This window comes from Streptococcus sp. SCPM-O-B-15294 (M123) (assembly GCF_058200455.1).
The window spans coordinates 1-57,671 of the sequence record NZ_JBYQGU010000006.1; the positions used below are offsets into that span (position 1 = coordinate 1).

At 42.0% G+C, this 57,671-nt stretch carries 54 protein-coding genes (1 of these 54 running past the window's edge); 47 read left to right on the top strand and 7 right to left on the bottom strand.

Annotated elements, in window-relative coordinates; genetic code table 11:
* Positions 1-124: 124 nt before the first annotated feature.
* On the bottom strand, positions 125-1,177 hold the full coding sequence (locus tag AC3E8G_RS05225) for a cell surface protein (protein WP_414285876.1): 1,053 nt from the start codon (positions 1,175-1,177) through the stop codon (positions 125-127).
* 295 nt (positions 1,178-1,472) lie between these two features.
* Between AC3E8G_RS05225 and asnS the strand changes: the two genes are divergently transcribed.
* The 4 genes from asnS (at position 1,473) to AC3E8G_RS05245 (ending at position 7,873) form a co-directional block, all read left to right on the top strand.
* Positions 1,473-2,816, top strand: coding sequence for an asparagine--tRNA ligase (asnS, locus tag AC3E8G_RS05230; protein ID WP_490677184.1), 1,344 nt, complete (start codon positions 1,473-1,475; stop codon positions 2,814-2,816).
* Between the two features lie 271 nt (positions 2,817-3,087).
* On the top strand, positions 3,088-4,287 hold the full coding sequence (locus tag AC3E8G_RS05235) for an MFS transporter (RefSeq protein WP_414285878.1): 1,200 nt from the start codon (positions 3,088-3,090) through the stop codon (positions 4,285-4,287).
* 116 nt (positions 4,288-4,403) lie between these two features.
* Positions 4,404-6,140: an ABC transporter ATP-binding protein gene (locus tag AC3E8G_RS05240; protein WP_414285879.1), complete on the top strand. Its 1,737-nt coding sequence runs from the start codon at positions 4,404-4,406 to the stop codon at positions 6,138-6,140.
* Positions 6,137-7,873 carry an ABC transporter ATP-binding protein gene (locus AC3E8G_RS05245; RefSeq protein ID WP_414285880.1) on the top strand — a complete coding sequence of 579 codons (1,737 nt, stop codon included), beginning with the start codon at positions 6,137-6,139 and terminating at the stop codon, positions 7,871-7,873. Before AC3E8G_RS05240 ends, AC3E8G_RS05245 begins: the two co-directional genes overlap by 4 nt.
* Before the next feature lie 38 nt (positions 7,874-7,911).
* Here the strand turns inward: AC3E8G_RS05245 and AC3E8G_RS05250 are convergent, their stop codons facing one another.
* The 3 genes from AC3E8G_RS05250 to AC3E8G_RS05260 all read right to left on the bottom strand — a co-directional run bounded on the left by AC3E8G_RS05250 (position 7,912) and on the right by AC3E8G_RS05260 (position 12,163).
* Positions 7,912-9,066: an MFS transporter gene (locus tag AC3E8G_RS05250; protein WP_414285881.1), complete on the bottom strand. Its 1,155-nt coding sequence runs from the start codon at positions 9,064-9,066 to the stop codon at positions 7,912-7,914.
* A 152-nt stretch (positions 9,067-9,218) separates the two neighbouring features.
* Entirely contained in the window at positions 9,219-9,959 is a 741-nt protein-coding gene (locus AC3E8G_RS05255; RefSeq protein WP_048690604.1) for an amino acid ABC transporter ATP-binding protein, read from the bottom strand.
* A complete protein-coding gene (locus AC3E8G_RS05260; protein WP_414285882.1) occupies positions 9,959-12,163 on the bottom strand; it encodes an ABC transporter substrate-binding protein/permease in 2,205 nt (734 codons plus the stop codon). The genes AC3E8G_RS05255 and AC3E8G_RS05260 overlap by 1 nt, the downstream gene beginning before the upstream one ends.
* Before the next feature lie 261 nt (positions 12,164-12,424).
* Between AC3E8G_RS05260 and AC3E8G_RS05265 the strand changes: the two genes are divergently transcribed.
* The 16 genes from AC3E8G_RS05265 (at position 12,425) to AC3E8G_RS05340 (ending at position 26,285) form a co-directional block, all read left to right on the top strand.
* The gene (locus AC3E8G_RS05265) at positions 12,425-13,372 is read left to right on the top strand and encodes a CPBP family intramembrane glutamic endopeptidase (RefSeq protein WP_490677185.1); all 948 of its coding nucleotides are present in this window, start codon (positions 12,425-12,427) and stop codon (positions 13,370-13,372) included.
* A gap of 294 nt (positions 13,373-13,666) precedes the next feature.
* Positions 13,667-15,655, top strand: coding sequence for an excinuclease ABC subunit UvrB (uvrB, locus tag AC3E8G_RS05270; protein ID WP_490677186.1), 1,989 nt, complete (start codon positions 13,667-13,669; stop codon positions 15,653-15,655).
* 107 nt (positions 15,656-15,762) lie between these two features.
* Complete coding sequence (locus AC3E8G_RS05275) at positions 15,763-16,539, top strand: hypothetical protein (RefSeq protein WP_272078468.1); 777 nt, start codon at positions 15,763-15,765, stop codon at positions 16,537-16,539.
* 30 nt (positions 16,540-16,569) lie between these two features.
* Positions 16,570-17,067 (top strand): GNAT family N-acetyltransferase, encoded by a 498-nt coding sequence (locus tag AC3E8G_RS05280; RefSeq protein WP_490677187.1) that lies wholly within the window; start codon positions 16,570-16,572, stop codon positions 17,065-17,067.
* Between the two features lie 94 nt (positions 17,068-17,161).
* Positions 17,162-17,785 (top strand): NAD(P)H-dependent oxidoreductase, encoded by a 624-nt coding sequence (locus AC3E8G_RS05285; protein WP_490677188.1) that lies wholly within the window; start codon positions 17,162-17,164, stop codon positions 17,783-17,785.
* 103 nt (positions 17,786-17,888) lie between these two features.
* Positions 17,889-18,242 carry a diacylglyceryl transferase gene (locus tag AC3E8G_RS05290; protein ID WP_490677189.1) on the top strand — a complete coding sequence of 118 codons (354 nt, stop codon included), beginning with the start codon at positions 17,889-17,891 and terminating at the stop codon, positions 18,240-18,242.
* A 51-nt stretch (positions 18,243-18,293) separates the two neighbouring features.
* Positions 18,294-18,725, top strand: a complete 432-nt coding sequence (locus AC3E8G_RS05295; protein WP_490677190.1) for a hypothetical protein — start codon at positions 18,294-18,296, stop codon at positions 18,723-18,725.
* Positions 18,726-18,751: 26 nt separating this feature from the next.
* A complete protein-coding gene (locus tag AC3E8G_RS05300) occupies positions 18,752-19,219 on the top strand; it encodes an 8-oxo-dGTP diphosphatase (RefSeq protein WP_490677191.1) in 468 nt (155 codons plus the stop codon).
* 102 nt (positions 19,220-19,321) lie between these two features.
* Positions 19,322-19,726 (top strand): PaaI family thioesterase, encoded by a 405-nt coding sequence (locus AC3E8G_RS05305; RefSeq protein ID WP_490677192.1) that lies wholly within the window; start codon positions 19,322-19,324, stop codon positions 19,724-19,726.
* Positions 19,701-20,453 (top strand): HAD family hydrolase, encoded by a 753-nt coding sequence (locus AC3E8G_RS05310; protein WP_414285891.1) that lies wholly within the window; start codon positions 19,701-19,703, stop codon positions 20,451-20,453. The genes AC3E8G_RS05305 and AC3E8G_RS05310 overlap by 26 nt, the downstream gene beginning before the upstream one ends.
* A 128-nt stretch (positions 20,454-20,581) precedes the next feature.
* Positions 20,582-20,917: a zinc ribbon domain-containing protein YjdM gene (locus AC3E8G_RS05315; RefSeq protein ID WP_009731127.1), complete on the top strand. Its 336-nt coding sequence runs from the start codon at positions 20,582-20,584 to the stop codon at positions 20,915-20,917.
* Positions 20,918-20,960: 43 nt separating this feature from the next.
* A complete protein-coding gene (locus AC3E8G_RS05320) occupies positions 20,961-21,599 on the top strand; it encodes a Pr6Pr family membrane protein (protein ID WP_233331441.1) in 639 nt (212 codons plus the stop codon).
* 243 nt (positions 21,600-21,842) lie between these two features.
* Complete coding sequence (gene pyrR, locus AC3E8G_RS05325; protein WP_414285892.1) at positions 21,843-22,364, top strand: bifunctional pyr operon transcriptional regulator/uracil phosphoribosyltransferase PyrR; 522 nt, start codon at positions 21,843-21,845, stop codon at positions 22,362-22,364.
* Between the two features lie 93 nt (positions 22,365-22,457).
* Positions 22,458-23,375 (top strand): aspartate carbamoyltransferase catalytic subunit, encoded by a 918-nt coding sequence (locus tag AC3E8G_RS05330; protein ID WP_006596279.1) that lies wholly within the window; start codon positions 22,458-22,460, stop codon positions 23,373-23,375.
* Between the two features lie 91 nt (positions 23,376-23,466).
* On the top strand, positions 23,467-24,564 hold the full coding sequence (locus tag AC3E8G_RS05335; protein ID WP_126404309.1) for a carbamoyl phosphate synthase small subunit: 1,098 nt from the start codon (positions 23,467-23,469) through the stop codon (positions 24,562-24,564).
* On the top strand, positions 24,561-26,285 hold the full coding sequence (locus tag AC3E8G_RS05340; protein ID WP_414285893.1) for an ATP-binding protein: 1,725 nt from the start codon (positions 24,561-24,563) through the stop codon (positions 26,283-26,285). The genes AC3E8G_RS05335 and AC3E8G_RS05340 overlap by 4 nt, the downstream gene beginning before the upstream one ends.
* A gap of 57 nt (positions 26,286-26,342) precedes the next feature.
* On the opposite strand, the gene pepT is transcribed toward AC3E8G_RS05340, so the two are convergent.
* The 3 genes from pepT to AC3E8G_RS05355 are packed head-to-tail and all read right to left on the bottom strand — an operon-like array spanning position 26,343 to position 29,145.
* The gene (gene pepT / locus AC3E8G_RS05345) at positions 26,343-27,563 is read right to left on the bottom strand and encodes a peptidase T (RefSeq protein ID WP_414285894.1); all 1,221 of its coding nucleotides are present in this window, start codon (positions 27,561-27,563) and stop codon (positions 26,343-26,345) included.
* A gap of 14 nt (positions 27,564-27,577) precedes the next feature.
* Positions 27,578-28,396 (bottom strand): Cof-type HAD-IIB family hydrolase, encoded by an 819-nt coding sequence (locus AC3E8G_RS05350; protein ID WP_414285895.1) that lies wholly within the window; start codon positions 28,394-28,396, stop codon positions 27,578-27,580.
* Positions 28,393-29,145 (bottom strand): LexA family transcriptional regulator, encoded by a 753-nt coding sequence (locus AC3E8G_RS05355; protein WP_490677193.1) that lies wholly within the window; start codon positions 29,143-29,145, stop codon positions 28,393-28,395. Before AC3E8G_RS05355 ends, AC3E8G_RS05350 begins: the two co-directional genes overlap by 4 nt.
* 199 nt (positions 29,146-29,344) lie before the next feature.
* On the opposite strand from AC3E8G_RS05355, the gene AC3E8G_RS05360 reads away from it, so the two are divergent.
* The 27 genes from AC3E8G_RS05360 to AC3E8G_RS05490 form a co-directional block, all read left to right on the top strand.
* Positions 29,345-29,782: a GNAT family N-acetyltransferase gene (locus AC3E8G_RS05360; RefSeq protein WP_414285897.1), complete on the top strand. Its 438-nt coding sequence runs from the start codon at positions 29,345-29,347 to the stop codon at positions 29,780-29,782.
* A gap of 61 nt (positions 29,783-29,843) precedes the next feature.
* Positions 29,844-31,667, top strand: coding sequence for a translation elongation factor 4 (lepA, locus tag AC3E8G_RS05365; protein ID WP_048788851.1), 1,824 nt, complete (start codon positions 29,844-29,846; stop codon positions 31,665-31,667).
* Between the two features lie 139 nt (positions 31,668-31,806).
* Entirely contained in the window at positions 31,807-32,466 is a 660-nt protein-coding gene (locus tag AC3E8G_RS05370) for a hypothetical protein (RefSeq protein WP_490677194.1), read from the top strand.
* 218 nt (positions 32,467-32,684) lie between these two features.
* Complete coding sequence (locus AC3E8G_RS05375) at positions 32,685-33,179, top strand: YkgJ family cysteine cluster protein (RefSeq protein ID WP_009731114.1); 495 nt, start codon at positions 32,685-32,687, stop codon at positions 33,177-33,179.
* Positions 33,179-33,871 carry a pyrimidine 5'-nucleotidase PynA gene (pynA, locus tag AC3E8G_RS05380; protein WP_414285901.1) on the top strand — a complete coding sequence of 231 codons (693 nt, stop codon included), beginning with the start codon at positions 33,179-33,181 and terminating at the stop codon, positions 33,869-33,871. Before AC3E8G_RS05375 ends, pynA begins: the two co-directional genes overlap by 1 nt.
* Before the next feature lie 79 nt (positions 33,872-33,950).
* The gene (locus AC3E8G_RS05385; RefSeq protein WP_414285902.1) at positions 33,951-34,574 is read left to right on the top strand and encodes a hypothetical protein; all 624 of its coding nucleotides are present in this window, start codon (positions 33,951-33,953) and stop codon (positions 34,572-34,574) included.
* Positions 34,575-34,663: 89 nt separating this feature from the next.
* Entirely contained in the window at positions 34,664-35,413 is a 750-nt protein-coding gene (locus AC3E8G_RS05390; protein WP_414285903.1) for a hypothetical protein, read from the top strand.
* Positions 35,414-35,536: 123 nt separating this feature from the next.
* Positions 35,537-35,809 (top strand): 30S ribosomal protein S16, encoded by a 273-nt coding sequence (rpsP, locus tag AC3E8G_RS05395; RefSeq protein WP_006596292.1) that lies wholly within the window; start codon positions 35,537-35,539, stop codon positions 35,807-35,809.
* 19 nt (positions 35,810-35,828) lie between these two features.
* A complete protein-coding gene (gene kphA, locus AC3E8G_RS05400; protein ID WP_003001620.1) occupies positions 35,829-36,068 on the top strand; it encodes an RNA-binding protein KphA in 240 nt (79 codons plus the stop codon).
* 44 nt (positions 36,069-36,112) lie between these two features.
* Positions 36,113-36,445, top strand: coding sequence for a MazG nucleotide pyrophosphohydrolase domain-containing protein (locus AC3E8G_RS05405; RefSeq protein WP_107849268.1), 333 nt, complete (start codon positions 36,113-36,115; stop codon positions 36,443-36,445).
* A 74-nt stretch (positions 36,446-36,519) separates the two neighbouring features.
* Positions 36,520-37,302: an alpha/beta fold hydrolase gene (locus AC3E8G_RS05410; RefSeq protein ID WP_490677237.1), complete on the top strand. Its 783-nt coding sequence runs from the start codon at positions 36,520-36,522 to the stop codon at positions 37,300-37,302.
* Between the two features lie 36 nt (positions 37,303-37,338).
* Complete coding sequence (gene rimM, locus AC3E8G_RS05415; RefSeq protein ID WP_023023341.1) at positions 37,339-37,857, top strand: ribosome maturation factor RimM; 519 nt, start codon at positions 37,339-37,341, stop codon at positions 37,855-37,857.
* On the top strand, positions 37,847-38,563 hold the full coding sequence (gene trmD, locus AC3E8G_RS05420) for a tRNA (guanosine(37)-N1)-methyltransferase TrmD (RefSeq protein ID WP_490677195.1): 717 nt from the start codon (positions 37,847-37,849) through the stop codon (positions 38,561-38,563). Before rimM ends, trmD begins: the two co-directional genes overlap by 11 nt.
* Positions 38,564-38,692: 129 nt before the next feature.
* Positions 38,693-40,900, top strand: a complete 2,208-nt coding sequence (locus tag AC3E8G_RS05425; protein WP_490677196.1) for a coiled-coil domain-containing protein — start codon at positions 38,693-38,695, stop codon at positions 40,898-40,900.
* 661 nt (positions 40,901-41,561) lie between these two features.
* Entirely contained in the window at positions 41,562-43,421 is a 1,860-nt protein-coding gene (locus AC3E8G_RS05430) for a CAP domain-containing protein (RefSeq protein WP_490677197.1), read from the top strand.
* Positions 43,422-43,847: 426 nt separating this feature from the next.
* Positions 43,848-44,591, top strand: coding sequence for a DeoR/GlpR family DNA-binding transcription regulator (locus tag AC3E8G_RS05435; protein ID WP_490677198.1), 744 nt, complete (start codon positions 43,848-43,850; stop codon positions 44,589-44,591).
* On the top strand, positions 44,588-45,499 hold the full coding sequence (gene pfkB, locus AC3E8G_RS05440; RefSeq protein WP_414285908.1) for a 1-phosphofructokinase: 912 nt from the start codon (positions 44,588-44,590) through the stop codon (positions 45,497-45,499). The genes AC3E8G_RS05435 and pfkB overlap by 4 nt, the downstream gene beginning before the upstream one ends.
* Complete coding sequence (locus AC3E8G_RS05445; RefSeq protein WP_414285909.1) at positions 45,496-47,463, top strand: PTS fructose transporter subunit IIABC; 1,968 nt, start codon at positions 45,496-45,498, stop codon at positions 47,461-47,463. Before pfkB ends, AC3E8G_RS05445 begins: the two co-directional genes overlap by 4 nt.
* Before the next feature lie 143 nt (positions 47,464-47,606).
* On the top strand, positions 47,607-47,981 hold the full coding sequence (locus AC3E8G_RS05450) for a DUF1149 family protein (RefSeq protein ID WP_006596301.1): 375 nt from the start codon (positions 47,607-47,609) through the stop codon (positions 47,979-47,981).
* A gap of 3 nt (positions 47,982-47,984) precedes the next feature.
* Entirely contained in the window at positions 47,985-48,833 is an 849-nt protein-coding gene (locus AC3E8G_RS05455) for a DegV family protein (RefSeq protein ID WP_195549881.1), read from the top strand.
* A 9-nt stretch (positions 48,834-48,842) separates the two neighbouring features.
* Positions 48,843-49,610, top strand: coding sequence for a 4-hydroxy-tetrahydrodipicolinate reductase (dapB, locus tag AC3E8G_RS05460; protein ID WP_414285910.1), 768 nt, complete (start codon positions 48,843-48,845; stop codon positions 49,608-49,610).
* A complete protein-coding gene (locus AC3E8G_RS05465; RefSeq protein ID WP_414285911.1) occupies positions 49,607-50,827 on the top strand; it encodes a CCA tRNA nucleotidyltransferase in 1,221 nt (406 codons plus the stop codon). The genes dapB and AC3E8G_RS05465 overlap by 4 nt, the downstream gene beginning before the upstream one ends.
* Positions 50,824-52,695, top strand: a complete 1,872-nt coding sequence (locus AC3E8G_RS05470; protein ID WP_490677199.1) for an ABC-F family ATP-binding cassette domain-containing protein — start codon at positions 50,824-50,826, stop codon at positions 52,693-52,695. Before AC3E8G_RS05465 ends, AC3E8G_RS05470 begins: the two co-directional genes overlap by 4 nt.
* A gap of 10 nt (positions 52,696-52,705) precedes the next feature.
* Entirely contained in the window at positions 52,706-53,236 is a 531-nt protein-coding gene (locus tag AC3E8G_RS05475; RefSeq protein WP_048716088.1) for a DUF308 domain-containing protein, read from the top strand.
* 134 nt (positions 53,237-53,370) lie between these two features.
* Positions 53,371-54,330 carry an ROK family glucokinase gene (locus AC3E8G_RS05480; RefSeq protein WP_048716086.1) on the top strand — a complete coding sequence of 320 codons (960 nt, stop codon included), beginning with the start codon at positions 53,371-53,373 and terminating at the stop codon, positions 54,328-54,330.
* A 94-nt stretch (positions 54,331-54,424) separates the two neighbouring features.
* Complete coding sequence (locus tag AC3E8G_RS05485) at positions 54,425-55,264, top strand: thymidylate synthase (protein ID WP_154858040.1); 840 nt, start codon at positions 54,425-54,427, stop codon at positions 55,262-55,264.
* 238 nt (positions 55,265-55,502) lie between these two features.
* Positions 55,503-57,671, top strand: the start of a protein-coding gene (locus tag AC3E8G_RS05490) for a CshA/CshB family fibrillar adhesin-related protein (RefSeq protein WP_490677200.1). Its footprint extends 4,515 nt past the window's final position; the window shows 2,169 of its 6,684 coding nt (coding positions 1-2,169); the start codon lies at positions 55,503-55,505; its stop codon lies off the right edge, out of view.

Here is a 57,671-nt window from a genome sequence, read left to right on the forward strand (position 1 = left end):
TGAGTAGGGCTGTAAAAGCTGATGAAATCAGCGTAGTAGAGCCCACTCAACCACTGCGTCTTGATCGACAATCCAAAGACAATTGAGAGGCTAGGACTTTTGTCCCAGCCTCTTTTCTTTAGAATTATAAGAAATCGACAGAAAGAATAGTGTTCCCTTTTTTTACAGGAACACGGGTCTTAGCCCCATTGTTGCCTTTTGGAAGGCGGAATTTCTTTACTTCTGGTGTTGAAGGTTTTGATTGAGTCTTCTTACTAACAGGTACACGTGTTTTCACTCCGTTATTTCCTTTTGGAAGACGCAGTTTTTTAACAGGTTTTTCTGGAACAGAAGGTGTTGACGGTTTCTCAACAATTGGTGTGGTGACTTCTTTATAGAAATAGGTCACAGTAACCAAGTTAGAAACATGAAGTTTGTGGGAGGTCAATTCTTCTTTGTCAGCTGATTGGAAGGTATAAGTTTTTCCATTAGCTTGGATTTGAGCGGGTGCTGTTGGTAGACCAGCTTCATAAGCCAAATCGAGGCTCCGCTCGACGCTGTTTTCTTGGGAAGGTGCAATTTCTTGTCCCTTTTCGTCTACAAAACAAGCACGTTTTACAACTTCCGGATTCAAATCGATATCATCATAGAGATGGATGACTTCAATGACGGGCGCGGTGGCAGTGCCTTTTTCAGGAGCGCTATTGTATGAAAATCCATCTTTGATATCGAGATCAGAATATCTTACTCGATACCATGTTTTTCCGTTTTCGTCTGTAACCGTTGCTGGTCCATTTCCAGAGACGTCATATTCAGTAAAAGCACGGGCATTAACTGTCTTGTATACGATATCTGTTGAAGATGCAACTGGTGAAAAGTCTGGTTTCAGAGTCCGACGACGATGGATGACACGAATTTCAGAGATTCGTGGATCAACTGGAGTCTCAGCAGGAGCTGGGGTTGATTCCTCAGCCGTCAGGCTAGCTGTTTCTTCGCTCGGAAGTGGGGATATTGTTTCATTGGTAATTGCAGTAGCTGAACTCTCTGAAATGACTGAAACAGGAGCAACCGTATCTTGTCGTTCAGAGATAGGAGCAGTGACAGGGGCTGTCTGCTCATCAGCAAAAGTGGTTGTTGCGAGACTGAGGGCTAAAACAGCTGCACACAATCCCGTGGTGAGTTGAATTTTCTTTTTCATATTTTCCTCCTTATACATACTGATAGTATAACTTGCAAGCTTTTTACTTGTCAAAAATGACTGCTATTGAGACTTAAAATGACAGGATTTTCCTTTGAAAAATCAAAATATAGGATAAAATATTTAAATCGGTTCAAGAATTTGAAAAAGTTGATTTATTTTTTTATTAAAAGTCAGTTTTCGTAAAAAAAGCCGGATTTTTAGATTGTGAGAGATAGCTATCGGCTCTTATTTGTGGTAAAATGAAAGGTGATCATGTCTTCGGACAAGTTTAACGAGAAAAGGAAGATGTATTATGACAAAACGGATTACCATCATTGAAGTTAAAGACTACGTCGGTCAAGAAGTGACTATCGGTGCTTGGGTTGCTAACAAATCAGGAAAAGGGAAAATTGCTTTCTTGCAATTGCGTGACGGGACTGCCTTCTTCCAAGGTGTAGCTTTCAAACCAAACTTTATCGAAAAATTCGGTGAAGAAGTAGGTCTTGAAAAATTTGATACCATCAAACGCTTGAGCCAAGAAACGTCTGTCTTTGTGACTGGGATTGTCAAAGAAGATGAGCGGTCAAAATTTGGTTATGAGTTGGATATTACAGACATCGAAGTGATCGGTGAATCGCAAGATTACCCAATCACTCCAAAAGAACATGGAACAGATTTCTTGATGGACAACCGTCACTTGTGGCTTCGTTCTCGTAAGCAAGTCGCAGTCATGCAAATCCGTAATGCTATTATCTACGCGACTTATGAGTTCTTTGATAAGAATGGTTTCATGAAGTTTGATAGCCCAATTCTATCAGGAAATGCGGCAGAAGATTCGACAGAATTGTTTGAAACAGACTACTTTGGAACTCCAGCTTACTTGAGCCAATCTGGTCAGCTTTATCTTGAAGCTGGTGCTATGGCCCTTGGTCGCGTCTTTGACTTTGGTCCAGTATTCCGTGCGGAGAAATCCAAGACTCGTCGTCACTTGACTGAGTTCTGGATGATGGATGCTGAGTACTCATACTTGACACACGATGAGTCACTTGATTTGCAAGAAGCTTATGTCAAAGCCCTTCTTCAAGGTGTGTTGGACCGTGCTCCTCAAGCCTTAGAAACATTAGAGCGTGATACTGAGCTCTTGAAACGCTACATTGCAGAGCCATTCAAACGCATTACTTACGATGAAGCGATTGATCTCTTGCAAGAGCATGAAAACGATGAAGATGCGGATTACGAACATCTTGAACATGGAGATGACTTCGGTTCACCACACGAAACATGGATTTCAAACCACTTTGGTGTACCAACCTTCGTGATCAACTACCCATCAGACATCAAAGCTTTCTACATGAAGCCAGTTCCTGGTAACCCAGATCGCGTGCTTTGTGCAGACTTGCTCGCACCAGAAGGCTATGGAGAAATCATCGGTGGTTCAATGCGTGAGGAAGACTACGATGCCCTTGTAGCGAAGATGGAATCACTTGGTATGGATCGTACAGAATATGAATTCTACCTTGACCTTCGTAAATACGGTACAGTCCCACACGGTGGATTTGGTATCGGTATCGAGCGGATGGTCACCTTCGCGGCTGCTACAAAACATATCCGTGAAGCCATTCCGTTCCCACGTATGTTGCACCGTATCAAACCTTAATAACTATGAGGCTGGGACAAAAGTCCTAGCCTTTCAATTGTCTTTGGATTATCGAGCAAGACGCAGTGGTTGAGTGGGCTCTACCACGCTGATTTCATCAGCTTTTACAGCCCTACTCAACTGTGCGGAGGTGGGACGACGAAATCGAATTCTAACGAATTACCGATTTCTGTCCCACTCTCACTTTAAATGAAAGAGGTGGAGAAAATGTAGGCAACTCTAAGTAAGTCTTTTAGAAACAGTCATACTATATATTGAAAGAGAGAAAACAATGTTTAAAAGAACTTACAAAGGCAATATTCCACTCCTAGCGGGTCTGGAATTTACATCTTATTTTGGCATTACCAGTTTTTGGATTTTATTTTTTATTCAGAATGGTCTTTCCTTGCTTCAAATCGGTCTATTAGAGAGTATCTTTCATGGGACAAGTCTCTTGTGTGAGATCCCATCCGGTATGTTGGCCGACCGATTTAGTTATAAGACCAATCTCTATTTGGCTCGCTTGGCCAGCATTGGATCCTCTATCTTGATTTTATTTGGTCAGGGGAATTTTTGGATCTATGCGATTTCTATGATGGTCAGTGCTTGGTCTTATAATTTTGACTCGGGAACCAGCACCGCTTTCTTATACGATTCTGCGGTAGAAGCAGGGCAAAAGGACCGGTATCTTCAGATTTCTAGCTTTTTGTCTGGCGTGGCCGAAGTCACCCGAACTTTAGGTACCGTTGTGGCAGGCTTCTTTGTTCATGGAGCATTGGCTTGGACCTATTATATTGCTATTGGTCTCTCCTTGCTTTCCATTCTCTTGATTTTTCTAATGAAGGAGCCAGAGAGCAAGAGTGGTGAAAGAAATCATTTGACCTTAAAAAGGATATTGGTAGTAGTGAAACAAGAATGGCAGGAAAAACCAGTACTTTTTTACTGGATGCTCACCTATCAGCTGGTAGGGACCATCATGTGTATGTTTTATTTTTACTACCAACAGAAAATCAGTGACTTAGCCAGTTGGCAAGTTTCGCTCATCATGTTGATTGGTAGTGGATTCAATCTCCTAGCGGTTTATCTGGCCAGTCAAATCGGGAAAAAATGGAACAGTAATCAAGTCTTTCCGGTTTTGGTTGCATTAACAGGGGTGGCCTTGTTTTTGGTAGGTGTAAGGACTCCATTCGCCTATCTGAGTGTCTATCTCTTGACCAATGCCCTTTATGCCGTTTATCAACCCATCTACTACAATGAGTTACAAGCTTATCTTCCTTCCAGTGTACGAGCAACCATGCTGAGTATCAACTCCATGATGTTTAGTCTTTCCATGATCGTGATCTTCCCACTGACTGGTTGGTTGATCGATACTTGTGGATTTGTAGCTGTTTTTCTTGTGCTAGGCCTGATAACACTCATCTCTTTCCCTATCTTAGTGATTGGTTTAGGGAAAATGGGCAAGATCTTAAACAAGGGGATAAAGAAGGAATAAAATTGCTGGCCTTCATCAGGTCATTATTCGACTCTCTCTGCTTTGCAGGGAGAGTTTTTTTATCTTTCTAAATTGTGGTAAAATAAGTACATCCTTTAGAAAGAAAAACGACTAGTATGAAAGACTTATTAAAATACTTCAGGAATTATAAAAAAGAAACCATACTGGGACCGTTTTTCAAGTTGTTAGAAGCAACTTTTGAATTACTGGTTCCACTTTTAATTGCCCATCTAGTCGATCAGCTCATCCCCAGTCAGGATCAAGGAGGGATGCTTGGACTGGTTGTTCTCTTGTTTGTTTTTGCTGGTTTTGGGGTTCTTGTAGCGATAACGGCCCAATATTATTCGTCAAAAGCAGCGGTTGGCTATACCAAGGAATTGACTAATGACCTATATGAGAAGATTCTCAGCTTGTCTAAGGAGCAAAGAGACCGTTTAACCACCTCAAGTCTCGTGACGCGCTTAACCAGTGATACCTATCAGATTCAAACGGGGATTAATTTATTTTTACGTCTATTTCTCCGTGCGCCGATTGTCGTTTTCGGATCTATCTTTATGGCCTTCACCATTAGTCCGCAACTGACCTTATGGTTTATTGGTATGGTTGCCCTCTTGACCTTAATCATTGTCCTTATGTCTCGTCTGGTCAATCCTCTTTATGCGCGCATCAGGAAAATTACAGACCGGATGGTTAACATCACGCGTCAGCAGTTACAAGGAATGAGGGTTATCCGTGCCTTTGGGCAGGCAACTCACGAAGAAGCAGAGTTTAATGAGGTCAACCAAGACTATACGAAGTGGCAATTAGTGGTCTCTAAATGGTCTAGTTTAATCAGTCCCTTGACTTTCCTCGTCGTGAATGGAACCTTGATTTGTATTCTTTGGCAAGGGAAAGCCTCTATTCAAATGGGGACCCTCAGTCAAGGAATGTTGGTTGCTTTGGTCAATTACCTGCTTCAAATTTTGACGGAATTACTGAAGTTAGCGATGTTGGTGACATCGCTCAACCAAAGCTATATTGCTGCTGGTCGGATTGTCCAGGTCTTTGATGAGAAAAGTGAAGAGCTGGATCAAGAGTTGGATGATGTATCTGTTTCTGACCCTCAGCTGGCTCTTCAGATCCAAGACCTTGTCTTTACCTATCCTTTAGCCGCAAAACCATCCTTAGAAGGGATTCACTTATCCATAAACAAGGGCCAAACTTTGGGAATCATAGGAGGGACAGGTGCTGGTAAATCTACTTTGGTTCAATTGTTAGGTCATCTGTATGAAGCAAGTAAAGGAAGTCTAACTATTTTTAAAGATGGAGAAAATCCAAAGACTCTTCGTCAATGGCGTGACTGGGTAGCAGTAGTTCCTCAAAAAGCAGAGCTCTTTAAAGGGAGTATTCGTTCAAACCTAACTTTAGGATTAAATGAGGAACCGAACGAAGAGCAGTTGTGGTGGGCCTTGGGTGTTGCGCAAGCATCTGATTTCGTCCGTGAGAAAGAGGGAGGACTAGAGGCTCCCGTAGAAGCTTTTGGACGGAATTTTTCTGGTGGTCAACGGCAACGTTTAACCATCGCTCGGGCTGTCCTTCGCCAAGCACCATTTTTGGTCTTGGATGATTCTACATCTGCCTTGGACTATTTGACAGAAGCACGACTCTTACAGGCTCTAAAAGAGGAGTTGACGGAGACGAGCCTCATCCTCATTTCGCAGCGGACCAATAGTCTACGAAGTGCTGATCAAATTCTCGTCTTAGATAAAGGTCGTCAAGTCGGCCTAGGAAGTCATGAAGACTTGGTGGCAACCAATCCTTTATACCAAGAGATTCATTACTCCCAACAGAAGAGAGAGGAGGGAGCAGAATGAAACAGAAGACTTATTTACGGCGCTTGCTTGCTGACTTAACTCAGCAGCCTATTTGGCTAATCTTAGCCAGTTTGGGTACGATTTTACAAGTCTTGTTAACCGTCTATATCCCTATCCTGATCGGGCGGGCAGTGGACCTAGTGGTGCTCCCTGATGCAGCTCACCTTTTGCTCCCACTTATCCTGCAAATGGGTCTAGTGATCCTCTTTGCAACCTTGATTCAATGGTTGAATCCTTTAATTTACAATCAGATGATCTATCGCTACAGTAAGGATTTAAGGGAGAAGGTCATCCAGAAAGTTCATGTCCTTCCTTTATCTTACCTGGATCGTCAAGGTACTGGAGATTTGGTCAGTCGCTTGACCACGGACGTTGAACAACTGAACAATGGTTTATTCATGGTCTTCAGTCAGTTCTTTGTTGGTCTTCTTACGATTTTAGTGACCATAGCTAGTATGGCCCGATTGGATTGGATGATGATGGGGATGGTCTTGATCTTGACACCCTTATCACTCTTTATCGCCCGCTTTATTGCCAAGCGTTCTTACCATCTCTTCAGGATGCAGACCCAGGCGCGTGGGGCTCAGACGCAGATGATTGAAGAATCTCTTAGTCAAGAAAGCTTGCTTCAAGCCTTCAATGCTCAAGATGCATTTCATAGGAAGTTTATCGAGATCAATGGCGACTATGCTGGTTACTCTCAAGAAGCGATTTTTTACTCCTCCACCGTTAATCCTGCGACGCGCTTTGTCAATGCCCTAATTTATGCGCTTGTGACGGGATTTGGTGCCTTCCGTATCCTATCTGGAACGACCTTTACTGTTGGTCAGTTGGTGACCTTTCTCAACTATGTCAATCAGTATACCAAACCCTTCAATGACATTTCCTCTGTCCTTGCTGAACTGCAGAGCGCCTTAGCTTGTGCAGAGCGCCTCTATAGTATCCTAGACCAAGAGGAAGTGAAAGAAAGTGGTAAGAGAGACTTGCAAGAAGAGACTGTCAAAGGAGCAGTCCAATTCGATCATGTCAGCTTTGGTTATCGCCCTGATCAGACCCTCATAAAGGATCTCTCCATTTCCATCCCGCCGGCTAGTAAGGTAGCCATTGTTGGTCCAACTGGAGCTGGGAAATCTACATTGATTAACCTTCTCATGCGATTCTATGATGTGGATCAAGGTCGCCTACTCTTAGACCAAGTACCTGTAAGTGACTATAGTCTTGCTAGCTACCGCAAGCAGTTTGGAATGGTGCTCCAAGAGACTTGGCTCAAAGTTGGAACGGTTCATGAGAATATCGCCTTTGGTCGACCAGATGCTAGTCGGGAAGAAGTGGTCCAAGCAGCAAAAGCTGCCAATGCTGATTTCTTTATCCAACAGCTTCCAGATGGTTATGATACCTATCTAGCAGATGCTGGAGAGTCCCTCTCTCAAGGGCAGAGACAGCTTCTGACCATTGCTCGGGTCTTTCTTGCAGTACCTAAGATTCTGATCCTAGATGAGGCGACCTCTTCCATTGATACACGGACAGAGTTGCTTATTCAAGATGCCTTTCATAAGTTAATGGTGGGTCGGACCAGCTTTGTGATTGCTCATCGCCTGTCTACAATTGAAAATGCGGATCTCATCCTAGTTATGGTAGATGGAAATATCGTTGAACATGGGAATCATACGGAGTTGATGGCTCAAAGAGGTGTTTATTACAAAATGCAAACTGCCCAACTTTCTAGTAATTAAAACAGAAAAAGACTGGAACTTTGTCCAGTCTTTTGTGTTTAATCCTGCTGATCTTTTAAAAGATAGAGAAGAGAGAAGGCTAGGAGTGCCATAGCAATACCTAATACAGTAAAGATAAAAGCATTGCTGTCGGAGATGAGACCGATGGTATTGAGAGCGAAAGGTGTAATGGCCGCTCCAAAGCTACAGCCCAAGACGGCTACAGAGGTAACTTGGTTTAATCGTTTGGCAGGAATCTTGGCTGACAAGATTTGGAAAACCATGGTGAGGGCAGTGCTATACGTATAGCCAGAGAAGAGGGCGGATAGAGCAAGAAGAGGGATACTTGGCGAAAGGGCTACAGCCATCATGGAGAATCCGTAAGCAATCCCGGCATAAGTGATCAATTTGCTCTTGAACAAATGTACAAGGCCAGAGAAGGTGAGACCAGCTAGGATTCCGATTAGTTGCATAGCACTTAGAATGAAGCTAGCTGAATTATGTTGATCCTTGAACGTGTAGGCGACAATACTTGGGATGCGAAGAGTTACTCCGACGTTGCATAGGACAATCATTGCGGCTACAATGGCCAAAATAATAGTTAACTTCCATTCTTCTTTTTGGAGTGGTTCTTTCTGATTGGCTTGTGTATGCTGACTTTCTTCTTGCTGGTGATAAGGGACAAAGGTCATGAAGAGAAACAGAACGATTAACCCAGCCCCGTAAGCTAAAAAGCTAGAAGTCCAACCGAATTGGAGGAGGAAGCCGACCAATAAAGTGACCAGGGCTGTCCCTACTACCTCAGCAGAACCACGAAATCCGAGAGTTTGGATCCGTTCTCGTCCCTGGTAGCGTTCGCTGATAATAGAGATGGCTTTAGCGTTGATCAAACCGACCCCCATCCCAAAAATGAAACGAGAAATGAAAAGAATAGGATAGGCTTGGTTAAAGAATGGGACCATTCCAAATAGTGAGAGAATCAAGAGCCCTGTAATAATCATCTTTCTCTCATCCAAATAGCGTTCAATAATGGTGTTTAGGAAGAGGGTGACCATAATCCCTGCGGATGGAAGAGATACCAAGAGTTCGATTTGACTTTTGGGGAGATCCTTATAGTATTCGAACATATAGGGAAGGGCACTAGAAATCGAAAAAGACGTTGTTAATACAAGAGATAAAGAAAGGATACTAACCTTTTCTAATAATTTTTTCATAATCATCCTTCAGTCACATATTTGGTCAAAAGACACTCTACTATGGTATAGTTTTTTGCTTCATTTAGCAAGTTATTTAAATGAAATTTTTCAATATTTTTCATAATTGGAAAAATAAAAACTGGAGGTTTAACTCCAGTTTTTATTTCTATTTAAACGTTTAAGACTTTATCCAAGAATTCTTTCAAACGTGGGTGTTGTGGGTTGTCGAAGATTTGGTCTGGTTTGCCATCTTCGAGGAATTCCCCATCAGCGGTAAAGATGACACGATTGGCCACTTGGCGCGCAAATCCCATCTCGTGGGTGACGATAATCATGGTCATCCCTTGCTTAGCCAAATCCTTCATAACGTTCAGTACGTCCCCGACCATTTCAGGGTCAAGGGCAGAAGTCGGTTCGTCAAAGAGCATGACATCAGGCTTCATAGCGAGACCACGCGCAATGGCCACCCGCTGCTTCTGACCACCTGACAAGCTATCAGGAGAGACATCAGCTTTGTCAGCCAGTCCAACCTTTTCCAAGAGTTCCATCGCTAATTCCTTAGCTTCTTCACGACTCATGCGTTTATGCTCCAAAGGAGCAAACATGATGTTTTCGATGACACTCATATGAGGGAAGAGGTTGAAGTGCTGGAAGACCATCCCGACATTTTCACGGACGATATCAATGTTGGTTTTTGGATCAGTAAGATCATAGCCGTTCACGGTAATCTGTCCCTTGGTTACTTCTTCGAGAAGATTGAGACTGCGTAGGAAGGTGGATTTACCAGAACCAGATGGTCCGATGATACAAACCACATCTCCTTCGTAGAATTTTGTTGAGATGCCTTTAAGGACCTCGTTTTCACCGTAATATTTGTGGAGGTCATGGACATCAATTTTTAATTTAGCCATTAGTTAGCCCTCTTTTCTAATTGTTTTGCAAAGCGTGTCAATAAGGTAATGATGACGAGGTAGAAGACGGCAAGGATCGCATACATCTTGAAACTTTGGTAGTTTCGAGCAATGATAATCTTACCAGTCTGGAAGAGCTCGACCAAACCGATCGCAGACACGATAGTCGTATCTTTCAGTGCAATAACGAATTGGTTGACGAAGTTTGGAAGCATCAGTTTAGTAGCTTGAGGCAAGATAATCTTGCGCATGGTCTTGCTATAAGAAATCCCGAGGCTTCGACTGGCTTCCATCTGTCCGGCAGGTACGGCTTGAATCCCTCCTCGAACAATCTCAGCGATATAAGCAGCAGCATTGAGGGAGAGAGCGATGGTACCTGCAAGGAAGTCATTGATTGGGGATTGGTGACCCGTCATGGACTCGATCAAATTTGGAATTCCCCAGAAGATGAAGGCAGCAAGGATCATCAGTGGGATACCACGGATGACATCGACGAAGATCTCAGCTGTCCAACGAAGCCATTTATAAGGACTCACACTGAACATTCCAAAGATGATTCCAATCACCATAGCGATCGCAAATGATAGAAGTGCTAGTGCAATAGTGACCCCAAGTCCACTTAACAATTGTTTGTAGTTGTTTTGGAGCAAGCCCCAGATAGTCGTTTCATCCACTGAAGTAGATTCTGTGCTTTCTTCGCTATCGCTTGAAAGGTACTTATCCAAGATCTTTTGGTATTCGCCACTTTCTTTTAAGTTGGCTAAACCGTTGTTGAACATTTCAATCAATTCAGGGTTCGAATCTTTTTGGACAGCAAAAGCAATCTGACCACTTGGAGTACCTTCGATAGGTGTTTTGAATTTACGTCCTTGTTTAATGGCGTATTTGATAACAGGTTCGTCATCCATGATGGCAGCTACAGAACCTGAGTTCAAACTGTCATACATAGAAGCCCCATCTGAGAAGGTTTTGATTTTATAGCCATACTTGCTCTTGTTTTCCTCGAGGAAAGTTTGAGAAGCAGTCCCATTTTTGACACCTACCGTTTTTCCTTTTAGATCTTCGTAGGAAGAAATTTTACTACTTTCTTGAACGGCAAGAATCGAATTGGTTGTGTAGTATGGGTCAGAGAAGTCAAAAGTTGCCTTACGAGCATCTGTCACAGTCATGCCGGCAATCATTCCGTCCGCATTTCCATTCTGAACATCACTGACGGCGGCATCAAAACCAGGGTTGCTAATTTCTAGTGTAAAGCCTTGGTCTTTGGCAATGGCCTTAATCAATTCCATATCAATCCCAGTGTATTTACTTTGATCATTTTGGAAGACAAAGGGAGCAAAAGAGGAATCGCTAGAAATTTTGTATTTTTTCTTCTTTGGAGTTGCTTTTTGTCCTGCTTCAGTGCTCGTTTCAGGAACAACAGAAGTACTAGAGGTAGTTGTTGTTGCAGATGATGATTGGCTGCTACCAGTCCATTTTTCAATAATTTGGTCTAGCGTACCATCTTTCTTCATTTGAGCAAGAGCTGTATTGAATTGTTTAATGAGGTTTTCATGTGCCCCATCTTTTTTGACCCCAAAGGCAAAGCTTCCGACAGCTTCTCCTTCCATATTAATAGAAAGATCTTGGCCTTGCTTAATGGCGTATTCGATAACAGGTTGGTCATCCATAATGGCATTCACTGCACCAGTTGATAAACTATTGTTCATCAAATCACTGGTATCGAAGGTCTTGATCGTATAACCGTACTTGTCCTTGTTCTTTTGAAGGAAGCGTTGAGCAGCTGTACCGTTTTTAACACCGACTGTCTTGCCTTTAAGCTGGTCATAGGAAGTGATTTTGTTAGCTTTCTTAGTCGCAATCACGACTTTTGTATCATAGTAGGTATCAGACATCGCAAAGACTTGCTCACGTTCCTTGGTCTTGGTCATCCCTGCCATAATGGCATCGGCTTGACCAGCTTGAACTGCATTGACCGCTGCATCAAAGCCTGGGAATGACTTTTCTAAGGTCCAACCGTTGATTTCAGCGACCTTATCCAAGATTTCAACATCAATTCCTTTATAAACTTGGTCTGAGTCTTTGAATTCGAAGGGCGCATACGCCGTATCGAAAACGACCTTAACAGTTTCAGCCTGTGCTGGACTCGCAAAGGCGAATAGTGGAAATAAGAAAAGCAAACAAGCTACTAGTTTTTTCTTCATTTCGTTCTCCTTTATATCTAATCCAATAGACTCATAATGAGCTATGGAAGGAATACCCAAAAGGGTTAAAAAAATAAAGAATTCATACTGAAAACAAGTATGAATTTCATCATTTATTTTTTACAAGTATTATCATATCATAAATGAAACCTAAAATCAAGAAATCCAACCAATCCATGTCAGGTTATCTAACATAACATTGTCTTGCAGTATCTGGTTTTCTTTGTTACAATGGAGCTATTAGGTGAATGGAGGCTGATGATGAAGAAAGGGAAGATCATTCAGGATATAAAAACTAACACTACATGGCCAGTGCTCATTTCTACACTGTTCTATGTCTTTTTAACCTTCCTATTTGTTGAAGGTGGGCTTTGGCTGGGGAATGAATTGCTTGGACCTTTTTCAATTGGATTAGGGTTTCTAGCAGAGCTCTTTTCACCAGGGAATGGGGGATCAGGTGTTCAAGAGTTCTTCTACCATTACATTCTCTATTATGAGCTCTTCAGTTTCGTATTTATTCTTTTACTCTTTATTTTTTGGGTGAAGTTCATTGAGAAGAATCCCTTATCGACTTTAGGTTTTATAAAAAAGAATTGGCTGAAGTATCTAGGTTGGGGAATCTTGATTTCACTGCTTCAAATGGGTGTGATTGCCCTTTTCTACCAGGTTGGGGGAATCGGAACTTTTGAGCTGAATGAATTAAGTTTAGAACCCATTCTTTTTATTCTAGGTTTATTCCCATTTTGGCTCCTTCAAGGTGGTACAGAAGAAGTAGCCACACGTGGTTGGCTCCTAACTCGGATTGCAGCAAGAGCCAATCTACCCTTAGCGATCGCGATTTCTAGTAGTCTCTTTGGTTTTCTCCATCTAGGTAATTCAGGGGTGACCTTCTTATCCGTTCTGAATATCATCCTCGATGGGGTTCTAGCTGGTTTGCTCCTTGTCTACACCGATAGTATCTGGCTAGTGGTCGCCCAACACGGAACTTGGAACTATGTACAAGGGAATCTCCTTGGTTTTCAAGTCAGTGGAACGGGCGCAGATGCGTCTATCTTTAGCTTTACCATGGGATCAGGACCTGACTGGCTGACCGGAGGGGAATTTGGAGCAGAAGGATCGATCATTACCACTTTGGTTCTTCTTGTATCCCTAGTGATTGTCTACTGCTTAGGGGAAAGAAGAGAAAGAGTTGGTAATGAACAAGTGTGAAATGGTTGATAGGAAATGATGATAAATACGAGAGGCTGGGACAAAAGTCCTAGCCTCTCAATTGTCTTTGGATTGTAGAGTAAGGCGCAGTGGTTGAGTGGCCTCTACTACGCTGATTTCATCAGCTTGTACAGCCCTACTCAACTGTGCGGAGGTGAGACGACGAAATCGAATTCTAACGAATTACCGATTTCTGTCCCACTCCCTTTTCTGTACTAGGATCCTCTCCTCAAAAGTCAGAGAAATATCCTTCATTGTGGTAAAATAAAGGAAGTACAGCCGAAGGAAGAAAGTATGATTAATAAAATCACAGACAACAAATTTAAACTCGTCTCCAAATACCAACCGTCTGGGGATCAACCGCAGGCTATTGAACAGTTGGTGGATAACATCGAGGGTGGCGAGAAGGCGCAAATCCTGATGGGAGCGACTGGTACGGGGAAGACCTATACCATGAGCCAGGTCATTGCCCAAGTCAATAAACCGACCTTGGTCATTGCCCACAATAAAACCCTAGCAGGCCAGCTTTATGGGGAGTTTAAGGAATTTTTCCCTGAAAATGCGGTTGAGTACTTCGTATCCTACTATGATTATTACCAGCCTGAAGCCTACGTGCCATCGAGCGATACCTACATCGAAAAGGACAGCTCTGTCAATGATGAAATTGATAAACTACGTCACTCAGCAACCTCAGCTTTGTTAGAGCGTAACGATGTCATCGTTGTCGCATCTGTTTCATGTATTTACGGTTTGGGTTCGCCGAAGGAATATGCCGATAGCGTGGTGAGTCTGCGTCCAGGTCTGGAGATCTCTCGTGATAAACTGCTCAATGACTTGGTGGACATCCAGTTTGAGCGCAATGACATCGACTTTCAACGGGGGAAATTCCGTGTTCGGGGGGATGTGGTCGAGATTTTCCCAGCTTCACGTGATGAGCATGCCTTTCGGGTTGAGTTTTTCGGGGATGAGATTGACCGCATCCGTGAGGTTGAAGCTCTGACGGGCCAGGTTCTGGGAGATGTGGACCACTTGGCCATTTTCCCAGCTACCCACTTCGTGACCAATGAAGATCATATGGAAGTAGCCATTGCCAAGATTCAAGCAGAACTTGAAGAGCAGTTGAAAGTCTTTGAAAAAGAAGGAAAACTCTTAGAAGCTCAACGTCTAAAACAACGTACCGAGTATGATATTGAAATGCTGCGGGAGATGGGCTACACCAATGGGGTCGAAAACTACTCTCGTCACATGGATGGCCGGAGTGAGGGAGAGCCTCCTTATACCCTTCTTGATTTCTTCCCAGAAGATTTTCTCATCATGATTGATGAAAGTCACATGACCATGGGACAGATCAAGGGCATGTACAATGGTGACCGTTCGCGGAAGGAGATGCTAGTCAACTATGGTTTCCGTTTACCGTCTGCCTTGGATAACCGTCCACTGCGTCGGGAGGAGTTTGAAAGCCATGTCCATCAGATCGTCTATGTGTCAGCGACACCGGGTGATTATGAGATGGAACAAACCGATACTGTCATCGAGCAGATCATTCGTCCGACAGGCCTACTCGATCCTGAGGTCGAAGTGCGCCCTACCATGGGACAAATGGACGATCTCTTGGGTGAAATCAATGCGCGTGTGGAACGTGGAGAGCGGACCTTTGTCACCACCCTGACCAAGAAGATGGCAGAAGACTTGACCGACTACTTCAAGGAAATGGGGGTCAAGGTCAAATACATGCATTCGGATATTAAGACTTTGGAGCGGACAGAAATTATCCGTGATTTGCGTTTGGGCGTCTTTGATGTCTTGGTTGGGATCAACCTCCTTCGGGAAGGGATTGACGTACCGGAAGTGAGTCTAGTTGCCATCCTCGATGCGGATAAGGAAGGTTTCCTCCGTAACGAGCGGGGACTCATCCAGACCATCGGTCGTGCTGCCCGTAATAGTGAGGGGCACGTGATCATGTATGCGGACACCATGACCCAATCTATGCAACGTGCGATAGATGAAACAGCTCGTCGTCGTCAGATTCAGATGGCCTACAACGAAGAGCATGGCATTGTGCCACAAACCATTAAGAAGGAAATCCGTGACCTGATCTCTGTTACCAAGGCGGTGGCCAAGGAAGAGGACAAGGAAGTGGATATCACTAGTCTCAATCGCCAAGAGCGCAAGGAACTGGTCAAGAAACTGCAAGGCCAGATGCAAGAAGCCGTCGAAGTGCTTGACTTTGAGTTAGCAGCGCAAATCCGTGATATGATGTTGGAAGTCAAGGCGTTGGATTGAAAATTATAATTTATAGCAAAGTTACAAACTAAGTTCTTAATTACATCTCTAGTCAATGAGTCACTATGTGATAAATAAGATAGAGAAGTTTAAGTGGAGGAATTCACGTGAAAAAGGATCTAATTAAACTAATACTTATTTTCTTTATTTCAATTTTTGTGATAGGCATCTTACCTATAGTTCAATTTATTTGGGCATTTATGCCGACAAAACTTGTTACGAAAGAGGAAAAGCAGCATATTGAATATGTTGTGAACACAGCTTTTGAAGATAATTTAGGGTTGAAGGTTAAGAAAATAGAGATTCCAACTTGGGTTAGTCATGTTACTTATCAATATAATGTAAAAGTTCAATTGGCAGAAGGTGCAGAGAAAATTTTAACAGAGAAGTTAGAAGATAGGACTTATTCCTATTACGCTAATAGTGATGATAAACCATCTTTGATATTAACAGATCTTATCTTTTCTTATGTCCTAGATACAAATTCCCATCCTATGTTGAATACCTTATATTTTGACAAAGAGTCTGTTCTAAAGCCAGTGAAATTTAAGAAGCTGAGTACAGATTTAGATTACGATGTAACTGACGACCAAAAAGGGTTTTATCGTGATTTGGTTCAAATAAAAAAAGAACTAAAGTATAATCCCAAGACAGAGAAGTATGATGCTTCAGCAGATGAAATAAAGAAATTGAGAAAAGATATGATCCAATTATCAGAAAAGTATGAGGCTCAATTGAATTTGTATCTCAATCTGGAAGGTGATATTCCTGAAGGAGCGAGTCTAACTGACTATATTGATTTTACTAGCTTACCCAAAAATGTTTATGTAGTTGTTTGGGGAGAAAATGGGAAATTAGATAGCAATGGTTTTCAGGCAGAATAATTGAGATAGATTTATTCAAGGAGGAAACAAATGGTCATCACAATAAAACCAATGGTGACAGCAGAGGAGATAGAAGGTAAGTCCCTCGTTCATTGGCAAACGTGGAGAGAGGCTTATGACGACCTTTTACCTGCAGAATTTCAGGATACGATGACATTAGAAAGATGTCGATTCTTTAGTCAAAAATATCCAGAAAATACATTGATCGCGATGGATGGCATGAAGGTAGTTGGGTTTATCAGTTATGGAAACTTTCGTGGTGAGACTATTCAAGCTGGTGAAATCATTGCCTTATATGTTTTAAAAGACTATTACGGAAAAGGTATTGCTCAGAAATTAATGACGGAAGCTCTGAGTGCTCTTGAGCATTTCTCTGAAATTTTCTTATGGGTATTAAAAGAGAATAAGCGAGCCATTGCTTTCTATCAAAAAATGGGTTTTACTTTTGATGGCCAAGAAAAAATACTTGAACTTGGAAAACCTGTTAAGGAATTGCGGATGATGTGTTCTTCAAATAAAAATTTCTAGAGGATGTATCTATCAATCTTTGAGCCATTATCAATTAATCAAGTATAATGAGTGAAAGAGATAGAACGAAAAGAAGAGTTAAAGGAGAGAACTTATGAAAATTCTAGTTATCAATGGGCACCCTGATAAGGAAAGTTACTGCCAAGCGATTTTTCAAACAATTGTAGGCAATTTGGATACAAGCCGTCATGAGATTATAACTATTAATCTCAATGAAGAGGACTTTGACCCGGTCCTTCGCTATGGTTACCGAAAACGGATGGAGGAAGATCCGTTTATCCTTCGTTCTCAGGAATTAATCCAATGGGCAGATCATTTCATTTTTGTTTATCCTATCTGGTGGAGTAGTATGCCGAGTCTCATGAAAGGTTGGATCGATCGGGTCTTCACACCTGGGATTACTTACTTGGCCAATGATCAGGGAAGCTTTATCTGGAATTACCTGAGAGGCAAGCAATTTAAGAAGTTGCTTAAAGGAAAAACGGCTAGTATTTATGCGACTTCGATGGCACCCACTTGGTGGTACAAGATCTTTTCAGGCCCTCTCAACATTCCAGATAGTTATGGCATCTCTGTTTTGAAGAATGCGGTCTTGAACCATTGTGGGATTAAAACAAAGCGTGTCTGCATCTTGGGTGAAGTCGGACGAGATGTGAACACCGCTAGCATGCGGGAACAGCATCTCCAAAAGGTAGCAGCAGAAGTGAAGAAACTTTGATCAGAGACAGGAGACTACTGATAAGTTAGTGTCTTTAGTTGTATTTTTAATAGGTTTTAGTTAAACTATTAACATAATCTATAAAACATAGGAATGATTCATTATGTTACTTTTTATCTATATGATCTATGTCATTTATTCACTATCAAAAATGAAAAGAGAAGGTAAAAGAGTCTCAATTTTTACTAAGTTGATTGTTTACGGCTTATTGATACTCTCTTCGTTTATGCTCTATTTCAGTTTTTTGTCATTTTTATTTAGTCCGTTGCCATTTTTTGGCTTTCTAGCTACTCTTGCTATTGGTGGTATGATGCTATCTCTGAAAATAGTCATTGCTCTTGCTTTGCTTTTGTTATCTCTTGGCCTATACTTAGATAGCAAAAAAAGTGATCCGGATACGCCACTCGTTGATCATTGGTTACGATTGGGGGTTCATATTCTTCTGATTATTATTTAAGGCAAGTACGGTTACATCTGAAAGCAAATGTTTGTATAGGAGATCTTTATAATGGGAAAGTATTTGAACCTGTTTAAGATCGTGTATCTTATTCTTTTACTTTTTGTTTTTGCGAACTTTGTATTAGGCTTCTATGGTTACGCCTTTACTTCGCTCCTGTGGAATCCTTGGTTGTATCTAGGAGCAGTGACGATTTTTTGTCACATCTGGTATCGCTTCTATCGAACTCACGCAGTCAATTGGAAGAATGTAGTGGGCCTACTGTTTAGTTTCTTTGCTAGCCTGATCCTGGTATTTTTCATTGAGTTTTTCTTTAGTTTTGATAGTCATGGTTCGGTAACGATTCACTCGGAATATTATTTAAAAGAGAAGTCAATTGTCTTTCAAAGAGGCTCCCTTTTAGATGCCTTTGATGAATACCATGAGCTGGTGAATCCCTTTGTCATGAAAAAAGAGATAAAGAAAAAAGTGTATATTGATTAATTGTCAATATCATAGAAAGGAAATATATGTCACGTACAACGCCTACTATACTGTGCAATCTTTGCATGGTCGAAGATCTTGAAAATGGGAAGGTCGTCCTCCAATACCGCTCACCTGAAAAGACTCACTGGGCTGGCTATGCTTTTCCAGGTGGCCACATCGAGGAAGGAGAGAGTTTGGTCGAGTCTGTCATCCGTGAGATTGAAGAAGAAACTGGTCTCACCATTTTCAACCCCCACTTGGTCGCTGTAAAAAACTGGCAGTTAGAGGATGGCATCCGCTACATCGTCTTTTGCTACAAAGCGACAGAATTTACAGGCCAGCTAAGATCGTCTGATGAAGGAGAAGTTTCTTGGGTCGCTAAGGACCGATTAGCTAGCCTATATTTAGCTTATGATATGCTCCCTCTGCTGGAAGTCATGGAAGATCCTAACCTTTCAGAGTATTATTACCGGAAGCGGACTGAGGATGGTTGGGAAAAATTTCGCTATTAAGGAGTTGGGTACACCAGCTCTTTTCTTATTCTTGTAAGAAGTTGAAAAAAGTAGTATGATGGAAGGGTTTAGGAATACCTGATCTAGGGGGATTTATTTTATATGAAGGATTTTCACTTTGATGCCATTGCAGCATTTGAAAATTACGAGATCTTAACCATGAGAGATGGCCATGTGGTGGTGACAACCAAGGTGGTCGAATCGTCACTTAATTATTATGGAAATGCGCATGGAGGATATCTCTTTACCCTGTGTGACCAGATCAGTGGTTTGGTCGTGATTTCACAGGGAGTAGATGGTGTGACCTTGCAGTCATCCATCAATTATTTGAAAGCAGGACGTCTAGGAGATGTCTTGACCATCCACGGGGAATGTGTCCACTGTGGGCGGACGACTCGAGTTGTCGATGTCGACATTACCAATCAGGAAGGTGTCAATGTCTGTAAGGCGACCTTTACCATGTTTGTAACGGGAGAAAGAGATGAATCAGCAAAAGTACGCATTTAAAAACTATATTTTTGATTTTTATGGAACCTTGGTCGATATCAAAACCGATGAGTCGAGTCCAGTCTTGTGGGAGACAATGGCCCAAATCTACCAGTCCTATGGTGCTCATTATACAGGGGAAAGCCTGCAAGCACGCTATAAGGAGTTGGTGAAGCAAGCGGAGGAAGGTATCGCTAAGGAAAAAAAGGTCACTTATCCGGAGATAGACTTGACCGTGATTTTCGTTCAACTCTATCTAGAGAGTCATCCAACAGGAGCCAGTGTCCATCATCTCAAAGAGTGGGGACGCTTGATTGCTCGGACCTTCCGTGTCCTCTCTCGTAAACGATTGGAGCTTTACCCGCACACGAAAGAAGTCTTAGAAGATATGAAAGTTGCAGGTTGTCGGATCTATCTCTTATCCAATGCGCAAGCGGACTTTACCAACCCAGAGATTGATTTAGTTGGCTTGAGAGAGATTTTCCACGACATTTATCTGTCGTCTGATGCAGGGATTCGCAAACCTCAGCGCGAATTTCTCATGAAAGTCATCAAAGAACACCAGTTGAATCCTGATAAAACAGTCATGGTAGGGAATGACTTCACTACAGATGTGGCTGTAGCGAAAAGCATCGGCATGCAAAGTATCTTGATCAATACCTTCCCCTACTCGGACGAAGAATTACAGAATAAGAGTCAAGCAGGCGTGCGCGTGATTCGAGACATTCAAGAATTGCAAGAAGATTAAAGGTTACCATCAATTTTAGGAGGCCAAGTTGCCTCTTCTTTTATTGAAAATGCTACAATAGAACGGAATTTGTCAAATTTTCCCTTTCATGGTATACTATGGGAGTTAATTTTGCTAAGGAGATTGAAATGAATAACTTACCAAACTGTCCAAAATGTAACTCTGAATACGTCTATGAAGATGGTGCGCTCTTGGTCTGTCCAGAGTGTGCTTATGAATGGAACCCAGCTGAAGTCGTAGAAGAAGAAGGTGTTGTAGCCATCGACGCGAATGGAAATAAATTGGCTGATGGCGATACCGTCACCTTGATCAAAGACTTAAAAGTGAAGGGTGCACCAAAAGATTTGAAACAAGGAACGCGAGTGAAAAACATCCGTATCGTCGAAGGTGACCACAACATCGATTGTAAGATTGATGGCTTTGGCGCAATGAAACTCAAATCAGAATTTGTCAAGAAAATCTAAGAATAAGAAGAAGGGCTTAGCCCTTTTCTTTCAGGAGAATACTATGAAATTCAAACTATTATTTAGCTATCGTTTTCTATTGTTTATCTTGAGTGTGATCGGCGTTTATCTGCAACTGACCAAGCATGGTGGCTTTGGGATGATGCTCTATTACACCATTTTGTCCAACATGTTGGTCATGTTCTTTATGGGGGACATGGTCTGGCGCATGCTTCGTGGTCGTTCGACCCAGACACAGAGCTATCTTCGCTTAAAGGGCGGTGTCACCATGTCAATCATGATCACCTGTGTCATCTACCACTTTATGCTAGCACCCATCGCGACACCTGAGAAGTTTTACCGTTTGGAAAACTTCCTCTGTCATTACATTGTTCCCTTGATGTTTTTCTTTGACACCCTGGTCATTGATAAACCGAAACAATACCGTAAGTCGGATCCATTAGCTTGGACCCTGCTTCCCTTGCTTTATATGGTCTTTGCTCTTCTCAACGGTTTGGTTCTTAAGTGGCCAGTTCCAGGTGCCAAAGACAGTCCTTTCCCTTATTTCTTTATCAATGTCAATCGTTTTGGTTGGCTCTATGTGGTTAAGATGGCGACCATCATTTTTGTCGCTTATTTACTAGCTGGATGTGGCTTGTTTGCCTTGAAGAGGTTTGGGAAAAAAGGAACAGATCATCATTAAATAGAAGATTTGTGGATGTAAATCCGAACATTCGTAGAAAATAATGAGTTTTTTCTTGCATCCCACTATAAACTGTGATATAGTATGGATAATTAAATAGTCCTTTAATCCTGTCCCGTGAGGCAGGCAAGGAGTCTGATCAAAATAAGGGGTGAACTAGATGCGTTCTAGGTCTTATCTCTTGATATTTTTCTGAAGCCTCCTTGAAAAGGGAGGCTTTTTTCTATCAATTAGGAGGAAAAGATGAAGATCAAAGAAGTCGTTGATGATCTGACCATGAAGCGAGCTATTACTCGCATCACTTATGAAATCATCGAACGGAATAAGGATTTGAGCCAAATTGTTTTGGTAGGGATCAAAACTCGTGGCGTTTTCATTGCCAATCGCATCAAAGAAAGGTTAGCACAGCTAGAACAAATAGAGGTTCCAGTCTGTGAATTGGATACCAAGCCTTTCCGTGATGATATCAAAGTAACAGAAGATTCAACCGTTTTACCAGTAGATATTACTGGCAAAGATGTCATCCTGATTGATGATGTTCTTTATACAGGTCGGACTATTCGAGCAGCCATCGATAATCTTGTCAGTCGTGGACGTCCATCGCGTGTCGGCCTGGCAGTCCTAGTGGATCGTGGTCATAGAGAATTGCCAATCCGACCAGACTATGTTGGAAAAAATATTCCGACAAGTCGATCAGAGGAAATCATTGTCGAGATGACGGAGCTGGATGGTCAAGATCGCATCTTGATCGAGGTGAGTGAATAAGGTAGTTTTCAAATCGTCGCTATATACAGGAGTGACTGAGGAAGCTTCCTGTATCGTTTTCACATATGCATATCTTTGGAATGGAGTTACAACATGTCTACAAATCAAATCGCACTTAAAAACCTTGTCTCAATGGAAGCTTTATCAAACGAAGAAGTTATGGCCTTGATTAAGCGTGGGATTGAGTTTAAAAATGGAGCAAAAGCTCATTATGATGAGCAACACATCGTGTCTAATCTCTTCTTTGAGTCGTCAACACGTACGCACAAAGCATTTGAAGTGGCTGAGTTGAAATTAGGTTGTGACCTCCTTGACTTTGATGTGAAAACGAGCTCTGTAAACAAGGGTGAAACTCTGTACGATACCATTTTGACCATGTCAGCTCTCGGAGTTGATATCTGCGTCATCCGTCACCCAGAAGTAGACTACTACAAGCAATTGATTGAAAGTCCAACTATCACAGCCTCTATTGTCAACGGGGGAGATGGATCTGGTCAACACCCAAGCCAAAGTTTACTAGACTTGATGACCATCTATCAAGAGTTTGGTCACTTTGATGGACTTAAGGTTTGTATCGCTGGGGACTTGGATCACTCACGGGTGGCAAAATCCAATATGCAAATCTTGAAACGCTTGGGAGCAACCCTTTACTTTGCTGGTCCAGACGAGTGGAGAAGTGCAGAGTTTGAAGAATATGGAACCTTTGTGACGATTGATGAAGTGATCGAAGAGGTCGATGTCATGATGTTCCTCCGTGTGCAACACGAGCGTCATGATTATGAATCTCTCTTCTCAAAAGAGAACTACCATCGTTTGCATGGCTTGACACAAGAACGCTATGATCGTATGAAAGACACAGCCATCTTGATGCACCCAGCTCCAGTAAACCGTGATGTGGAGATTGCTGACCACTTGGTAGAAGCTCCTAAATCACGCATCGTGGAACAAATGACCAATGGTGTCTTTGTCCGCATGGCTATCATCGAAGCGGTTTTAGCTGGACGGAAATAATAAAGTAAGAAAATAGAAAGGAGAAGTGAGAGAGTCTACAAAAAGGTGGTCTTTTCTCACTTTTTCTTTTTGGAATTTGTAAGGAGAATTTATGGTAAAACGTCTCTTAGTATTAGAAGATGGGACGGTTTTTGAAGGAACTGGTTTTGGAGCTGATACCTATGTCAGTGGGGAATTGGTCTTAAATTCTGCCATGACGGGTTATCAGGAGTTAATTACCGACCAGTCCTATAAGGGGCAAATTTTAGCCTTTACTTTTCCAGTTATCGGTACAACTGGGATAAACCGAGATGATTATGAATCTATTTTTCCTGGGTGTCTAGCAGTGGTGGTGCATCAATTAGCGAGTCATCCCAGTAATTGGCGGAAACAGTTATCCTTAGATGCTTATCTGAAGAAACACAATATTCCAGGGATCCAAGGAGTCGATACTCGAAAGCTGGCTAAAATTGTTACAGAACATGGAAGTATGAAGGCTACAGTGGTCAATGAAGGGGATGCGATCGAGCATATCTTGGACCAGCTTCGGGCAACCGTCTTGCCTTTTGACCAAGTCCGCCAGGTGTCGACCAAAACCCCCTATGCTGCACCAGGGTTTGGTAAGAGTATCGTCTTGATCGACTTGGGCTTACGGCATTCCGTTTTGCGTCAATTGATTGCACGAGGTTGTAACGTCACGGTCGTTCCTTATTCAGTTAAATTGAAGGAATTAAAGGATTTGCAGCCAGATGGCATCATTCTATCCAGTGGTCCAGGGAATCCTCATCATATCGATGGTATTTGCCAGGTCATTGCTAAAATCGATCCTCATATTCCAATTATGGGGATCGGCTTGGGGGCAGAATTGCTGGCCCTTGCCCACGGAGGAAGTCTCGCGAAACTAAAAAGTCCTCATCGAGGTCTCAACATTCCTGTAAAAGAGGTGGCTACTGGAAAAGTCGAAATCACTAGCCAGAATCACCAGTACAACATCGAGCGCGATACTCTTCCACGTGATTTTCTGATTACCCATGAGGAGCTTCATGATCACTCTATCGAGGCCTTTCGTCACCGCTATCTTCCCTTGATTGGTGTCCTCTACCATATTGAGTCCAGTCCAGGACCAAGGGAAAGTCTCTATTTCTATGACGAATTTATGGATCTGATTGAAAGTAAATTAGACGAAAGAAGGGAGGAGTTATGGTCATGAATCAAGTAACGCTTTTGTGTGCAGAATCCTTCAATGATGTCAGTTTGCTTGGAGCACTCACGTCTTGTCCCTTATTAAAAGAACGTGGCTACCAGACAGAAATCCTCTATTGTGGAGACGAGAACGACGTCACCAAAGAAGCAGGAGACGCTGTTTCGGTTATTCGTTTAAAGTTGGACAGTCTCAAAGAAGCCCTTCTAGCGACGAAAACAAAAAATTTACTGCTGTCATTTGCGGATAAGCAAGTCCTTGGTCTTTTATTCCGATTGGAAGAAATTGGGTTTCTCAAGGAACACAAAATCCGTATTCTAGGAACTTCGCTTAGGCAGTACCGTACCTTTTACCACCAGGCAGACCAAAAGTCATTTCTACAGGACTTAGGTTATCAAGTTCCTTCCTCATCCTTGGTTTCGACAGTGCGAGAGGCTATTGAGTTCTCAGAGCAGATCCAATTCCCTATTGTTGTTTGGCCACTTGCCAGCAAGCATGGGCAAGGTCGTCGGATTGCTAATAACTTGGATGATTTATGTGATGCTGTCGAAAAAGGACTAGAAGTATCGCCACAGGCTCAGTGTTTGTTGGAGCTCTCAACGGTTGGTTTCAAGGAGTTGGAATACATCGTCGTCCGAGACCGCCAGGATAATTATTACCTTGCAGGAAACATTGAGAGCGTCGACCCGGTGGGGATCCATTCCAGTGATTCTTATCAAGTCATCCCTAGTCTGACGCTGACGGATACCGAGCATCAGACCTTGAGAGAGGCAGCTTTGTCTATAGTCCGGCACTTGAGACTGGTTGGAGCGACATCTATTAAGTTTGCGCTAGATCCAAAGAGTTACCAATTTTATATTCTTGAGGTCAATCCTTTTGCCTCTGATTCCTTCTCGACCATGTCAATGGCTTTAGGCTATTCGATTTACCACCAGGCCTTATGCTTAAAATTAGGCGACCACCTTTTGGACCTTCCTCATCCTACGATGAAAAGTCTTACGGCTCTCTTTGAACCCACTCTAGATCGTATTTTCTTTAAACTCCCTGTTTTTCCAATGGAAAAGGTGACAAAAGTTCTCAACACACAAATTCACTCAGTTGGTGCAATTCATGGGTTTGGTACAAGTCTAGAAGAAGCCTATCAGCAAGCTGTTGAAAATTTTGGTTCGGATCAATGGCCTAAGAATATTCTGAAAGAAGTTTCCGACGATGAATTGATCCAACGGATTGCCAAACGGATGCCCTATCGTTTCTCATCTATCTTAGAGGCTTTTCATAGAGGCTTCGAAATGGAAGAAGTAAGCGACCTGAGTCGAATGGATCCTTTCTATCTCCAGTTCCTCTATAATAGTTACCTATATGAACGAGAGGAGAAGGAGCATCTAAGTCATGACTTAAAATTACGTCCTTTGGATTTAACTGCTGGATTTGGTCAAGTTGGCGAAAAGGTTTCTTACTATATTTCCATCTGTGGTGAGGACGAGGGATCAGATTGGAGTCAATGGACCTTATTGGTGGATCAAAGCCCTTCAGAAGATTCCAGCCAAATTCTCAGAATCATTGAACGTTTGAAAAAGGAGCGTGAAAAGGGAAGAAAAGTAGCTCTTCTCAGTCAACGTCCTTTTGTAGGACATGCAGCAGATACTTGCTTACGGATTCCTCTTTCTGTTTATGAAAGTTACCAGAGTCAAATCGATGGTCAGTTTGCAAGGGTGGAATACATGGATTAAAAGAATTTAAAAAGCTTCGGTTAAGGTAACCGAAGCTTTTTTTAACAATATAGTGAATTAAGAATGGCTAACAATACCGATAATGGTGTCGACGGCACGTTCCATGGTTTGAAGGCTGACGTATTCAAAGCGACCATGCATATTTTCACCACCAGCGAAAAGATTTGGTGTCGGAATGCCCATGAAGGAAATTTTAGACCCGTCTGTACCACCACGAATTGGTTCAATGATTGGTGTAATACCTAAATCTTCCATAACTTCTTTAGCCAAGTTGACAGGTGTCATATCTTTTTCGATGACCTGTTTCATGTTGTAATATTGGTCTTTAAGGGTCAAAAGGACTCTTTCTGCACCAAGTTCTTGGTTCATCTTACTTGCAATCTCTTCCATCTTTGCCTTACGAGCTTCGAAATTCTCTGTCTCGAAGTCACGAATGATGTAGCTAGCATGTGCTTCCTCAACAGTACCATCCACATTCATTAAGTGGTAGAAACCTTGGTAGCCATCCGTTTTTTCAGGACGGTCTTCTTCAGGGAGTTGATTGTGGAAGTCAATGGCTAACTGAAGAGCATTGACCATTTGGTTCTTAGCAGTACCTGGGTGCACATTGCGGCCTTTAAAGGTAATTTCAGCTCCTGCAGCGGAGAAGGTTTCGTATTGCAATTCACCAAGAGGACCACCGTCCACTGTATAAGCGAAGTCTACATTGAAATCTTCTGCATCAAATTTATCTGCTCCGACTCCGATTTCTTCATCTGGTCCAAAGCCGACTCGAATTTCGCAGTGTTTGATTTCAGGGTGAGCAGTCAAGTACTCGATGGCTGTCATAATTTCAGCAATCCCTGATTTGTCATCTGCTCCAAGCAGAGTCGTACCGTCTGTAGTGATCAAGGTTTGTCCCTTGTAGTTATGAAGGTTAGCAAAGTCAGCGGGATCTAGTGAATAACCAGAGTCACCCAGAGCAATAGTGCCGCCATTGTAGTTTTCAATGACTTGAGGGCTGATGTTTTCCGCATTGAAATCAGCTGTATCCATATGTGAGATAAAGCCAATCTTTCGTGTGAGACTTGGATCGTTTGCTGGAAGAGTTCCAATAGCAAAACCGTTTGGAAGGTAGTAGACATTCTGAAGTCCAACTCGTTCCATTTCAGGGAGTAGTACCTTCTTTGCAAACTCTACTTGAGAGGCTGTACTAGGAGTTGTTGTTGAAGTCTCATCAGAGCGAGTATTGACTTTGACATAGGTTAAAAAACGTTCTAATAATGTTGGGTATTTCATTTGTTTTTCCTTTTCTAGTTCTGTGCTTGTAAAACATAGCGCTTGATAGCAGTAGCGACACCGTCTTCTTCGTTAGAAGTTGTAGTAACATCAGCCAAGGCTTTGATAGAATCTGGTGCATTGCCCATTGCAACACCCAGACCCGCGTACTCAATCATTTCAATATCGTTATTCTCATCACCAATAGCCATGATCTGTTCTTTAGGAATATTCAGGTGTTCAGCAAGAGCTTTTAAACCAGTCGCTTTGTTTACGCCTTTGGGAAGAATTTCAAAGAGAATAGGCTGAGAACGAATGGTGTGGAAGCGCTGAGCTAATACATCTTCATAGTTCTCTTGAAAGGCATCAATCTGCTCTTTCTGATCGATAAACATTCCTTGGAAAATTGGTTGTGACTCAAGGACTTCTTGCAATCCCAGTGATACAGGCACAGAAGAAACGATACTGGCATCCATTTTAGCAATTTCGGAAGGTTCCTGATTCAAAATGATATAGCGATTTAAATCGAATAAGCTTAATTGAGAATGGATCTCCTGAGTTAATTGATCGAGATAAACCAAATCTTCTTCAGATAAGGCATCATAAGTGATGATGGACCAATCTGAAGATTTGACAGTTGTACAGCCATTATTAATCACAGAGTAGGAATGAATACTTTTGAAGCCAATCTCTTCAAAGATGGGACGGACACCAGATAGGGGACGGCCTGTACAAATGACAACGTGGACACCAGCAGCTTCAGCATCCAAAAGCGCCTGCTTATTAGCAGGACTAATGGTTTTATCAGGTGATAAAAGAGTCCCATCCAAATCGATGGCAACTAATCGAATCATAGCTCATCCTCCTTAGCTGGAAGAAAGCTAGCAATGACTTTCCCAATCACTCTTGGTTCCTCTTCTAGCGGAATGACCTTGTCACTATACTTTTTATTGAGAGAGACAAGACGGATCCCTTGAGCTTCACGAAAGACACGCTTGATCAAGGTTTGCCCATCGTACTCAATAGCATAGATGGCACCAGCAGTATCGTAGAAAGTTTGCTTAATTAGGGCAACAGATCCCTTTGGATATTTAGGTTCCAGCGAGTCTGTATGAATCCAAAGTGCTAGATCATAGGCCAGTTTTTGATCAAACCAAACCAAATCTCCCTTAGAAGCACTTTGACTTGCAGCATAACTATCGAAGACTGTATATGGTGTGTATTTTTTCTCGATAAGTTTCCGTTCAGCCTGCAAAACTAATAAGCGATTGGCTTCCTCTAGGAGAGAATCTTGAAAATCCTCATCTAGTTGTTTATAGATAAACTCAATCTTAGAATCTTCCAAGGTATCTGATTGACCATAACGTGGGTCTAGATCAGAAATAGGGATTTCAAAGAAGCTAGCAATCTTTTCTAAGTTCTCACTGACTGGGAGAGAAGTCCCTTTTACATAGCCAGTCAAAGTACTAGCTGGGATACCAGTAGTACGAGATAAATCGACCTGTTTCTTATTTTGAACCTTTAATAGTTCTCTTATTTTTTCGGAAATAATGCGCAAAGCCTCTTTATCTTGTGGGCTTGCTTTTCCACGTCCTCTTGCCAAGAGTTTCACCTCCTTTTACATTACAATTTATTATAGCGAATTAAATCGAAAAAGTAAATAGAAATCCTTTATTGTTCATTAATTATTTCAATTCGAATTAAATAGTATTATTTAATAATCTGTTAACATATTCTTAATGCTTGATTTTTTTAGGGATAAGACATAGAATAAATAAAAAAGACTTCATGGAGGTAGAAGTATGATTCGGACCGTTCAAATTAAAGATGCAGGTCAAATTCGTGATTTGTGCCACCAGGCATTGGGGTATGATTCGACCCTTGAGAAAGTAACAGCTCAGATCGATAAATTCAATCAGCCAGATTCGGGTCACTTTTGCTTTGTTTATGAAGAGGACCAAACTGGGAATATTTTAGGCTATGTCGAAGCTGAAGCCTATGAGAGTATATATAGCGATCCGGGTTTAAATGTTTTAGGACTTGCTGTTTTCCCTTCTGCTCAAGGACGTGGGATTGGTCGGCAATTGATGGAGCGAGTTGAAACTCTTGCTCGAACTCATAACTATTCCTTTATTCGTTTGAGTTCTGCCTCTCATCGTAAAGAAGCCCATGTTTTTTATGAACATATAGGCTATGAAGGAAATAAAACACAGAAGCGATTTTTGAAAATAATGGATTAAGATAGGCAAAGGCCTATCTTTTTTGTTATAATATACTGAATAGTTTTATAAGGATGAAGAAATGAATTTAGAAGAATTAAAGAAACGACAAGAGAAGATTCGGAACTTCTCCATTATCGCCCATATTGACCATGGAAAGTCAACCTTGGCGGATCGAATCTTAGAAAAAACCGAGACCGTTTCTAGTCGGGAAATGCAAGCCCAGCTTTTGGACAGCATGGACCTAGAACGGGAACGTGGAATCACTATTAAGCTCAATGCTATTGAGTTGAACTACACGGCTAAAGATGGGGAAACCTACATCTTCCACTTGATTGACACCCCAGGACACGTGGACTTTACTTATGAGGTTTCTCGTTCGCTTGCTGCCTGTGAGGGAGCCATTCTCGTTGTGGATGCGGCTCAAGGGATCGAAGCTCAGACTCTTGCCAATGTTTACCTGGCTTTAGACAATGATTTGGAAATTCTTCCAGTTATTAACAAGATTGACTTGCCAGCTGCAGATCCAGAACGTGTGCGCACAGAAGTAGAAGATGTCATTGGTCTGGATGCTAGTGAGGCAGTCCTAGCTTCTGCCAAGGCTGGTATCGGGATTGAAGAGATTTTGGAACAAATCGTCGAGAAAGTTCCAGCTCCTACTGGGGATGTTGCTGCTCCATTGCAAGCCTTGATCTTTGACTCAGTATACGACCCATATCGTGGAGTTATCCTTCAAGTTCGGGTGGTCAATGGTATGGTGAAGCCTGGCGACACCATCCAGTTGATGAGCAATGGTAAGACCTTTGATGTGACAGAGGTAGGGATCTTTACTCCTAAAGCGGTTGGTCGTGATTTCCTTGCGACAGGAGATGTTGGTTATATTGCAGCATCTATCAAGACTGTTGCGGACACTCGTGTCGGGGATACTGTAACTTTGGCGTCCAATCCTGCTAGCGAGCCTCTTCATGGATACAAACAAATGAATCCAATGGTCTTTGCAGGTCTTTACCCAATCGAATCCAACAAATACAACGATCTTCGGGAAGCTTTGGAGAAGTTGCAATTGAATGACGCTAGTCTTCAATTTGAGCCTGAAACATCTCAAGCCCTTGGTTTTGGTTTCCGTTGTGGTTTCTTAGGTCTCCTGCATATGGATGTTATTCAGGAACGCTTGGAGCGCGAGTTCAATATTGACTTGATCATGACAGCGCCGTCTGTAATCTATAAGGTCAATTTGACAGACGGAGAAGTGCTGGATGTGTCCAACCCGTCTGAGTTCCCAGATCCAACCAAGATTGCTTCAATCGAAGAACCTTATGTCAAAGCACAAATCATGGTGCCGCAAGAGTTTGTTGGAGCTGTCATGGAATTGGCCCAACGCAAACGTGGGGACTTTGTAACCATGGACTACATCGACGAAAATCGGGTTAATGTCATCTATCAGATTCCACTGGCGGAAATTGTCTTTGATTTCTTTGACAAATTGAAATCCTCTACTCGTGGCTACGCAAGCTTTGACTATGAGTTATCTGAATACCGTCCATCTAAATTGGTTAAAATGGATATCCTTCTCAATGGTGATACCGTCGATGCCCTTAGCTTTATCGTTCACAAGGACTTTGCCTATGAACGTGGGAAGTTGATTGTTGAGAAGCTCAAGAAGATTATCCCTCGTCAACAGTTTGAAGTGCCTATCCAAGCAGCTATCGGTCATAAGATCGTGGCCCGTACGGATATCAAAGCCCTTCGTAAAAACGTCTTGGCCAAGTGTTATGGTGGGGACGTCTCACGGAAACGGAAGCTTCTTGAAAAACAAAAGGCTGGTAAAAAGAGGATGAAAGCTATCGGTTCAGTAGAAGTACCGCAGGAAGCCTTCTTGTCAGTTCTGTCAATGGATGAGGAATAAGCTTTTCGCTAGTATCATGGAACAAATAGAACGTCCCGTTAGGGGCGTTTTTCTATCAGGCTAGACAAATAGCGCTTTCAAATCTAAGTAGAACGTGATAAACTAGAGGTATCAAAACCCATCACAAAGGAGAGGAAAGATGAAAAATAAGTTCCTACTAGCGACCGTCTCGGTCTTATCAGCTGTTGCCCTTGTAGCTTGTAGTTCACCTAAAAAAGAGTCTAGAAAACCATTGTCATCTGAATCTAGTTCCACTGAGGTGGTAAAAAAGAGTAAAAAATCCTCTAGTAAAAAGACTTCTAGCAAGGTAGAGTCAAAATCATCGGATGATACCAAGAGTTCTGTCGAAACCAAACGGGTTGGTTCTGCAGATTATGGTTATATCGATATCCCAAGCAAGTGGATTAAATTTACAGATATAGATGGTGGAGACAGCATTCAATTTACAGATGGAAGTGCCTACAACATCGTTACCATGAACGGGTATACTAAAGAGAAAGCAAATGTCGGTGAAGGGGAAGTCTTCAACGCAGAGTTGATTGCCAACCGAATTGCATACTATTGGAATGACAATAAAGAAGTAGAGAAAATGTGGGGAGCTAAAACCACTGTCTCAGGCAATGAAGCCTTGCAGCTGAATATTATCCTTAAATCTGGACAGTACCTCATTACTTGGGTCTTCCAAAAGGATGATAAGGTATACTTGATGTCTTTTGAAGGGGATCCAGAGACCTTGGCTCAATTCATTCCTTACATTGAAGAAACTTGGAGTTTGGATGAGAAAGGTCCAAAAGCCTAAGTTCTTATGAAGAATAAGCCAATATGTCTAAGCTAGAAAGGGTCTGATAAAAGTCATGAGGCGCTGGAAAAGCAGCTACTATGGGAAATTGAATTTCTCTTAATCGAAGATCTTGAGGGTAGGATAGAATGAATGGTGTCTTCCATTTATTTTAACCTGCTCTTTTTTGTTGAGTATGGTATAATGCTCTTATCCATTTAGCAATAAGAAAGTAGTTTATGACTCAAGAAATTGACTTAGAAAAATACCATCAGTTAGCGCTCCAGAAACAAAAGGAGCACCGCAAGGTATTGGCAAATCTGAAAAAGAAGCCCCCTAAAAATCTAGATAAAATAGCCCAAGAGATTCACGATGAAGTCTTTCAAGAAATTGATTGTACCGCCTGCGCCAACTGCTGTAAGACCCTAGGACCCGATTTTAAGGAAGCAGATATCACGCGCATCGCCAAGTATTTCAAGATGAAACTTCCCGCTTTTGAAGCGGAATTTCTTCAAGTCGATGAGGATGGCGATAAGGTTTTTAAATCCATGCCTTGCCCTTTCTTGGGTGGTGATAATCTCTGTTCCATCTACGATGTGCGTCCTAAGGCTTGCCGAGAATTTCCTCATACAGACCGCAAGAAAATCTACCAGATCAACCATCTGACTATCAAGAATACCCTCACTTGCCCAGCAGCCTATTTATTTGTAGAAAAATTAAAGGATCGTTTGTAATGACATATACATTTTTACTTTTTGACCTAGACCACACCTTGTTGGACTTTGATACAGCGGAGGAAGTAGCCTTAACGCAATTTCTCCAAGATCAGGGGGTTCAAGATATTCAAGCCTTTAAGGACTACTACAAACCCATGAACCAAGGTCTCTGGAAGGATTTGGAGCAAAAGAAGATTAGCAAGAAAGACTTGATTAACAGCCGGTTTGCCATTGCCTTTGCCCATTTTGGAAGACAAGTAGATGGTGAAGAAATGGCTTTCCGTTACCAGGACTACATTAGTCAACAGGGACAGACTTTCCCAGGAGCAGAAGACTTGCTAGCTAAGCTAGTAAAAAGAGGTTACCAGCTCTATGGTGCTACCAACGGCGTTACGGCCATTCAGCAAGGGCGCTTGAAGCAATCTGCCATCACCCCTTATTTCAAAGAAATCTTCATCTCTGAACAATTAGGAACTCAAAAACCGGAAGTGGCCTTTTATGAAAAGATCGGTAACTTGATCCCAGGATTTGCCAAGGAGCAAGCACTCATGATTGGAGATTCTTTGACGGCGGACATCGCTGGAGGCAATGCTGCGGGGATTGATACCGTCTGGTACAATCCGAATCATAAAGAAAATACCAGTCCAGCAGTGCCGACTTATGAAGTGGATTCTTATGAGGCGTTATTGGCTCTCTTGCGAAAAGATTAGCCTAGTACTGATACCAGTTGCTTTCAGTTAGAGGTGAAAAGGAATTGACCTGAAAAGAAGGAGATGTAAACGGGGTTAAATGATTAGAAGAAATTTATTTTTTCAATTTCTTATTCGACTAGCTTATATCCTCCTATTAGCTGGTGCAGCTTTCTATTTGTTATGCTTATTGAATGGGATGGATTGGGACCAAGCTACTGTTCAGGAAAGAAATGGGTTTCGAGCGTGGATTATGCTAGGCTGCACGGTTTCTTTCATTCTCATTCGGCAAGTATTCGAATTTGTTCGTCTGATTTGTAAAACAAGCAGAAAAGGCAGAGAGTTTTCGCAGCAATGGAACGAATCAATCTCTTTGCTGGAGATAGAGAAGGAAGCAACATTTAGTGAACCGAGGTTGAAGTTACTAGTATATAAGGGCTATTTGATAACCTATCGCTCTTGTTTCGACTATCTGAGAATAGATGAGGACATTTGGAAAATCCAACTTCAGAAATTTCAAAAGTATAGTTATAGTAGGTACTCTGGTAGAAACAAATCACTTCTTCCTCCTAAGTATTTTCTTGTGTTAAGGGATTTTGACTACAAGGAATACTATCTCGCTATCAGCTATCAGAAAGAGGAGTGGCATCATTTTTGCACCTATCTGATGAAGCAATATCCCTGGATTGAATGTAGCGGTGATGTGGAGGAGCATCAAATATAAGCGTCTCTTTAACAACCTGAATAAGCTTTGTTCAAATTACATTCCATTACAAACTAGCTCTCGGGCTAGTTTTTTGTTATTATGGATAAATGGATATATTTAAACAAATACCATTCAACATCAAGAAATGGGTCGGCTATCTGGTTCGTGCATACTTCATAGGGGTCGCTCTCTTGATTTGTCTTCTCTTTTATTTTACTAATCAGGAAGAAAAGAAAATCCAAGAGCAAATTTCCACTTTTTATCAGGAAGCGGGATTTAAAGGAGACCTACATTTTAAAGCAGCTGAACTCCATGGGATGTCGACCAAATATGCCTATACCTATCAAGAAAGAGTTGAGGGAAAGACGGTTCAGTTTGATTTTCTTTATGCAAGCCTCCTATCCAAAGAAGAAACTGGGAAAAACTATGACACGGCAGGAGAACTGGCTCAACATTACAACAGTTGGTTAGTAGCCCCGTTTTTTGAAAGAGCCTTTACGGAATCTCAAGGATTTCAACAATTAAAGCAAGAGATAAAAGAGCGATTTCATCAACAAGGCCTCGAGGTAAGCGAGGTTCGTCTTAAGTTACCAATCCAAAATCCCGATTTTGAAGATCAATTGGCAAGAGACTTACTGGCTGCTGAAAAAATAGGAGAAACAGATCTTCGAGGGATTCTGACCTTGGATTATGCTACCTACCGCCAAATTAAGGGGTTTTCCTTTACCGTTACAGTAACTTCCCTCGCCAAAGAATTTGAAGGGAAGCACTTGGATGTATCCGGTCTTCCTTCTGGGAACTATGTGATTGAATCGGGTTCCAAAGATGAAGGATCTTATTACTTTGAGATCGATTAAAAAATTTTTAATAGTGTCAAGTTTTTTTCTTGACAGGTCTATAAAATGTGTTATAATAGATCATGTGCTAAATAGCTTGTCTATTTCACCGAAAATTAAAATATAGAAAAGAGACTTATAAAAATGGCAGTTAAAATTCGTTTGACTCGTATGGGTTCTAAGAAAAAACCTTACTACCGTATCAACGTAGCAGATTCACGTTCACCACGTGATGGACGTTTCATCGAAACAGTTGGAACTTACAATCCACTTGTTGAAGAAAACCAAGTTACTTTGAAAGAAGACCGCGTTCTTGCATGGTTGGCTGATGGAGCTCAACCTTCAGATACAGTTCGCAACATCCTTTCAAAAGAAGGTGTCTTGAAGAAATTCCACGATTCTAAATTCTCAAAATAATCATAAAGTAGGTTGATGTATGGATACGATTGAAAATCTTATTATTGCAATTGTGAAACCTTTGATTTCACAACCGGATGCCTTAACCATCAAGATCGAAGATACTCCTGAATTCTTGGAGTACCACCTTGACCTTGATCCTAGCGATGTTGGTCGAGTGATCGGTCGGAAAGGTCGCACCATTTCTGCGATAAGAACGATTGTCTACTCTGTCCCAACTGAAGATAAAAAAGTAAGAATCGTTATTGACGAAAAATAAAAAGGCGGGACATTGTCCCGTTTTTTTTGTTGCAAGGAGAAGGAATGAGAGATTTAACAGTTAGACAACTAGAGGAATACTTACTTGATCATTATCAACAATCTAGAACAGAAGAAGGACTTTTTATCAAACTAGTGGAAGAAGTTGGAGAAGTCGCTGAGGTTTTAAATGGACGTTCAGGTAGAAAAGAAGGTGTCCAAGATTCAAACGAGGTATTGGCAAAGGAGTTGGCAGATATCATTCACTACACAGTGGCAATTGCAGCTATCAACCATATCGACCTAACGAAGACCATTTTTGAAAAAGACAAGAAGGCAGCCATCAAGTATCAGCATGAACAAGATTTGGAAGGCTTTTTAGCAAGAAAGTCCATTTGAGAAAATCTATTGAACGTGATAAAATAAACATAAGAATATTTAGTGAATTATTGTATAGAATGAGTGGTTTTGATATGAACCGATTTGAAGTAACTACAAAGATTGGTTGTCTCTCTGTTACTTATAAAAAGGGAAATAAAATACTAGTTTGTTTAAATGGTGCTGGTTTGATATCAAGTTATGAAAATTTCCTACCAATACTTGAAAAACTTCCTTCCTCAATAGGTTACTTAACGATTGATTTTCCGAATACAGGCAGGAGTCCGATTCATAGTCAAACAGGATTTAATTTGGATAATCTTGTTGAAGCGGTATTCGAAATCCTGAAAGGGTTGGAAATTTCCGATTATATACTTTGTGTTCATAGTTTAAGTGGTGTTTTGGCTTTAAAGTTACTGAGTAAACCAATTAAGTGTCAAGCTTTGATAGCAATTGAACCAACAACAAAAAATATAATGTTTGCTGATTTTTCAAAAAATCCTTATCCAGAAATGGAAGAGCAAATGAGGATGATTGAAGAATGTGGTCCGGAAAATTATTTTAAGGGGCTAACTCAAGTAACATTTGAAGCTGAAACTGAAAGTCTGATTTGGGAATTGATGGAAGAAAAGGGCTTAGAATTGGAAAAGCAAGTTCCTGGATTTCAGATATCTGTAAATATTACTGCTGAAGATTTTGATAGTTTGTCCTTAGCAGATAATATTCCTGTTTTCGTATTTTGTCAGGCGTATAGAGAAAAAGAGTACAGAGATTCAGAATATTGGAATTCTAATACAAAACTCATTCTAGGTGGAAACCACCACTATCTACACTGGTCAGAATCGGAAAAAATTGCAGCTCTTATTAGAGAACTGTAGAGATAAATTAATTAAAAGAGGAATGTAAAGAATAAAATGAATTATTTTAACGTTGGGAAAATTGTCAATACCCAAGGCTTACAAGGAGAGATGCGGGTCTTGTCTGTGACAGACTTTGCGGAAGAGCGCTTTAAAAAAGGAGCTGAATTGGCTCTCTTTGATGAGAAGGATCAGTTCGTCCAAACAGTGACCATTGCTAGCCACCGTAAGCACAAGAACTTCGATATCATCAAGTTTAAGGATATGTACCATATCAATGCCATCGAAAAGTTCAAGGGCTTTAGCCTTAAGGTTGCGGAAGAAGACTTGACGGATTTGGATGAGGGCGAATTCTATTACCATGAGATCATCGGCCTTGATGTTTACGAAAATGACCAACTAATCGGTCAGATCAAGGAAATCCTGCAACCAGGTGCCAATGATGTCTGGGTGGTCAAACGAAAAGGGAAACGTGACCTTCTCTTACCTTATATCCCACCAGTCGTGCTCAATATTGATATTCCTGGGAATCGGGTAGATGTGGATATCTTAGAAGGGTTAGACGATGAAGATTGATATTTTAACCCTTTTCCCAGAGATGTTTTCACCTTTGGAGCACTCGATCGTCGGCAAAGCGCGTGAGAAAGGCCTATTAGAAATCAACTACCATAATTTCCGTGAAAACGCAGAGAAGGCGCGCCATGTGGACGATGAACCCTATGGTGGCGGCCAAGGGATGCTCATACGTGCTCAGCCGATCTTTGATGCCTTTGATGCCATTGAGAAAAAGAATCCGCGCGTGATCTTGCTGGATCCTGCCGGTCGGACCTTTGACCAATCTTACGCAGAAGAGTTGGCTCAGGAAGAAGAATTGATTTTTATCTGTGGCCATTATGAGGGCTACGACGAGCGGATCAAAACCTTGGTAACAGATGAGATTTCTCTGGGAGATTATGTTCTGACGGGCGGTGAACTGGCGGCCATGACCATGATTGATGCGACAGTGCGCTTGATTCCAGAAGTGATCGGAAAAGAGTCCAGCCACCAGGATGATAGTTTTTCGTCGGGTCTCTTAGAATATCCTCAATACACACGGCCTTATGAATACCGAGGGATGACGGTTCCAGATGTCCTCATGAGTGGTCACCATGAAAAGATCCGTCAATGGCGTCTCTATCAGAGTTTGAAAAAGACCTTGGAGCGTCGCCCCGATCTGCTAGAAAACTATGAATTGACAGCAGAAGAAGAGAAGATGTTGGAACAAATTAAACAAGAAGACTAACAGCGACAGCTGTTTTTCTTTTGCCCTAAAATTAGAAAAAATCTTTCCCATTCTACTAGTTATTGGTAACAAAATGTGGTATTCTTATGAAGAGAGAACAGATATGAAAAAGTTTTGGCGGGGATTGCAATGGGTAAAAAAATAGGAAAATCAGTCTTTACAACGGGTGTCGCTGCGACAACCCTCTTTTCAGGTTTGGCTGGACATAAGACGCAAGCGGAGGAGATCACTCAGAAGGATGCTGCTGATCAGCAGTCGACGGATATGACTGGAATGGATACAAGTTTTATGGATGTGAATATCTTAAATGAACAGTTGTTAAAAGCTGAAAAAAGAGTAGAAGACCAACGTTTGCGCTTGAATCAGGCTCAATCTGAATACAATGTAGCCAAGTCTGGTCTTGAAGCTGCTGAAGCGAACTTACAGAATACTGAATCAAGGATTCAAAACTCCAATCAAAGCACTATTGGCAAAACTGAAAATGAAGTTGCGGTTGCTGAAGCAGTTGTTACTTTAGAAGAAGAGAAGGTACGCCAAGCAACAGAAGCCGATCGCCAAGTCCGTTCTGCCATCAAGAATCAAGAGAATAAAATCGCTGCCCAACAATTACTTGTAGATATTGCAGGTAATGAATTGAGAAAAGCCAAACAACCCATCCAGAACGATGAGACAGTATTAGTCAACGCACAACAAAAAGAGGAGCAGGCGCAAAACGAATTAAAAATAGCTCAAGCATTAGTAGTTAATCTGACAGAAACTCATGCCAATGTGCCCCAGGTCTTAAAGCAGGTTTCCACTGAGATTGCTGGCGCACAGGAGAAAATTGAGCGACTAGCCCATCAAATTTCCCTAAAAGAAGTGGAGTTAGAACAGGTACGTGAAGCGGCAATGCTAAGTCCTATCAATCTTCAACAGGCAAGCTATGAGGGTTTGCTTCAAGAGTGGGCCAAGGTGGGTGACCAAGGCGCTGTCGAAGCCTTGTCTCTTTATCGCCGTACGAGTGAAGAGGATCAGCTGGCAGGTGGAAAGGTCACTAGATTAGATAATGTCTTAAAAGCGTTAGAAATCGTAGATACGATTAATCAGTACCGTCGCCAGGCTGGTTTAGAGGAGCTCTTGGTGGCTCCTTATCAACTACCTGCTAGTCAACTTCAAACAGAGTATTATGTAAACCATCGAAAAGCCTTGTCCAGTTACCAAGAGAATGAGAATGTTGCTTGGGGCTATCGACCTAGAGAAGCGGTTGCCTTCTGGTATAGTGAAAAAGACCACTATCGTCAATTAGCCAAGCAATTCAATTTACCGACGGCAGAAAGTCAGCTAGATCCTAGACAGATCTTCAGAAAAGTGGGACCGGAGCTATTTGCTAAGGTTGGCCACTATCTCCACATGATGGGGAATCAATACAAGGCCATTTCAGTAGCCTATGATCCAGATTTAGAAGTATCTCAAGCAGCTTTCTTTGAAGAAGGTAGTTCGCTTTATACCAGTGAAGAACTGACCAAGTGGATGAGAAAAGTTGCCAATGCAAGGACGACAAAAGCAGATGTGAAGGCTGTAAAAAATACATTGGAGAGCCTAAAGGTCGAAAAGATTAATCAAGAATCCCGCATCAATATCCTTTCTGGGCATTTATTCGATGTCAAGAATTCTCTTGCAAGTCATGAGCAACTATTGGCGCGTGCACAACGTAACCTTGCTTCAGCGATGAAGAAATGGCAGGCTGCGTCGACAGAAGTTAAGGAAGCGGAAAACTCACTGGCAGTATCACGAGCTCGAATACAAGGTAGTATTAGCCCGAAAGAAGAAGCCTTGAAAAATGTTATTCTAGCATTAGAAGAAGATAAAAAGCAATTAGAAGATTTACAGAATGCAGCGAAAGAAACTGCATCTAAGCTTGAAGGAGCACAAGCCCAACTTCAAATCGCTCAAAAACAATTAACGCAAGCCAAAGGTCACCTAAAACTGTTTACCAATTCATCTGAACTGCTAGTTGATGCCCAAGCCTTAGTGGCTTCCGCAAAAACTGAACTCGAAGAGAAAAAAGTAGAATTTGAAACAGCCTTTGCAAGTTTTATGGCTTACCAAAAAGAAGCTAGTGAGTTTAGGAGTCGGATTGAGAAAATTCAGTCAAATGAGGATGAAAATAAATCTGCAGTAGCAGGAGAGGAAGAAGCTACTGATCAGGCTCAAGTTTCGTTACTGGCATCTACTCAATCAGAAGAACACTTACAAGTCAAAGATGATCTTAAGAAAGCTACTGGAAAAGACGAACACAAAAGTAAAAAGGGATTATCCAAATGGTTCCGAGTGCTTGGGTTTAAAAAAGATGAATAGTTGTTAAAGTGAGAGTGGGACAGAAATCGGTAATTCGATAGAATTCGATTTCGTCGTCCCACCCCCGCACAGTTGAGTAGGGCTGTAAAAACTGATGAAATCAGCGTAGTAGAGCCCACTCAACCACTGCGTCTTGCTTAATAATCCAAAGACAATTGAGAGGCTAGGACTTTTGTCCCAGCCTCTTTTTGTATAATCTAGCAGTTATAAAAATAGGATAAAAACTATACAAGCGAGTAGGTAAAGCAGTTCTTCCAAAACAGTAGTATAATACTATCCTAATGTTTTATCCTTTATAACCCTACCATTCAACCAGAGAATAGTAGGGTAAAAATTATCTGTATAAAGAATGAGTATAGTTCTATGAGTAAAATAAGAAGGTTCTCAAATTATTTGCTATTCAAAACTTTCTATGTTATAATTTTCACAAAGGAAGAAAAAGTGTCGATACAAAATATGCCGTTATTATCAGTTTTTTAGGCAAAAATATGTGGGAACCTGACTGAAGTGTTCATTTTGAAAATAGGCCTTAAAATAAAATAAATATCTCATTCAGGAGCTCTCTTTACCTATATAAACTGGAAGAATGGTTGACTTACACTTATGCATAAGGTTTTTCATCCTTTTTATTTATAATACTATCCTAATGGAGATTATTGATATGGATAAAAAATATAGATATGTAACTCGGGCTATCTTGGCCTCTGCTGTAGCAGTTCCAGTTTTTGCTGCGTCAAACGTTCAGGCTGAAAACTATAACTGGAATACCAGTCGCTATGCCTATAGCTACTATACTCCTAGCTATAGTAATTATGGCTATAATAATTACAACTATCATTATAACTACGGCTATAATAATTATGATTATTACTATGGTTATAACAATTACGGCTATTACTATGGTTACAACAATTATAACTATAATAATTATGATTATAACTACGGCTATAACTACGGTTATAACAACTGGAACAACTACTATGGCTACAACAATCTCACACGTGATGAAAATTACATCTACTGGAATGGCAATCACTACTATCGCATGAGTGATGGAACTTACCGGATCTACCGAAATGGCCAGTGGCAGCCGTTGACCAATCGTAATAACTCTAGAAATAATCTAGCAAACGATCCTCACTACCTTTATGAGAATGGTTACCATTACTATTTATTAGAGAATGGGGATTACTATTACTATCAAAATGGTAAATGGGTATTTGTGAAGAATTCTAGCGAAACAGAAAATCCTGTAACGCCGGATACTCCGACACCTACTCCAACACCAACTCCTACCCCGAATCCAACTCCAACACCGGAGGAACCAAACCCATCTGATAAACCAGAACAACCGGTGGAACCAACGGAACCAACTACACCAGAAGAACCTGGAAACTTGGTCTTCCCTGAAAATCCGCCATTTGTAGGAGCAGATGGTGAATTTGATCCATTCACCCCAACTCCTGAGACCCCAGCTGAGCCGAAGCCAGAAGTGCCGGTTCAACCAGAAGTACCTGGAAATGACGGATTGGTAACAACTGACCAGCCAAGTGAAAACCAAATTCCACCATACGTTGAGACACCAGCAGAAGGATTGGAACACCTTCCTTGGGCGCCAAATGGTCGTGTACCTAAGCTAGTCTACCCACCTGGTAAACCTGGATCAGCTGCTTTGCGTAACGATAAGAACTATTACTTTGATGGGACGACTCATTACTACTATGTTCCATCTGATACAGAGGCTACAGGATATTCAGCATACTGGAAGTGGATTGATGATAAATGGAAACTTCAAGGAATGACAGATCCAAATGACCCTGTCGTCGATCCAAAATTCCACGAAGATGCAAAAGATGACGAGTACGCTTATAGCGATCGTGACTCAAGTGTAAAACTATACTCCACCAATGTAGTAGAAACAGTCAAAGCCGGCCAACCGTTACCGTTCAAAAACGTCGAAGAATTTAAGAAATATGTCATTGAAAAAATGAATCCTAAGTTCATTGACAACGCGGGTTGGGATTGTAAAGTAGAGTGGGAAATTGAAGATCCTGAACTCTTTGAACAATCAAAAGAGAATCCTTGGGCGAAAGACTATGTTTTGATTGCTAACTTGAAGAGTGGTGTAGACGAAAAAGACTACAAAGATGTTGAATTTGGTTATGTGAAATTCGTCTTCCGTGTAGAAGCAACTGACGACACCAACTATATTTCTTTAGATAAGGCCAAAGAAGCATTTGCTAAAATTAATGAACTGAGAAAAGCTCAAGGCTTGAAAGAGTTGACTTGGTCTGATGATATCTACAACAATCTTTCTCTTCCAAAAGCAAACCAAATCTCAAGACAATATGATAGCACTGGATTTGTGGCTCGTCGTGAAGAAGACCCAGCAACTGTAGCAACGAAATGGTTCAACAGTGGCTTGCGTGAATTGTTACTAGATCCAAACGCAACTGAAGGAGCTGTAGCAGCAGTTGTAAATGGAGATGGATACTATTACTGGGCTTATAATTATAAATAATGTCTATTCTGGATAAACATTCCCAGATTGCTTACATGACATAAAAGAAGAGAGTGGGACAGAAATCGGTAATTCGTAAGAATTCGATTTCGTTGTCCCACCTCCGCACAGTTGAGTAGGGCTGTAAAAGCTGATGAAATCAGCGTAGTAGAGCCCACTCAACCACTGCGTCTTGCTCGATAATCCAAAGACAATTGAGAGGCTAGGACTTTTGTCCCAGCCTCATTTTTGTTCTGTCAGAAACTGATGCAGAGTTTAAGGGGGGATGGAGGAATTGTTCAAGCGTTAAGTAGCTAGATTTAAAGAGAGAATGATGTCTGATTTTGAAGAAAGTGATAGAAAATGAAAGAAAATGATATTTAGTGCTTGACTTTGAAAGATAAGAGAGTATAATAGTCCTTGTAATCGTTTCCGAAAGGAGGTTATATGTTAAAATCTGAACGAAAACATATCATTTTAGAAAAGGTTATCAAAGAGCGAATCGTCTCTATTGAGGATTTGGTTCAAGAGTTAAACTCTTCAGAATCAACGGTTCGGCGCGATTTAGATGAATTAGAAGCTGAGAATAAACTAAGACGGATTCACGGTGGGGCTGAAAGTCTTCATTCCTTGCAAGAAGAAGAAAGCAATATAGATAAAGCAATCAAAAACGTGCAAGAAAAATCTGCTATTGCAAAGAAAGCAGCAGAATTGATCAAAGATTTTGAAGTTGTCTTTATTGATGCAGGAACCACCAATGAATTATTAGTCCATGAATTGGCCAATCCAACCGTTACAGTTGTGACCAATTCCATTCACCATGCAGCGAGTTTAGTGGAGAGAGATATTCCGACGGTCATCATCGGAGGAATGGTCAAAACTTCGACTGACGCTAGCATCGGAGGGATGGCCTTGAATCAAATCGGTCAGTTAAGTTTCGATCGAGCTTTCATTGGGATGAATGGCGTCGACATAGAGTCGTACAGCACACCGGATCTTGAAGAAGGAGCCGTCAAACGGGCCATTTTAGAGAATGCAAAGAATACTTACATTCTTCTAGACTCGTCAAAACTTGGGCGGACATCTTTTGTTAAGGTAGCTCCGGTGAAGAGAGCAACCATCATTACCAATGCTTCAGATACGGAGATCCTTTCTAAATTAAAAGAAAAAACGGAGGTTATTGAGGTTTGATTTATACAGTTACATTAAATCCAGCGATTGATTACATCGTCCGTCTCGATCATGTAGAGACAGGAGCGGTCAATCGGATGGCTTCGGAAGATAAATTCGCCGGTGGTAAGGGAATCAATGTCAGTCGTGTCTTGAAACGTCTCGATATCGAGAACACAGCGACTGGATTTATCGGTGGCTTCACTGGACGCTTCATCGAAGACGTACTGACTAGCGAAGCTATTTCAACCAACTTTGTGACAGTGGACCAAGATACACGGATCAATGTCAAGATCAAGGCCGATGAGGAAACAGAAATCAATGGGAATGGCCCAGAAGTAACAGAAGCGCAGTTGCAAGAATTGCTCAGTATCCTCTCAAGCTTAACAGCAGATGATGTGGTAGTTTTTGCAGGATCTGCCCCATCTTCACTTGGAAATGTCATTTACAAAGAATTAATCGCAGCAACACGTGCGACAGGTGCGCAAGTGGTTTGTGATTTTGAAGGGCAAACCTTGATTGATTCCTTGGAGTTCAATCCCCAATTGGTCAAACCAAACAACCATGAATTGGGAGATATCTTTGGAGTTACCTTAACGGAATTGCCAGAAATTGAACGCTATGCCAAAGAAATCTTGGCCAAAGGAGCACAAAACGTCATTATTTCCATGGCGGGTGATGGTGCTCTCCTTGTCAGTCCAAGTGGCACTTACTTCGCAAAACCAATCAAGGGTCAAGTGAAGAATTCTGTCGGCGCTGGAGATTCCATGGTGGCAGGTTTCACTGGGAAGCTTGCAACGACGGGAGATGTCATCGAAGCCTTCAAATGGGGCGTGGCTTGTGGCACAGCAACCACCTTCTCAGATGATTTGGCGACAGCTGACTATATTAAAGAAACTTATGAAAAAGTAGAGGTAGAAAAACTATGAAAATTCAAGACGTTTTAAATAAAAACGTGATGTTGTTTGACCTTCAGGCAACAGATAAAGAGGGTGTAATCAATGAAATGGTCCAATCGCTCCTTGACAATGGTGTGGTGACAGATTTTGACACCTTCAAGGCTGGAATCATGAACCGTGAAGCACAAACTTCAACTGGTTTGGGTGACGGAATTGCTATGCCCCACAGCAAAAATGAAGCTGTCAAAGAAGCAACGGTCTTGTTTGCAAAATCAAACAGGGGTGTTGACTATGCATCGCTTGATGGACAACCAACAGACTTGTTCTTCATGATCGCAGCTCCAGAAGGAGCAAACGACACTCACTTGGCAGCCCTTGCTGAATTGTCTAAGTACTTGATGAAACCAGGATTTGCGGACAAACTTCGCCAAGCTAGCACTCCTGATCAAGTAATCGCAGCCTTTGATGCAGAAGAGCAAGAAGCTGCAGCTGAAGAAGCGAAAAAAGCAGAAGCGGTCAAAGAAGCAGCTTCATCTGACAAACCTCTCATCGTTGCCGTTACAGCATGTACAACAGGTATCGCCCACACTTACATGGCAGAAGAAGCCCTCATCAAAAAAGGGGAAGAAATGGGTGTTACAGTCCGCGTTGAAACAAACGGTGCATCAGGTGTCGGCAACCGCTTGACAGCTGAAGAAATCGCAAAAGCTGAAGGGGTCATCATTGCTGCAGATAAGGCAGTTGAAACCGCTCGTTTCGATGGCAAAAAATTGATCTCTAAACCAGTCGCAGCTGGTATCCGTCAGACAGAAGAATTGATCCAAACCATCTTGGATGGCAAAGCAGAAGTCTTCCACGCTGAAAATGCTGCACAAGCTAGCGTAAGCCAAGAAAAATTGAGCTTGGGTGGAGCCTTCTACAAACACTTGATGAGTGGGGTTTCTCAAATGCTTCCATTCGTTATCGGTGGTGGTATCTTGATCGCCCTTGCCTTCTTGATCGACCAAATTCTTGGGGTGCCTCAAGATCAATTGTCTCAACTTGGTTCATACCATGAATTAGCAGCTCAATTCAAAACAATCGGTGGTGCAGCCTTTGGCTTCATGCTTCCTGTACTTGCAGGTTACATCGGATTCTCAATCGCTGAAAAACCTGGTTTTGTAGCAGGGTTTATCGCTGGATCTATTGCTAGCTCAGGATCAGCATTTGGTAATATTGCCTACGGCGCTGCTAAAGGTGAGTTGCCAGGAGCAGTATCATCTGGTTTCCTTGGTGCCTTAGTTGGTGGTTTCCTTGCAGGTGGAGTGATTCTTGTTCTTCGTAAAGCTCTTGCAGGTCTTCCACGTTCTCTTGATGGTATCCGTTCAATCCTTCTCTTGCCATTACTTGGTGTTGGTTTGACAGGATTCTTGATGTTCCTCATCAATATTCCAATGGCTGCTATCAATACTGGTCTTAACGACTTCCTTTCAAGCTTGTCAGGTAGCTCAGCTGTCCTTCTTGGACTTCTCGTCGGCGGTATGATGGCTGTCGATATGGGTGGGCCAGTTAACAAAGCTGCTTATGTCTTCGCTACAGGTACACTTGCTGAATCTGTTGCTTCAGGTGGTTCTATTGTTATGGCAGCCGTTATGGCAGCTGGTATGGTTCCTCCCTTGGCAGTATTCGTGGCAACAGTTTTGTTCAAAGATAAATTCACACAAGAAGAACGCGATTCTGGTTTGACAAACATCGTTATGGGTCTTTCCTTCATCACAGAAGGTGCCATTCCATTCGGTGCAGCTGACCCAGCTCGTGCCATCCCTAGCTTCATTGCAGGTTCAGCCTTGACAGGTGCCCTTGTTGGTCTTGCAGGCTTGAAACTCATGGCTCCTCACGGAGGAATCTTCGTTATCGCCCTTACTTCAAATCCACTTCTTTACATCTTGTTCGTATTGATCGGTGCGGTTGTAAGTGGTATCTTGTTCGGATTGCTTCGCAAACCTAAAAACTAACCATGATTAAAAGGTTGGGATTTTCCCAGCCTTTTTTCTTCTCTCACTGAGAGAAAACAGTGTGAAAAGACATGGTTCTGCAATAGAATCTTGTTTTAATTTATGGTATAATTTTCATAACGCTTATTTTTAGGAGAACAAGTATGGATATCCAACGTGAAAAAGAATTCGTCAGCCAGTATCATTATGATGCTCGTAACTTTGAATGGGAAAAAGAAAATGGAACTCCCGAGACAAAAGTAGACGTCAACTTTCAATTGATTCAACGCGATACAGAGTTAAAGACAACCTCTTTAATCGTTATTTTGACCTATATGATTGTCTTTGATGGCTTTGTCATCAGCGGAACCATTACCCAAATCAACCACATTCACAATCGTTTGGTCAGCGAGCCAAGTGAGTTTAGCAAAGAAGAAGTGGAAGAACTAGCTCGTCCTTGCTTGAATATGCTGAATCGTTTGACCTATGAGGTAACTGAAATCGCCCTCGATTTACCAGGGATTAATTTGGAGTTTTAATGCATGAAATTAGCAGTCATCACAGATTCTTCTGCCTATCTATCAGATGAATCAAGAGGACACGATAATTTATTTGTCCTAGATATTCCAGTTGTCATTGATGGAGTATCTTACGTAGAAGGTAAAAATCTGACGGCAGAAGAGTTCTATCAAAAGATGGAAGCTTCTTCTGAACTTCCGAAAACGAGCCAACCTAGTATCGCGGAATTAGAAGAACTCTTACCGCAACTAGAGGCTAAAGGCTATACACATGTTTTAGGGATTTTCCTTTCTTCTGGTATTTCTGGTTTCTATCAGAATATCCAGTATATGAAAGATGAATTCCCAAATCTTACGATAGCTTTTCCAGATTCTAAGATTACCAGCGCCCCTCTTGGGTGGATGGCTGAAGAAGCCGTTAAATGGGCTGATGAAGGCCGTTCTTTTGATGAAATTCTAGCCAACATCCAGACACAAATCGATGGGACTTCTGCTTACATCATGGTTGATGATCTCAATCACTTGGTTAAAGGGGGTCGTCTCTCCAATGGAGCGGCGATTCTAGGGAATCTCCTCAGCATCAAGCCCATCCTCTATTTTAACGAGGAAGGTGTGATCGAGGTATACGAGAAAGTCCGTACTGAGAAAAAAGCCATCAAACGCTTAGCTGAGATTGTCAAAGAAGGAACTGCAGATAAAGACTATCAGATCATTATCATCCATGGGAATGCACTAGATAAAGCAGAAACGCTTCGCGATATTCTTCATCAAGACGGTTTTGCTGGTGAGATTCCATTTGCGACCTTTGGCAGTGTCATTGGTACGCACTTAGGAAATCACAGTGTTGCTATCAGTTTTGTACCGAAAGTATAAGGAGAAAACATGCCAATTAAAGTAGTGATTGCAGGTTTTAAAGGGAGAATGGGCCAAGCGGCTTATCACATGGTGTTAGAAGACCCCGAGCTTGAACTAGTTGGCTTGATTGATCCCCATGCGTCTGAAAACGAGCTGGCAGGTGTTCCAGTCTTTCAAGAAAAAGAAGGGGTTTTGTCGCTGGATGCGGATGTGTGGATTGACTTCACCATCCCTAAAGTGGCGTATGAACATACCCGCTTTGCTTTGGAGCATGGACTAGCGCCTGTTGTTGGGACTACTGGATTTACAACAGAAGAAATCACTGACTTGATTGAATTGTCTCGTGAGAAGAATCTTGGAGGCCTCATCGCGCCAAACTTTGCTGTAGGAGCCGTCTTGCTCATGCAATTTGCAGTGCAGGCAGCTAAGTATTTCCCGAATGTAGAGATCATCGAGTTGCATCATGATAAGAAGAAGGATGCACCGAGTGGGACTGCTGTGAAGACAGCTGAGCTGATCAGCCAGGTCCGTCAACCACAAGAGCAGGGAGCGCCAGATGAAGAAGAGAGTCTTCCAGGTGCTCGCGGTGCCAACTACCAAGGCATGCACATCCATTCGGTTCGCTTGCCTGGTCTGGTAGCCCATCAAGAAGTGATTTTCGGTAGTCAAGGAGAAGGATTGACCTTACGCCACGATTCCTACGATCGGGTGTCCTTCATGACAGGGGTCAATCTAGGAGTAAAAGAAGTGGTCAAGCGTCATGAGCTTGTCTATGGTTTAGAACATCTATTATGAGATTAAAAAAACTGCCTTCTGAATTTCAGGAGGCTTTGCCAATATTAGAAAAGATTCGAAAAGCTGGATATGAAGCTTATTTTGTCGGGGGCTCTGTACGGGATGCCATTTTAGGTCGTCCCATCCACGATGTCGATATTGCTTCCTCCTCTTACCCAGAAGAGACCAAGGCGATTTTTGAGCGAACCATTGATGTTGGGATTGAACACGGGACGGTTCTGGTTCTTGAAAATCATCAAGAATATGAAATTACCACTTTTCGAACAGAGGATGTCTACGTCGATTTTCGCAGACCAAGTGCGGTTAATTTTGTCCGTTCCTTGGAGGAAGATCTCAAGCGCCGCGATTTCACCGTCAATGCCTTTGCCTTGAGTGAAGAAGGGGAAATCATTGATCTCTTCAACGGCATGGAAGATTTGGAGAATCGGGTTTTACGGGCTGTAGGTGTAGCGACAGAACGCTTTAACGAAGATGCCCTTCGGATCATGCGTGGTTTTCGCTTTCAGGCCAGTCTTGGTTTTGATCTAGAAGAAGCAACCTTTAAGGCCATGACAGATTGCGCTCCCTTGCTGGAGAAAATCTCTGTTGAGCGAGTCTTTATTGAGTTGGATAAGCTCCTCTTAGCTCCTTTTTGGCGCAAGGGCTTAGAAGGTGTGATTGCTAGCAAAAGCTATCAGTACCTTCCTCTCTTACAAAATAGCCAATCGTCACTAGAGAAACTATTCCAGCTGTCCATGGATTATACCTTTACGAGTTCTGAGCAAGCTTGGGCTGCTTTACTCTTGACCCTAGACGAGAATAAGGTCTCTGCTTTCTTCAAGAAATGGAAAACCTCTCGTGACTTCGCTAAGAAGGTGGAGCAGTTGGTTGAAATCTACCGGTTGCGTGAAAAGGCTAGTTTAAATCGTCGGGATGTCTATCGCTATGACCGTAGTCTTCTCTTGTCAGCGGAAGAACTGCGTCAGGGTCATGGATTGCCTGTAGATTTCCAAGTCATCGAAGAATTGTATGATTTTCTAGCTATCCATGATAAGCACGAAATCGTGGTCAACGGTGGGATGTTGATGAAGGAATACGGCTTAAAACCAGGTCCAAGTTTAGGACAAGTGCTTTCTGCCATTGAGTGGGCCATTGTAGATGGTGAATTAGAGAATGACAAACAAGCGATTGGTGATTTTTTGAGCAGTTATCTTGAAGCCAAGAAGGGAGAAGCATGAGCGATTTTATTGTTGAAAAACTAACCAAGTCTGTCGGGGATAAGACGGTCTTTAAAGATATTTCTTTTATCATTCATGAGCTGGATCGAATTGGACTAATCGGGGTTAATGGGACAGGGAAAACGACTCTCTTAGATGTTTTGTCGGGTCGTGCAGGCTATGACGGAGATCGTTCCCCTTTTTCTGCAAAAAATGACTATAAGATTGGTTATCTAACCCAAGAACCTCAATTTGATGATAATAAGACGGTCCTTGATACAGTCTTGTCAGAAGATGTGAAAGAGCTCCAATTGATTCGCCAGTATGAATTGTTGACGAGCCAGTACGATGAGAGTCAGCAAGCGAAACTAGAAAAAGTCATGGCGGAGATGGACTCTCTCAATGCTTGGGAAATCGAAAGCCAGGTCAAAACAGTACTGACCAAGCTGGGGATTCAGGATTTATCTGCTAAGGTTGGTAGCTTGTCTGGTGGCCTGCGTCGCCGTGTCCAGCTAGCACAGGTTCTCTTGGCAGACCATGATTTGTTGCTGTTAGATGAGCCGACCAACCATTTGGATATTGATACCATCGAATGGTTGACCAATTTCTTGAAGAACTCTAAGAAAACCGTACTTTTCATCACCCATGACCGTTATTTCTTGGACAATATTTCAACTCGTATTTTCGAATTGGATCGTGGCGGTCTAATCGAATACCAAGGAAATTATCAGGATTATGTCCGCTTAAAAGCTGAGCAGGACGAACGGGACGCGGCTCTTCTTCACAAGAAGCAGCAGCTCTATAAGCAAGAATTAACCTGGATGCGTCGCCAACCGCAGGCGCGTGCTACTAAGCAACAGGCGCGGATCAATCGTTTCCACGACCTCAAAAAGGACCTATCTCACCAGACGACGGAAACAGATCTAGAAATGTCCTTTGAAACCAGTCGAATCGGTAAGAAAGTCATCGAATTTCAAGATGTCGATTTCGCCTATGATCAAGGACCGATTCTGCAGCGGTTTAATCTATTGGTTCAAAACAAAGATCGGATTGGTATTGTAGGAGATAATGGAGTTGGGAAGTCAACCTTGCTCAACCTCATTGCTGGGAAACTTCAACCAACTGCTGGGAAGGTCATTATTGGAGAAACGGTAAGGATTGCCTACTTCTCGCAACAGATAGAAGGCTTGGACGATAGCAAGCGGATGATCAACTTTCTGCAGGAAGTGGCGGAAGAAGTCAAGACCAGCGCAGGATCTACCTCAATCGCTGAATTGCTGGAGCAGTTTCTCTTCCCTCGTTCGACCCACGGCACCTTGATTGAGAAACTATCCGGTGGTGAGAAGAAACGCTTGTATCTCTTGAAGCTCCTCATTGAAAAACCAAATGTCTTGCTCTTGGATGAGCCTACCAATGATTTGGATATCGCGACCTTGACAGTGTTAGAGAACTTCCTCCAAGGCTTTGGTGGACCAGTCATCACCGTTAGCCACGATCGCTATTTCCTAGACAAGGTTGCTTCTAAGATTCTAGCTTTTGAAAATGGTAGCATTCGTGAGTTTTTCGGCAACTATACCGACTATCTAGATGAGAAGAAGTTTGAGCTAGAAATGGTTGCCGAAAGCAGCAAGCCTGAAAAAGAAAAGGTAGTCAAAGTTCGAGAAGAAAAGAAACGGATGAGCTACCAGGAAAAGCAGGAGTGGGCGGCCATTGAAAGTGAGATTGAAGAGATCGAAAACAAGATTGCAACCATCGAGGCTGAAATGAATGAGAATGGTTCTGACTTTGGTAAGTTGGCCAGTCTCCAGCGTCAGATGGATGAAGAAAACGAGCGGCTCTTAGCCAAGTACGAACGGTATGAGTACTTGAGTGAGTTGGCAGAAAACTAAAGGAGGAAGGATGCACCATATTAGTAAATACAGTCTTTTGCTGTCATCATTTTTATTTTGTGGCATTGGTTTTGTTCTCTTTGTAAATCCAATTGAAAAAATTGCCACCTTTAGTTGGTTGATTTCTCTGGGCTTTTTCTTGATTTCAGTTTCGCGCTTATCACGTTACTACCGTTTACGAACCCAAGCGACCTTGTCGGATCCCTATTTATTTCAAAGTGTGGTCTCGCTAGTCTTTGCAGTCTATCTCTTACTATATGGCTACAAGACCTTGCCAATTGTCTTTCCAATCACACTCGGTATTTGGCTCTTGTATAAGTCTGCCTTGAGTTTAAAAAAGGCCCATTACCTATCCAAACGATCAGAAGAATTATCCAAGAAGTTCACTTTTTGGGGACTGATTGAGCTGTTTATAGGTTTATTTCTCATTGTCAGTCCTTTGTCCATCAGTATCTTCTTGTTACATATTTTGGGCTTGTTCTTCTTCGTGATTGGGGTCCAATCTTTGAGGCTCTTTTTAAAACTTCATAACGAGGAGTAAAGAACTCCTGTCTGTGTTTTTGCAGACAGGTTCTTTTTTGTAAATGAAATTGAGAGAATTCTTGAAAAACAATTGAAACCCTTTTCACATTTTGGTATACTAGTGTCAAGAGAATAGGAACAAAGGAGTGTAAAATGTCCAAAAAAATTATTGGTATTGACTTAGGTGGAACATCTGTCAAATTTGCAATTTTGACGCAAGAAGGAGAGATTCAAGAGAAGTGGTCTATCAAGACCAACATTCTTGACGAAGGAAGCCATATCGTTCCTGATATCATCGCTTCCATCAAACACCGCTTGGAATTGTTGAACTTATCCGCAGAAGATTTTATTGGAATCGGTATGGGATCTCCTGGTGCAGTGGATCGCTTCGAAGGAACTGTCGTTGGTGCTTATAACCTCAACTGGAAAACTGTACAGCCTATCAAGAAAGATATCGAGTCTGCCTTGGGAATTCCTTTCTTCATCGATAATGATGCCAACGTTGCTGCCCTTGGTGAACGTTGGAAAGGGGCTGGTGAAAACCAACCAGATGTCGTTTTCATGACACTTGGAACTGGTGTTGGCGGCGGTATCGTAGCAGAAGGAAAACTCTTGCACGGTGCTGGTGGTGTTGCTGGTGAACTTGGCCATATCACAGTTGATTTCGATCGTCCATTTGATTGTACCTGTGGTAAGAAAGGTTGCTTGGAAACAGTAGCTTCAGCGACTGGTATTGTCAATTTGACCCGCCGTTATGCTGATGAATACGCAGGAGATGCGACCTTGAAACGTCTTATTGATGATGGCGAAGAAGTTACAGCTAAGACAGTCTTTGATCTTGCTAAAGATGGAGATGAGTTGGCTTTGATTGTCTACCGTCATTTCTCTCAATACCTTGGTATTGCTTGTGCCAACATCGCTAGTGTCTTGAACCCTGCGAACATTGTCATCGGTGGTGGTGTATCAGCAGCAGGCCAATTCCTCTTGGATGGGGTTCAAAAGGTTTTTGATGAAAATACCTTCCCACAAGTCCGTACGTCAACCCAATTGGTGCTTGCTAATCTTGGAAATGATGCAGGAGTTATTGGAGCTGCATCACTTGTCCTACAATAGAATTTATTTGAAAGAGATCCAAATCGTATCATTTGGATCTCTTTTCTTATATCCTGTGTTATAATGTAGGTATTACAGTATTTAAGGAGATTGAATGACAAAAGCAGATATCCTTTTTAAAGAAAATATTCGAAAAATTATGGAAGAAGGCGTCTGGTCTGAGCAAGCTCGACCCAAGTATAAGGATGGCACAACTGCCAATTCCAAGTACATCACAGGTGCTTTTATGGAGTTTGATCTTGCCAAGGGCGAGTTCCCTATTACGACCCTTCGTCCTATCGCCATCAAGTCAGCCATCAAGGAAATGCTCTGGATCTACCAGGACCAGTCCAATAGTCTGGAACTCCTAAATGACAAGTACCAAGTTCATTACTGGAATGACTGGGAAGTAGGAGATACAGGAACAATTGGAGAGCGCTATGGTGCTGTCGTTAAAAAGCACGACATCATCAACAAGATTCTCAAACAGCTGGAAGCCAATCCCTGGAATCGTCGCAATATCATTTCTCTATGGGACTACCAAGCCTTTGAGGAGAGCGCAGGACTCTTACCTTGTGCTTTTCAAACCATGTTTGATGTGCGCCGTATAGATGGAGAAATCTATCTGGATGCGACCTTGACCCAACGTTCGAATGACATGTTGGTAGCACACCATATCAATGCCATGCAGTATGTAGCGCTTCAAATGATGATTGCCAAGCACTTTGGCTGGAAGGTTGGCAAGTTCTTTTACTTTATTAACAACCTCCACATCTATGATAACCAATTCGAACAGGCAGAAGAATTACTTCGGCGCGAGCCATCTGATTGCCAGCCTCGTTTGGTATTGAACGTACCAGATGGCACCAATTTCTTTGAGATTAAAGCCGAGGACTTTGTTTTGGAAGATTATGATCCAGTCAAACCTCAATTGAAGTTTGATTTGGCAATTTAGAAATGCAACTTACAAACACAATGTATATAGGAAGAAAGTTATGATTTTTTCATAAAAATGAATTCTACTTCCTATTTTTTAAATCTACCGGTTAGTAATATCATCAAAAATTTAAAAAATGATTAGTTTTTTGAGTCATTTCGCTTTGATATTTTAAATTAATCTGATAGAATATATAAGGTTTAAAATATAGGCCAATAAATTAGCTTATTAATTGTTAAAAATTATGGAGGAAAATATGGGTAAAGATTTATTTAATGATCGCATTAGCAGATTTTCGATTCGTAAATTGAATGTCGGAGTTTGCTCTGTCCTTTTAGGAACACTCGTTATGGTTGGTACAGCGTCTAGCGTAGCAGCCGAAGAAAACGCAGAGAGCCAAGCAACTGTTGCTACAACAACAGAAGAAGCAACTCAACCTGCTACAACAACAGAAGCTGCTGCTTCTACGACAACTGAAGCACCCACTACAACAAGTGAAGCTTCAACTTCAGCTACTACTTACAAAGCTGAAGCGCCAGTAACTGCTGCAGGTGCAACACCAGCAACAACTACTGAACCAAAAACTGTGGCTACTGAAGATAAAGCAGCTGTAGCAAGTCCTGTGGCAACAGAAGCTTCAACAAACCCTAACAACAAGGGAACAGAAGCAACTGCAACAGATAAGAAAGAAGAAGTGGCTGCAGGTGTCGCAGCTCCAGCTACTGAAACTCCTGCTGTAACAGCAGAAACTTCTGGCAAACGCCGTACTCGTCGTGCTCTCGGTGACGCAAATGATCCAAGCTTGATTGGGGATGACGTTGAGGACGCAACTTCAACTCCAAAGGTTGAAAAACCAGGCTTTACAACAGATCTTGATGCCAAATCTATGACTAGCCAGATTACTTGGTTGGACTTTGGAGATGTAGCCAACTGGACAGGGGCAAAAACAGTCCTCGTTCCTAAAAATGACCAATTTCCTGATAAAGATTTAGAAGAAAAATTAGCTCTTCAAGTTGGCGCTACCTATACCAAGGAAATCATGCCTGGCTATGTAGTCACTGTAAAAGTCAAATCCTTGAAACCTTTCCAAGCGACTGAAATCTATAAAAAGCGTATGGAAGACCAAGGGGCTACAGAAGCTGAAAAAGCAACCTATGATCCAAATGCAAAAAATGGCTATGTAAAGGGTGTTACTTCAACAGGGGCTAAAAAAGCTTTTAATGATGGCGAAGAAGCCGACGTTGTCGCTGATGCTCAAAATAATTGGACTGAAATTAGACTTGAAAACGTTGATACGAAAACCAAGAAGACTACCATGAGTTCAGCTATGAATGGTGGGAATATTGGAGTTCAGTTTGAAATCTCTGCAACCTTCCGTGGCAAGACAGTTAAGCCAGCTGTTGTCATGGCTGATGGCGAGTCTGCCAACCCTGGTGAATTTGTTATGTTCACTACCAACGGACAAGGTTGGCAGCACATTGGGGAATGGAAGAAATTTACCAGACCATCCACCTCTGAAACTTACGTTCCGCAAGATACAGATAACCTTTTGGGGCCTAAACCTAAATATAATAACATTAACCTAAGACAACTTCGTAATTCTGATCAAGTTGGACCAGATAAGAAACCAGTAGCTTGGAAATATTTCGGAAATCCTGACCAAGTAACTGGTGGTCTTGGGACTGGCGTCTTTGGACCAAACATTTCTGCAGGTAATTATACTGTTCCACTCGTGATGACACGTGGTGCCTCTGAAGTTGGACTTTACATCGCTTCGGCTGGTAAACAGTCTGCTATGCTAGGATTCTTCCCACTTGATGAAGGGGATGCTCCTGAGTCATATGGTAAGGCAGTTCATACCATTGCAACCGTAGACGGTGTTACTGGAGCTAAAGTAAATCAACCGTATCTTGGTAACGTGAGTCCTGATATGGATGAAAACACGACTCTTGACTGGTTCGGTGATGATAAGGCAACTACGGCCGATGAAGGAATTGACCAATTACTTCCAGATGAACTCAAAGGGACAACCAATGAGATGATCAAGATGGATCGTACACGCCCAGGTAACTACAAAATGTCAGTTCAAGCCCATTTGGATGGAGCTTCAGAAGCTTATATCTATGGTTGGGTAGACTTTAACCAAAACGGTACCTTTGATGAAGATGAACGCTCTAATCTTGCAACAGTGACCCAAGATGGTACAGTCGAGTTGACCTTTGCAAACAGCAAGACTTACATCGATCCTAGCGTCAACGAGCTTGGTGCTCGTGTCCGTATTGCTAAGAAAGCTACTGAGATTGAAAACCCAACGGGTATGGCCTTCTCAGGTGAAGTAGAAGACTTCAAGACTCAAATCACCCACCCACCAAAAGGGGAATTCAAGGAAACTTCTGGTCCTCAAGCTACCAAACAAACAGCGACT

Excerpts from the sequence above, each read along its gene's own strand:
- AC3E8G_RS05225 (WP_414285876.1), bottom strand. The coding sequence starts at position 1,177 with ATGAAAAAGAAAATTCAACTCACCACGGGATTGTGTGCAGCTGTTTTA.
- asnS (WP_490677184.1), top strand. The coding sequence starts at position 1,473 with ATGACAAAACGGATTACCATCATTGAAGTTAAAGACTACGTCGGTCAA.
- AC3E8G_RS05235 (WP_414285878.1), top strand. The coding sequence starts at position 3,088 with ATGTTTAAAAGAACTTACAAAGGCAATATTCCACTCCTAGCGGGTCTG.
- AC3E8G_RS05240 (WP_414285879.1), top strand. The coding sequence starts at position 4,404 with ATGAAAGACTTATTAAAATACTTCAGGAATTATAAAAAAGAAACCATA.
- AC3E8G_RS05245 (WP_414285880.1), top strand. The coding sequence starts at position 6,137 with ATGAAACAGAAGACTTATTTACGGCGCTTGCTTGCTGACTTAACTCAG.
- AC3E8G_RS05250 (WP_414285881.1), bottom strand. The coding sequence starts at position 9,066 with ATGAAAAAATTATTAGAAAAGGTTAGTATCCTTTCTTTATCTCTTGTA.
- AC3E8G_RS05255 (WP_048690604.1), bottom strand. The coding sequence starts at position 9,959 with ATGGCTAAATTAAAAATTGATGTCCATGACCTCCACAAATATTACGGT.
- AC3E8G_RS05260 (WP_414285882.1), bottom strand. The coding sequence starts at position 12,163 with ATGAAGAAAAAACTAGTAGCTTGTTTGCTTTTCTTATTTCCACTATTC.
- AC3E8G_RS05265 (WP_490677185.1), top strand. The coding sequence starts at position 12,425 with ATGAAGAAAGGGAAGATCATTCAGGATATAAAAACTAACACTACATGG.
- uvrB (WP_490677186.1), top strand. The coding sequence starts at position 13,667 with ATGATTAATAAAATCACAGACAACAAATTTAAACTCGTCTCCAAATAC.
- AC3E8G_RS05280 (WP_490677187.1), top strand. The coding sequence starts at position 16,570 with ATGGTCATCACAATAAAACCAATGGTGACAGCAGAGGAGATAGAAGGT.
- AC3E8G_RS05285 (WP_490677188.1), top strand. The coding sequence starts at position 17,162 with ATGAAAATTCTAGTTATCAATGGGCACCCTGATAAGGAAAGTTACTGC.
- AC3E8G_RS05290 (WP_490677189.1), top strand. The coding sequence starts at position 17,889 with ATGTTACTTTTTATCTATATGATCTATGTCATTTATTCACTATCAAAA.
- AC3E8G_RS05295 (WP_490677190.1), top strand. The coding sequence starts at position 18,294 with ATGGGAAAGTATTTGAACCTGTTTAAGATCGTGTATCTTATTCTTTTA.
- AC3E8G_RS05300 (WP_490677191.1), top strand. The coding sequence starts at position 18,752 with ATGTCACGTACAACGCCTACTATACTGTGCAATCTTTGCATGGTCGAA.
- AC3E8G_RS05305 (WP_490677192.1), top strand. The coding sequence starts at position 19,322 with ATGAAGGATTTTCACTTTGATGCCATTGCAGCATTTGAAAATTACGAG.
- AC3E8G_RS05310 (WP_414285891.1), top strand. The coding sequence starts at position 19,701 with ATGAATCAGCAAAAGTACGCATTTAAAAACTATATTTTTGATTTTTAT.
- AC3E8G_RS05315 (WP_009731127.1), top strand. The coding sequence starts at position 20,582 with ATGAATAACTTACCAAACTGTCCAAAATGTAACTCTGAATACGTCTAT.
- AC3E8G_RS05320 (WP_233331441.1), top strand. The coding sequence starts at position 20,961 with ATGAAATTCAAACTATTATTTAGCTATCGTTTTCTATTGTTTATCTTG.
- pyrR (WP_414285892.1), top strand. The coding sequence starts at position 21,843 with ATGAAGATCAAAGAAGTCGTTGATGATCTGACCATGAAGCGAGCTATT.
- AC3E8G_RS05330 (WP_006596279.1), top strand. The coding sequence starts at position 22,458 with ATGTCTACAAATCAAATCGCACTTAAAAACCTTGTCTCAATGGAAGCT.
- AC3E8G_RS05335 (WP_126404309.1), top strand. The coding sequence starts at position 23,467 with ATGGTAAAACGTCTCTTAGTATTAGAAGATGGGACGGTTTTTGAAGGA.
- AC3E8G_RS05340 (WP_414285893.1), top strand. The coding sequence starts at position 24,561 with ATGAATCAAGTAACGCTTTTGTGTGCAGAATCCTTCAATGATGTCAGT.
- pepT (WP_414285894.1), bottom strand. The coding sequence starts at position 27,563 with ATGAAATACCCAACATTATTAGAACGTTTTTTAACCTATGTCAAAGTC.
- AC3E8G_RS05350 (WP_414285895.1), bottom strand. The coding sequence starts at position 28,396 with ATGATTCGATTAGTTGCCATCGATTTGGATGGGACTCTTTTATCACCT.
- AC3E8G_RS05360 (WP_414285897.1), top strand. The coding sequence starts at position 29,345 with ATGATTCGGACCGTTCAAATTAAAGATGCAGGTCAAATTCGTGATTTG.
- lepA (WP_048788851.1), top strand. The coding sequence starts at position 29,844 with ATGAATTTAGAAGAATTAAAGAAACGACAAGAGAAGATTCGGAACTTC.
- AC3E8G_RS05370 (WP_490677194.1), top strand. The coding sequence starts at position 31,807 with ATGAAAAATAAGTTCCTACTAGCGACCGTCTCGGTCTTATCAGCTGTT.
- AC3E8G_RS05375 (WP_009731114.1), top strand. The coding sequence starts at position 32,685 with ATGACTCAAGAAATTGACTTAGAAAAATACCATCAGTTAGCGCTCCAG.
- pynA (WP_414285901.1), top strand. The coding sequence starts at position 33,179 with ATGACATATACATTTTTACTTTTTGACCTAGACCACACCTTGTTGGAC.
- AC3E8G_RS05385 (WP_414285902.1), top strand. The coding sequence starts at position 33,951 with ATGATTAGAAGAAATTTATTTTTTCAATTTCTTATTCGACTAGCTTAT.
- AC3E8G_RS05390 (WP_414285903.1), top strand. The coding sequence starts at position 34,664 with ATGGATATATTTAAACAAATACCATTCAACATCAAGAAATGGGTCGGC.
- rpsP (WP_006596292.1), top strand. The coding sequence starts at position 35,537 with ATGGCAGTTAAAATTCGTTTGACTCGTATGGGTTCTAAGAAAAAACCT.
- kphA (WP_003001620.1), top strand. The coding sequence starts at position 35,829 with ATGGATACGATTGAAAATCTTATTATTGCAATTGTGAAACCTTTGATT.
- AC3E8G_RS05405 (WP_107849268.1), top strand. The coding sequence starts at position 36,113 with ATGAGAGATTTAACAGTTAGACAACTAGAGGAATACTTACTTGATCAT.
- AC3E8G_RS05410 (WP_490677237.1), top strand. The coding sequence starts at position 36,520 with ATGAACCGATTTGAAGTAACTACAAAGATTGGTTGTCTCTCTGTTACT.
- rimM (WP_023023341.1), top strand. The coding sequence starts at position 37,339 with ATGAATTATTTTAACGTTGGGAAAATTGTCAATACCCAAGGCTTACAA.
- trmD (WP_490677195.1), top strand. The coding sequence starts at position 37,847 with ATGAAGATTGATATTTTAACCCTTTTCCCAGAGATGTTTTCACCTTTG.
- AC3E8G_RS05425 (WP_490677196.1), top strand. The coding sequence starts at position 38,693 with ATGGGTAAAAAAATAGGAAAATCAGTCTTTACAACGGGTGTCGCTGCG.
- AC3E8G_RS05430 (WP_490677197.1), top strand. The coding sequence starts at position 41,562 with ATGGATAAAAAATATAGATATGTAACTCGGGCTATCTTGGCCTCTGCT.
- AC3E8G_RS05435 (WP_490677198.1), top strand. The coding sequence starts at position 43,848 with ATGTTAAAATCTGAACGAAAACATATCATTTTAGAAAAGGTTATCAAA.
- AC3E8G_RS05445 (WP_414285909.1), top strand. The coding sequence starts at position 45,496 with ATGAAAATTCAAGACGTTTTAAATAAAAACGTGATGTTGTTTGACCTT.
- AC3E8G_RS05450 (WP_006596301.1), top strand. The coding sequence starts at position 47,607 with ATGGATATCCAACGTGAAAAAGAATTCGTCAGCCAGTATCATTATGAT.
- AC3E8G_RS05455 (WP_195549881.1), top strand. The coding sequence starts at position 47,985 with ATGAAATTAGCAGTCATCACAGATTCTTCTGCCTATCTATCAGATGAA.
- dapB (WP_414285910.1), top strand. The coding sequence starts at position 48,843 with ATGCCAATTAAAGTAGTGATTGCAGGTTTTAAAGGGAGAATGGGCCAA.
- AC3E8G_RS05465 (WP_414285911.1), top strand. The coding sequence starts at position 49,607 with ATGAGATTAAAAAAACTGCCTTCTGAATTTCAGGAGGCTTTGCCAATA.
- AC3E8G_RS05470 (WP_490677199.1), top strand. The coding sequence starts at position 50,824 with ATGAGCGATTTTATTGTTGAAAAACTAACCAAGTCTGTCGGGGATAAG.
- AC3E8G_RS05475 (WP_048716088.1), top strand. The coding sequence starts at position 52,706 with ATGCACCATATTAGTAAATACAGTCTTTTGCTGTCATCATTTTTATTT.
- AC3E8G_RS05480 (WP_048716086.1), top strand. The coding sequence starts at position 53,371 with ATGTCCAAAAAAATTATTGGTATTGACTTAGGTGGAACATCTGTCAAA.
- AC3E8G_RS05485 (WP_154858040.1), top strand. The coding sequence starts at position 54,425 with ATGACAAAAGCAGATATCCTTTTTAAAGAAAATATTCGAAAAATTATG.